Source organism: Bradyrhizobium sp. ORS 285 (assembly GCF_900176205.1).
GTDB lineage: Bacteria > Pseudomonadota > Alphaproteobacteria > Rhizobiales > Xanthobacteraceae > Bradyrhizobium.
In genome coordinates, this window is the sequence record NZ_LT859959.1 from 2,217,810 (window position 1) to 2,273,405 (window position 55,596).

Below are 55,596 nucleotides of genomic sequence, written 5' to 3' on the forward strand. Positions count from 1 at the left end.
TAGCCGGACGCCCTGGCTTCATGCGCTTGGGCTGTGGCCCCAGGGCACGACATACGGCGGAGGCGGCCGCTTCACCGACAATCGAAGTGCCGTGCTCAGATTTTACCCGGTCGCCGCACATCCAGATCATCTGGGTGCTGGGCTCGACATTAGCTTCATCGCCTCTGACACGAGCTTCGCCAGGGAGAACGATCTCGCTCCCTTACATTGCTCGACGAGCGAAATTGCCGGAGTCGAGTGGACCGGCCGAGATCAACGGGGAAGATTGATCTATACGGCTCATGGCAAGCTCATATGCGCGGCGACAAAGACGCGGGACGAGATCTGCCTCGCCGACTTCAACAACCTCGTTCCGGACCCGCAACCCCCTCCGTTCTCCGCCACCGTGCCGCTTAGTGCGAACCAGCACCCGCGACGCGCCGGGTCTCGACAAAGATAGCCGTCTTCTGCGCGTTCGAGGAGCTCTGTGCACTGTCACTGAATCCCCGGGGTGCCGGTGCGGTCGAGCAGATAGCTCCTGACGCGACCAAGCCAATCTGCCGGCGCGGCCGTTGGTGCCACGAACTCAGACAATGCGTATGGATTCCGGGCTCGCCCTGCGGGTGCCCCGGAATGACGAGCGGGGAGAGTGTGTGGTGTCCTCGCGGGCGGTTGTGGCCGTTGGAGACGCACACCATCCCTTTCATCATGTCCGATCCTGCGCGGCATCGCCGTCCTTTGAACGGACCAGCGGTCCAGCGGTCGGAAACAAGTCCGGATGCATCAGAATTAAAAAGCCGCCGGTGTGGTGCCGGCGGCTTGATGGTGATGGGGGACAGGTACAGCGGCGATTGCGCCGCGCCCGTCTTCTCTGGCGCTAAATGCCCGCCTTACTCCGCCGCTTCCTTCCGCGGCGGATCGAGCGCGCCGGAGTCGTGGATTTCGGCGACCTGGTGGTCGCTGAACCCCAGCACCTGGCGGAGGATCTCGTCGGTGTGCTCGCCGAGCAGGGGAGAGCGGGTGACGTCGGCCGGGCTGTCCGACAGCTTGATCGGGTTGCCGACCGAGAGATACTTGCCGCGGGTCGGGTGGTCGACCTCGACCAGGGTGCCGGTCTTGCGCAGCGACTCGTCCTCGGCGATCTCCTTCATCGAGAGAATGGGACCGCAGGGGATGTCGAACTCGTTCAGGATGTCCATGGCCTCGAACTTGGTCTTGGTCATGGTCCACTGCTCGATGCGGCCGAAGATCTCGTTCAGGCGCGGCAGGCGGGCGGCGGGCTTGGCGTAGTTCGGATCGGTCTTCCAGGTCGGCTCGCCGATCACGTCGCAGATCTTCTCCCAGACCGGAGCCTGGGTGATGAAGTAGATGTAGGCGTTCGGGTCGGTTTCCCAGCCCTTGCACTTCAGGATGCGGCCGGGCTGGCCACCGCCGGAATCGTTGCCGGCGCGCGGCACGGCGTCGCCGAACGGCACGCCCTCGCCGAACTGGCTGTATTCCTTGAGCGGACCGTGATCGAGGCGCTGCTGGTCGCGCAGCTTGACGCGGCAGAGGTTGAGCACGCCGTCCTGCATCGCGGCCGTGACGCGCTGGCCCTTGCCGGTGTGGGTGCGCTGATAGAGCGCGGTGACGATGCCGAGCGCCAGATGCAGGCCGGTGCCGGAATCGCCGATCTGCGCGCCGGTGACCAGCGGCAGGCCGTCACGGAAGCCGGTGGTCGAGGCGGCGCCGCCGGTGCACTGCGCGACGTTCTCGTAGACCTTGCAGTCCTCGTAGGGGCCGGGGCCAAAGCCCTTGATCGAGGCGACGATCATCTTCGGGTTGATCGCCTGGATCTTCTCCCAGGGGAAGCCCATGCGATCGAGCACGCCGGGGCCGAAATTCTCGACCAGCACGTCGCACTTCTTGATCAGCTCGGTGAGAACCTCTTTGCCCTTCGGGTTCTTGGTGTCGAGCGTGATCGACCGCTTGTTGTGGTTCAGCATCGTGAAATAGAGGCTGTCCACGTTCGGAATGTCCTGCAGCTGGCCGCGGGTGATGTCACCCACGCCCGGACGCTCGACCTTGATCACGTCGGCGCCGAACCAGGCCAGCAGCTGCGTGCAGGTCGGTCCGGATTGGACGTGGGTGAAGTCGAGAATGCGAACGCCCTCGAGCGCCTTGGTCATGTTGTTCCTCTCCGTATCGAATGGTCATCCCGCATCGGCGGGCAGGTGATGTGGGTGGCCTTACTTCTTCTTGGTCAGCACGCTCTGCGGATTGAGGTTGCCGATACGGCCGCTCTCCGAACCCGCGGCGGGATCGATCACGGCGTTGATCAAGGTCGGCTTGCCGGAATCCATCGCTTCGTTCACGGCGCGCTTCAGCTCGTCGGGGCTCGTCGCGTTGACGCCGACGCCGCCGAAGGCTTCCATCATCTTGTCGTAGCGCGCGCCCTTGACGAACACGGTGGTCGCCGGATCTGACCCTGCCGAATTCTGGTCGGTGCCGCGATAGATGCCGTCATTGTTGAAGATGACGACGCAGACCGGCAGATTGTAGCGGCAGATGGTCTCGACCTCCATGCCGGAGAAGCCGAAGGCTGAGTCGCCCTCGATCGCCAGCACCGGCTTACCGGTCTCGACGGCGGCGGCGATCGCCGAGCCCATGCCGATGCCCATCACGCCCCAGGTGCCGACGTCCAAGCGCTTGCGCGGCTGGTACATGTCGATCACGCCGCGGGCGAGGTCGAGCGTGTTGGCGCCCTCGTTGACCAGGATCGCGTCGGGACGCTCCTTGATGATGGTGCGGAGCACGCCGAGCGCGCCGTGATAGTCCATCGGCGAGTTGTTGTTCATCAGCCGCGGCGCCATCTTGGCGACGTTGTCCTCGCGCTTCTTCTGCACCGCGCTCAGCCACTCGGCCGGCGCCTTGGTCCAGCTGCTGCCCATCGCCTCGGAGAAGGCCGTGACGACCGATCCGATGTCGCCGACCACGGGGGCCGCGATCTCGACGTTGGAGTCCATCTCCTTCGGCTCGATGTCGACCTGGATGAACTTCTTCGGTTGATCGCCCCAGCTCTTGCCCTTGCCGTGCGACAACAGCCAGTTGAGGCGCGCGCCGATCAGCATGACGACGTCGGAATCCTTCAGCACCGTCGAGCGCGCCGCACCTGCGCATTGCGGATGCAGATCGGGCAGCAGGCCCTTGGCCATGCTCATCGGCAGGAACGGCACGCCGCTCTTCTCGACGAAATTCTTGATCGCCTCGTCAGCCTGCGCATAAGCCGCGCCCTTGCCGAGGATGATCAGCGGACGCTTGGCGCTCTTGAGCACATCGAGCGCGCGCTTGACCGAGTCGGGGGAGGGGATCTGCGCCGGAGCCGGATCGATCACCTTCACCAGCGAGGCCGTGCCGGCCTGCGCGTTCATCACCTGGCCGAACAGTTTGGCCGGCAGATCGAGATAGACGCCGCCGGGACGGCCCGAGACCGCGGCGCGGATCGCGCGGGCGAAGCCGATGCCGATGTCCTGGGCGTGCAGCACGCGGAACGCCGCCTTGCACAGCGGCTTGGCGATCGCGAGCTGATCCATCTCCTCATAGTCACCCTGCTGCAGGTCGACGATCTCGCGCTCGGACGAGCCGGAGACCAGGATCATCGGGAAGCAGTTGGTCGTCGCGTGCGCCAGCGCCGTGAGGCCGTTGAGGAAGCCCGGCGCCGACACGGTGAGGCAGACGCCCGGCTTCTTGGTGAGGAAGCCGGCGATCGCGGCGGCGTAGCCGGCGTTCTGCTCGTGGCGGAAGGAGAGCACGCGGATGCCTTCAGCCTGCGCCATGCGGCCGAGGTCGGTGATCGGAATCCCCGGAACGTTGTAGATCGTGTCGATCCCGTTCAGCTTCATCGCGTCGATGACGAGATGGAAGCCGTCCGTCAGTTCCTCGTGGGTCTCCGCCTCGGTCTTCATGGCTGTCTGCGGCATGCGCCTCTCTCCCTGGTCGTGTATGAAGGCGCATTCCGCGTCTTCTGTTTGAACGGTTAGCTGAATAGTTCCTGGCCGTGCGTCTCGACGTAAGTCGCGAGACCCAGCGTGTGATCACGGGCGCGCTTTTCGGCGAGCTCGGTGTTGCGTTCCTCCAGCGCCTCGATAATCGCGAGGTGCTCGGGCAGGGACGCCGCGATACGATCGGTGCGGCCGATCGTGAGCTGGCGATAGCCGCGCACATGGAGCAGAATGTCGTTGGTCATGTCGACCAGCACCGGCGACTCCGACAGCGAGATCAGCGCCTGATGAAACGCGATGTTCGCCTTGGAATATTCCTCGATGTGCTCCTGCGGCGGCCGGTCCTTGCCGAAATCCTTGAAGTAGTCGCGCAGCGCCGTGATGTCCTTCTTGCGCGCGATCGTGGTGATGAGGCGCGCGGCCATGCTCTCCAGCGCCGCCCAGGCGCGGATCATGTCGACGATCTCGCTCTTCGTCCGGCGCACCACGACGATGCCACGGCGCGGCACGGTCTTCACGAAGCCGTCCTGCTCGAGCATCGCGATCGCTTCGCGGATCGGCGTGCGGCTGACACCGAGGCGTTCGGAAAGCGCGCGCTCGTCGAGCATCACGGGCTCGGGCGAGGCGTAGATGTCCATCTTCAGAATGGCTTCTTTCAAGGCCTCATAGGCCTTATTCTTGAAGCTCGTCTCCGGGGCGATGCGAGCGATCGCGATGTCGGCCTCGGCCATGATGGGCAATGCCTTGTTCGTTTTCTCTGTAGACAAGACCGATCTCCTCTCCTTGGGAGATCACTGTGTACAGCATTTTGCGTCCAATATTTTTGGCATGCCAGATGCCAGACTGTCAAGGCGAGCGATTTTTCCGCGTTTCCACATCTTCGATGCGCTTGACAAAGTTTGCTTCTGGCATACCAAATGCCATAAACCACGAGCAATCCCCCAGGAGGAAGCCCCGATGTCTGACGCCATCCCGAACGCCAAGGCCACGATCCGAGACGTGCTCGATCGTGTGAAGGCGGACAAACGCACCGCCCTGACCGCGCCCGAAGGCAAGATCGTCTGCGACGCCTACGGGATTCCGGTGCCGAAAGAGGGATTGGCGAAGTCGGCGGCCGAGGCGGCGAAGCTCGCCGGCGACATGGGTTTTCCCGTTGTCATGAAGATCGTCTCGCCGGACATTCTGCACAAGACGGAAGCGGGCGGCGTCATCGTCGGCGTGAAGACTGCTGACGACGCGCAGAAGGCGTACGAGACGATTCTCGCGAATGCGAAGAAGTACAAGGCCGACGCCAAGATCGAGGGCATCCAGGTGCAGCAGATGCTGACCGGCGGTACCGAGGTGATCGTCGGCTCCATCACCGACGGCTCGTTCGGCAAGCTGGTGGCCTTCGGCCTCGGCGGCGTTCTGGTCGAGGTGCTGAAGGACGTGACCTTCCGTCTCGCCCCCGCCACCAAGGAAGATGCCCTGTCGATGCTGGACGGCATCCAGGCCCATGAAATGTTGAAGGGCGTGCGCGGCGGCGATGCCGTCAGCCGCGAGGCGCTGTCGGACGTCATCGTCAAGGTCTCGAAGCTGGTCAGCGATTTCCCTGAAATCGTCGAGCTCGACCTGAACCCGGTGTTCGCCACCAAGAACGGCGCGATCGCAGCGGACGTCCGCATCGTCGTCGATTTCGACTACAAGCCCCGTCCGGCGCCGCGCTCGAACGAGGAAATCGTCACCGCGATGAACCGCATCATGAAGCCCCAGGCGGTCGCCGTGATCGGCGCCTCCGCCGAGGACGGCAAGATCGGCAACTCCGTGATGAAGAACCTGATCAATGGCGGCTACAAGGGCCAGATCTACCCGATCCACCCCAAGGCCTCCGAGATCCTCGGCTACAAGGCCTATAAGAGCGTCAAGGATGTCCCCGGCGTGATCGACACCGCGGTGTTCGCGATCCCCGCCAAGTTCGTCGCCGGCGCGCTGACCGAATGCGGCGAGAAGCAGATCCCCGGCGCGGTGCTGATCCCCTCGGGCTTCGCCGAAGCCAACGAGCCGGAGCTGCAGGCCGAGATCGTCGAGATCGGCAAGAAGTACAATGTCCGCCTGATGGGGCCGAACATCTACGGCTTCTACTACACGCCGGCCAATCTCTGCGCGACCTTCTGCACCGCCTATGACGTCAAGGGCCACGCGGCGCTGTCGTCGCAGTCGGGCGGCATCGGCATGGCGATCATCGGCTTCTCGCGCTCGGCCAAGATGGGCGTGTCGGCGATCGTCGGCCTCGGCAACAAGTCCGACATCGACGAGGACGATCTGCTCGCCTTCTTCGAGCAGGACCCCAACACCAACCTGATCGCGCAGCACTGCGAAGACCTCAAGGACGGCCGCGCCTTCGCCGAAGCCGCCAAGCGCGTCTCCAAGAAGAAGCCGGTCATCGTGCTCAAGGCTGGCCGCACCTCGGCCGGCGCGAAGGCCGCCTCGTCGCACACCGGTGCGCTCGCCGGCAACGACAAGATCTATGAGGACGTGCTGAAGCAGTCGGGCGTCATCCGCGCCCGCTCGCTGCGCCAGCTGCTCGAATTCGCCCGCGGCGTGCCGGTGCTGCCGACGCCGAAGGGCGAGAACGTCCTCATCATCACCGGCGCCGGCGGTTCGGGCGTGCTGTTGTCCGACGCCGTCGTCGACAACGGCCTGTCGCTGATGACGATGCCGCCGGATCTCGATGCCGCCTTCCGCAAGTTCATCCCGCCGTTCGGTGCCGCCGGCAACCCGGTCGACATCACCGGTGGCGAGCCGCCGATCACCTATGTGAACACGGTCAAGCTCGGCCTGTCGGACGAGCGCATCCACGCGCTGATCCTCGGCTACTGGCACACGATCGTCACCCCGCCGATGGTGTTCGCGCGCAACATGGTCGAGGTGAAGAAGGAGATGGAGGCCAAGGGTTTTGTGAAGCCCATGGTCGCCTCGCTCGCCGGCGACGTCGAGGTCGAGGAAGCCGCCGAATATCTCTACCAGAACGGCATCCCGGCCTACGCCTATTCGACCGAGCTGCCGGTCGAGGTGCTCGGCGCGAAGTACAAGTGGGCGCGCGGCGCGGGCCTGCTCTGATTTGAACTGACGCGAATGCCGCTCCGGCCCTGGCCGGAGCGGCTCTTTCTTATGTAGCGTGACGAAGCAAGATCCGTCCGTCCTGCAACGACGCCGTCCCGGAGAGGGCGGCGCAGAGAGGCGCCACGTGATCCGTCGCAAGACGATCGAGCCACGCGCAGATGCCGCGGCCGAGCCCCGCGACGGCGGCGTCCAATCCGTCGGCCGCGCTTTGCAGATCCTGGAAATTCTCGCCGAGGACGACGAAGGCTATCGCCTCAGCGATCTCGCGGTCCGTGCCGGGCTCTCCACCTCCACCGTCCACCGCCTGCTGACGACCCTGGAGAAGCGCCGCTTCGTCCAGTTCGACCGCATGGAATCCAAATGGCACGTCGGCGCGCAGAGCTTTGCCGTCGGCGCCACCTTCACCCGCCGGCGCAACTTCGTCGCGCTCGCCATCCCCTATCTGCGACGGCTGCGTGATCAGTCGCGCGAGACCGCCAACCTCGCCGTCGTCGACGATGAATCCTTGATGGTGCTGCTGCGGCTGGACAGCCGCGAGATCATGCGCTCGCTGACCAAGGTCGGCGGCCGCCTCGCGATGGTCGCCTCCGGCATGGGCAAGGCGGTGCTCGCGACCTATTCCGACGACGACGTCAACGGCATCATCCACCGCCAGGGCATGCCGCGCCTGACCGAGAAGTCCATCATCCGCGCCAGCGACCTGTTTCGCGAATTGGAGACCATCCGACGCCAGGGCTACGCCGTCGACGACGAGGAGGCGAGGCTCGGCCTGCGCTGCATCGCCGCCGTCGTCCACGATTCCTGCCGCGAGCCCCTGGCAGCGATCTCGATCTCGGGCCTCGCGAGCCGGCTGACGGAGGATCGGGTGCCGGTGGTCGGCGGAATGGTGCGGGATATCGCTGCGGAACTGACGGCGGCGCTGGGGGGCGCGGTGTCAGTGGACACACCTGCCAGATGTCAGCCCGATTGACTGCCGCCATAGGAGAACGGACAATCTAAGTGTCACCGGATGCTTGGATGCGTAAACTCTGAAATGGCAGAAACGAGGCCGGGATTGAGATTGTCAGATCAACCCTCGAATCGATCGATATACGTTTGTCAGCACGTGTTCGACATCTCGCGGGGTATGGATTACGTCCATTATGACGGTGATGGTGATATCCTGATAACGTGCTCCGGAGATGATCATAATTTCCTTGATCCGACTGAGGTTCACGTAGTGGGCCTTGGGCACCTTTTGACTCGGGATCCAACGCTGAACGATCTGCCGGATCTCTCAAAAGGCGATTGGGCCGATCGGATGGATCGGCGACAACCCTGGCGGAAGCACAATCACGAAACGTAGTTGCCGCTACAGATCTCGTTCGATAGGTGCGATGAAAAAGTCGCAGCTGGTCGTTCACCTTGCTCAAGGGGTGAGCAGGCGCCTAGCGGTATTTGGGCTTGCCGACACCCCGCTCGCGCGCAACGATCGGCGACGGATCACCGCAACCGTCCAGGGAGCTTGCCATGACCAAACCCACCCGCTTCTCGGTCGCCCCTCTGCACACGATGACGCGGCAGTTGGCCCATGTCGCCTCGGGCCGCGCCGCGCCCGATCTCGTCATCACCGGCGCGCGCGTGCTCTCGACCTACTCGGAACGCATTCACCCGAACCGCGAGCTCTGGATCACCGGCGGGCGCGTCGCTGCCGTGAAGCCGGCCGGGGCGCACAAGGCGCTTCCCTCAGGCTTTGCGATCTACGACGCCGCCGACGGCATCATCGCTCCCGGCCTCGTCGATCCGCACATCCACATCGAATCCTCGATGGTGACGGCCTGTGCCTATGCGGAGGCGGCGCTGCTCAACGGCACCACGACGATCTTCTGCGACAGCCACGAGATTGGCAACGTCATGGACGTCGCGGGCGTCGAGGCCATGCTCGAGGACGCGCGCCAGGCGCCGCTGTCGATCTTTCTCACCGTGCCCTCGACGGTGCCGGCGACGTCGGCGGCGCTGGAGACCGCCGGCGGCGACCTCACGCCGGACAAGATCGCCGGCCTGTTCGACCGCTGGCCGGAGGCGATGGCGCTCGGCGAGAAGATGGATTTCGTCCCGGTCTGCATGGGCGACGAGCGCAGCCATGCGATCCTTGCCGCCGCCCTGCAGCGCGGGCGGCCGGTGTCCGGCCATGTCTATGGCCGCGAGTTCGTCGCGGCGTATGCCGCGAGCGGCGTGACCGATACGCATGAGGCGATCGATCGCGACATCGCCGACGACCTGCTCGATGCCGGCGTCTGGATCTTCCTGCGCGGCGGGCCGCCCACGACGCCGTGGCACAGCCTGCCGCAGGCGATCCGCACCATCACCGAGCTCGGCGCCTCGCACAAGCGCACCGCCGTCTGCACCGACGACCGCGACGCCGACGACCTCATGCTGTTCGGCCTGGACTGGGTGGTGCGCGAAGCCGTGAAGGCCGGAATGTCACCGGAGCAGGCGTGGTCGATGGGCTCGCTGCACGGCGCGACGCGCTTTGCGATGGACGGCGAGATCGGCGGTCTCGGCGGCGGCCGCCGCGCCGACCTGGTGCTGCTCGATGATGGCCTCAAGCCGCAATCGACCTGGTATGGCGGCGAACTCGTCGTCGAGAAGGGCAAGATCACCGCGCAGCTCGATCAGGCGCTGTCGCAACGTTATCAGTACCCGAAAGCGGCCTACGCCACGGTGAAGCTGCCGGCCAAGATGACGCTCACGCCGGAGCTGCCGACCAAGGCCTGCACGGTCAACGCGATCAAGACCGCGCTGCCGGGCATCACGCTGATCCATGAGAAGGTCGCGATCGAGCCGGCCAATGATTGGGAGACGCTGTTCGCGCGCCACGGCCTTTGCTTCGTCGCCGTGATCGAGCGTCACGGCAAGTCGGCCGGCAATGTCGCGCACGGGCTGTTGAAGGATTTCGGCCTGAAGCGCGGCGCCGTCGCCTCCAGCGTCGGCCATGACAGCCACAACATCATCGTCGCCGGCACTAACGAAGCCGACATGCAGGTCGCGGTGGCCGCGATCGGCGCGCAGCAGGGCGGTGTCTGCGTCGTTGCCGACGGCCAAGTGCGTGCGATGGTTCCGCTACCGATTGCGGGACTCCTGTCGGACAAGCGCATCACCGAAGTCGCTGATGAGGTGAAGCTGCTGAAACAGGAATGGGCCGAAGCCGGCTGCACCATTCCCTACATGGGCTTCAATTTGATTCCTCTATCGGTCATTCCGGAAATTCGTATCACCGACAAGGGCCTCGTGCTGGTGCCGCAGATGGAGCTCGCGCCGCTGTTCGAATAGCACGTTGTTAGGACATGTCAGCGTGTCTCCGTCCTAACTAACTGAAGCGCCCGACCTTTTGCCGAGCATGCCGCATCGTGGGAAAAATCGACGACTGAATTGAGATCATTGCCGTCAGCAGCGATCCTCGCGCATCAAATAACGGGAGGCGCGAGATGGCGAAGATGCGGGCAATCGATGCTGCGGTGCGGATCTTGGAGAAGGAGGGCGTCGCTTGCGCCTTCGGCGTTCCCGGTGCTGCGATCAATCCGCTGTATTCCGCGCTGCAACGGCGCGGCTCGATCCGCCACATTCTCGCCCGCCACGTCGAGGGCGCCTCGCACATGGCCGAAGGCTATACCCGCGCCAAGGCCGGCAATATCGGCGTGTGCATCGGCACGTCGGGGCCGGCCGGCACCGACATGATCACCGGGCTGTATTCGGCGATCGCTGACTCCATTCCGATCCTTTGCATCACCGGCCAGGCGCCGCGCGCGCGGCTCTACAAGGAGGATTTCCAGGCCGTCGACATCGAGCAGATCGCAAAGCCCGTGACGAAGTGGGCGGTGACGGTGCGCGAGCCCGGTCTCGTGCCGCGCGTGTTCAGCCAGGCCTTCCACATCATGCGCTCGGGCCGCCCGGGCCCGGTGCTGATCGATTTGCCGCTCGACGTGCAACTCGCCGAGATCGAGTTCGACGACGAGACCTACGCGCCGCTGCCGGTCTACAAGCCCGCCGCGACCCGCAAGCAGGTCGAGAAGGCGCTGGAGATGCTCAACGCCGCGGAGCGGCCGCTGATCGTCGCCGGCGGCGGCGTCATCAACGCCGATGCCAGCGATCTCCTCGTCACCTTCGCCGAGATCGTCAACGTGCCTGTTGTCCCGACCCTGATGGGGTGGGGCGCCATTCCCGATGATCATGTGCTGATGGCCGGCATGGTCGGCCTGCAGACCAGCCACCGCTATGGCAACGCGAACTTTCTTGAGTCCGATTTCGTGCTCGGCATCGGCAACCGCTGGGCCAACCGCCACACAGGTTCATTGGAGACCTACACCAAGGGCCGGACCTTCGTGCATGTCGATATCGAGCCGACCCAGATCGGCCGCGTGTTCAATCCCGATCTCGGCATCGTCTCCGATGCCAAGGCTGCGCTCGAGATGTTCATCACCGTGGCGCGCGAATGGCGCAAGGCGGGGAAACTGCGCGAGCGGCAGGCATGGCCCGCGGCGTGCGGGAATCGCAAGCGCACGATGCTCCGTCGCAGCGATTTCGACCAGGTGCCGATCAAGCCGCAGCGCGTCTATCACGAGATGAACAAGGCGTTCGGCCGCGACACCTGCTATGTCAGCGTCATCGGCCTGTCGCAGATCGGCGGCGCGCAGTTCCTCAGCGTCAATCATCCGCGCCACTGGATCAATGCGGGGCAGGCGGGCCCGCTCGGCTGGACCCTGCCGGCCGCGCTCGGCGTCCGCGCCGCCGATCCCAAGCGTGAGATCGTCGCGCTCTCCGGCGACTACGACTTTCAGTTCCTGATCGAGGAGCTCGCCGTCGGCGCCCAGTTCAATCTGCCCTACATCCATGTCGTCGTGAACAACGCCTATCTCGGCCTGATCCGCCAGGCGCAGCGTGGCTTCTCGATGGACTACCAGGTGCAGCTCTCGTTCGAGAACATCAACGCGCCGGAGGTCGGCGGCTACGGCGTCGACCACGTCGCAGTCGCGCAGGGACTCGGCTGCAAGGCCATCCGCGTCACCGATCCGCGCCAGGCGCAGGCAGCGTTTGCGACCGCGCGCGAATGGATGGCGGAGTATCAGGTGCCGGTCGTCGTGGAGTTCGTGCTCGAACGCGTCACCAACATCGCGATGGGCACGGAGATCGATAACGTCGTGGAGTTCGAGGAGGTGCTCGACCTGCCGGTCGACGACACGCCGGTCGAGCCGGCGCGCACGCTGCAGCCGGCCTGATCGCATCCGCCGCTCTCATCCGAGGACCAGACCATGCCGCGCTTCGCCGCCAATCTCACCATGCTTTTCAACGAGCTGCCGTTCATGGAGCGCTTCGCCGCCGCCAAGGCGGCCGGCTTCAGCGGTGTCGAATATCTATTCCCCTACGACTTCGACAAGGCCGAGCTGCGCGAGCAACTCGCCCGCCACGGCCTGACCCAGGTGCTGCACAATCTGCCGGCCGGCAACTGGGCCGCGGGTGAACGAGGCATCGCCATCCTGCCGGACCGTGTCGATGACTTCCGCGACGGCGTTCGTCGCGCGATCGAGTATGCAAAGGCACTCGACTGCCGCCAGCTCAACTGCCTCGTCGGGTCAGCGCCTGATGGCGCCGATCCGCGCGAGCTCAATCAGACGCTGGTGCGCAACCTCCGCTTCGCCGCGACCGCGCTGAAGGCGCAGGGCATCAAGCTCCTGATCGAGCCGATCAACACGCTCGACATTCCCGGCTTCTATCTCAACCGCACTGCCCAGGCGCTGCAGCTGATCTCCGAGGTCGAGTCCGACAATTTGTTCGTCCAATACGACGTCTACCACATGCAGATCATGGAGGGCGACCTCGCGCGCACCATGCAGAAGCATCTCGCCCGCATCGGCCACATCCAGCTCGCCGACAACCCCGGCCGCCACGAGCCTGGGACGGGCGAGATCAACTACCCCTTCCTGTTCCGCCACCTCGACGCCATCGGCTATGGCGGGTGGATCGGCTGCGAGTACAAGCCTCAGACGACGACGGAAGCGGGACTCGGCTGGCTGACGGAGCGCGCTCCCGTTTCCACGAACTGAGCTTTGCACGTGTAGTTCGGCCCGGATGTCGCCGGCAAGGCAACGCGGCTGCCAGCCTCGCTACGCAGACGGCTAGCCAGCCTTCTCCACAGAGCAGGGAGCGCTCCCTCTCCCCGTTCTTCACGGGCAGAGGGTCGGGGTGAGGGGCAGCCACACGCGAGATCTATATAGGCCTCGCAACGCACAGCATCTAGCGCCTTCTACCGCTGTTCGCTGCGCGCACCCTGGCCATCGCTCGCGCAGGGCCGGTACAGCGCTTGGAGCTGCGCGCCGCGAAGGAAGATCATGCGCGAGGTCATGCCGCCATGGCGCGTGATCCATTTCTTCACCGCGGCTGGGTAGCGGTCATAGAGCATCTGTGTTGCTTCAGGGTTGGGAATAGGCTTTCCATCCGGCCCAGGATTGTCCGCGACCTTGAAGCCGAAGGCGGCTCTTGGGGTCACACAGATGTTGTCGTGAGGAATGTAGGACAGAACGAGCGTGCAGGCGCCGGCGCAGATCCCGTCAATGATGACGGACGCGCCAAAATTGCGCAGAAGCTCGAATCTGTCGACATAGTTGCCGATCCGTCCGCCCGGATCGAAAACAATGCGTACGGCTGCATGGCTCTTCCCTGTGCTCCCCAGCACGAGCGCCGCGACCAGGATCCCCCTCAACAACCTCATCTGTCCCCCGCGTCCAACTCCATCGCCACACGCGATGGATGGGGGGCCCTACCGCATTCTTCTCGGAGCGTCCACGGGCAAGCACGGCCGGGCTCACCGCCTGCGATCGGATGAGTTCATCATGTCATCATGAATGGGCTGGGGTGGACGACGGCCGCGCGAAGATGCCAGCGAGCTGAGCGCGTCAGTTGGCCGACCGGCCCCAGCCAGGCTGCGCCAGATCCGTCGCTCTTTGCCGTGTGCTGAGTGTAGCGCCGCCTTTCGGCGAGGGTGTTGCCAGCGAGATGCCGCCGCTGGCGCGGGGCTGCCCAGCGGCGGCGATCTCAATGGCGCCAAGCATCCGCACCGATACGTCGATTCCTGACGATATCGGTCGTGCCGTTCAGAAGGTCGTAGTCGTCAGCAGAGCACCGGCCGTGGTGCAAATCTTCACGCGAGGTCAGGTTTTGAAGCCGAGGCTCGAGCAGTACCACCAGATGTCATTGGTCCGCCAACCCATCTTGATCGAGGCCGAATGGCAATCGGCATAATCCTTGAACTGGTACACGTTCTTGCAAGCCGCAAAGGCGGGCCACACGCCGCCGGTGCAGCCAGTGCCTGTAGCCGGGCTTTGAGCGGGCCCAGCGTGCAGCGCACGCCGGTCCTCGGCATTGGCGGGCGCGACCGCAGCCGCCACCAGAGTCAGAGCCAAGACGAACAAGACTTTCATGGTCATCTCCTCTCGGTTGAGCACAATCAGGAGAAGCACCATAGCAGGATGTCTACCGCTCGAATAGCGAGATTCCGACCGCGACGCGGCGCGTATGTGAAGTCTGTCGTTCGGATGCGTCTAATCAGTTGGTCTCATCATCCATGAAGGCGTCATACGTTGCCCGAGTTCGGTCACTCGCGGAATGGCGCCTGGCCGGCGCGGCTAGGGATGACGTTTCGTCTCGCCACATAGGTTGACCGCACTCCGACAGATTCCGCAGGCCAAAGGTCGTCCGAGGTCCCCGATGTCATCTGTCGCGACCGTGTTTGCCCAATGCTATTTTTTCGGCACCCGCGTGTCGGGACGACCAGTGGTGAATCGTCCTCGGGTGGACAGCTGAGGAACCTGCGCGATGATCACAATCTTCGGAGAGGGCAGAGGCTTTCGGGTCGTCTGGCTGCTGGAGGAGATGGAGCTGCCGTACCGGCTCCGGGATGTGGATCTCCTGGCCGGGGTCGACAACGACGCTGAGTTCCTCGCGATCAATCCGGCCGGGTTCATCCCGGCGATGCAGGACGGCGATGTCACGATGGTCGAGTCGGTCGCCATCATGGAGTACATCCTGGCGCGGTATGGGCCGACGGCGCTGGCGCCGGCAGCTCAGGATGCGGCGTTTCCAGCCTATCAGCAGTTTCTTCACCTCGGCGAGGCCGGCCTCGCCGCCTCGCTTTATTTCGTGTCGGGCGCCCGGCATCTCGCGCCGGAGAGCGAGCGCGACAATTGGAGCGCGCGTCAGGCGATGGGCGTGTTCACTACCCGAATGACCCTGGTGACGCGACAGCTGGAGCGCGGACCCTACATGGCCGGCGATGCATTCACCGCGGCGGACATTTCCGTCGGCTACGCGCTCGAAATGGCCCGGAAGAACGTCGGCGTCGCGTTCGACGGGGCGGTGCAGGCGTACATGACCCGGTTGCGAGCCCGTGCCGGCTATCGGCGCGCCTTGGAGGCGTGCCACGCCACGCGGCGCTGGTGGACTAGCTAGACGACGAAGCGCCCCGGCGATCTCAGACATGGGCCTGTCCGCATCCATGATAAGGGCCGGGCTCGCCCCGAAAGGATTCTATTCGAGGTCATTGATGTCACATGTTGCGACCGTTTTTGCTCAATCCTTCTTTCACGGCACGCGCGCCGATTTGAGGCCCGGTGATCTGATTGCCGTTGGCTATCCCTCCAACTTCACCGAGGCGGAGCCGCTGTCCTGGGTCTACTTCACGGCGACACTGGATGCGGCGATCTGGGGCGCGGAGCTTGCCGCAGGTGATGGACGTGAAAGGATCTACGTCGTGGAGCCGACCGGGCCGATCGTCGATGATCCGAACCTGACCGACAAGAAGTTCCCGGGGAATCCGACGCGCTCGTTTCGATCGCGCGCGCCGCTGCGCGTTCTTGCCGAGGTCGTCGGTTGGCACGGGCACGCGCCGGATGCGGTGAAGAACATGAAGGAGGGCGTTGCGCGGGCGATGGTCGAGGGGCGGGGCCTCATCGATTGAGGGGCGCGATTGTCGTCCCGATTGGTGTCATGATGGTGAGCATCTCCTTTGCCTCCATCCGCCCCGACGTCCGCGCAGCAGGGGCCGCTTGCCCGTCGGGCAAAGCAGTCCTGGCGTTTTGCGCGACGCGACCAATCCCGCCGCAGGCAGCGTTAGTACGTCGCTCAGGGCGGCTTGAATTTCGTAAGTGCGATCAGGCCGATGCAGTCTTGACGACGGGGCTGCAAAAAATGTCTTTCTTTTTTTCGGAAATCGTGCATGATGCACGCATCCCGCCTCGATGAGAGGGACGTTGCGCGCGATCGTCACGACACGTGAGGCGGGGATGCGGTGGCCGTGGGGTGTCGCAGCATGTGCTTGCGCATGCGGACGAACGACACGTCACGGACGCGAAGTCGCGTGGTCCTGGCCTCCCGATGCCGAGGTCAAGGTCGCGTCGAGAGCTTTCGCTCTCACGCGAACGACGGGGTCAATCAGCCGGTCCCCGGGGAGAGCGCGAAAGAAGCGTTAAGACCGCCGCGCAGGGAATGCCGGATGACCGGCTGAACCTGTGGTACCTGCCGCCTGCATTCTTGTTCGCAGGCGGGCCATGGGTTGCGGCCAGCACCCGGCATTCCCTGCGCCCTCTCGATTCATCGAAGGGCCCCATCGATCGCAGGACTCGGGCGTGATCCGCCGCGAGAGGGCGAACGCGCGTGCGCTGTTTGAAGCGTGGATAGTAGTGAGCCATCTCTCCGCCTTGGGCGCAGAGCGCCGGCCTCTGTCTCTGCTGCCTTCGCGCCATTTCGTTCCTGCTGACATGATGAAGTTTCAGCCATCTGGAACCGGAACCACAGGCGATCTCCCGGTGTTGAGCGGGCACCTTGAACACACTGGAGGAGAGAATGATGAGGACCCGTCTTGCCGTTTCGCTGATCGCCGGCTCGCTGCTGGCGTCGACCGCTGCCTTCGCCCAGTCCACCACCGTCGAAGGCGCCGCCAATGGCGCGGCCGCTGGTGGTGCTGTTGCCGGTCCGGTTGGCGCCATGGTTGGCGGTACCGTCGGTGCGGCCGTCGGCGCTGGCCTGGAGATCCCGAATGCGGTGATCAACTCGATCGACGCCGAGCGTTATCCGTCCGTCGTGGTGCGTGAGCGCGTTGTGGTCGGCGAGCCGCTGCCGGATACGGTCGAGCTGCGGCCGGTGCCGCGCTACACCGAGTATCGCTATGCCGTGGTGAACGATCGCCGCGTGATCGTCGATCCGCGCACCCGCCGCGTCATCAAGATCATCGAGTGATCTGACACTGTGACGATGAGGGGCCTCGCCGCCGTCGCGGCGGGGCCTCTTGTCACGCCGCCTGCGGGCGGAGCTGCCGGATGAGCCAGTCGATGGCCGCAGCGAGACCAAAGCCTGCGCAGGCCGCCGCAGCGTCGACGATGAAATCCTCCAGACGCGCGTGCCGTCCGGGCGCCACGAATTGGGCGAGCTCGAGGGCTCCGATCAGGATGACTGCGATCGCGGCCGTCAGCAGCCGGTGGCCGCGATAGGCAAGGCCGAACGCAAGCCCGACCAGAATGAAGGCAAGGGCGTGCTCGCCATCCTGCCCGAGATGGGAATGCGGCCGATATTTCGGTGGTCCGAGCGTTGCGAACGCGACCGCTGCGGCGAGCAGCCAGGCTGACAGGCGAATGACGATCTTCATGCATGCTGCATAGCATGGTCCGGGCCAGCGGCCGGCTTCAAAGCCGCTTGAGGCGACGGTGTAGTTAACGGGGCTTCGGGATCGGTCGAGCCCGTCTCATCGTACCATGCGGTTCGTCCGCGCGACGCCTCAGATCGGCAGCCGGACGCCGAGACCCTGCATGAAACGTTCGCGGATCTGCGCTGGATCGCGGCGCGTTGCGCCGACACCGGGCCGGTCGTCGATTTTCGCCGCGATCAACATCGGGCCGGACGCGTCGCGTGCGACATCGACCAGCCGTTCGAAATCCGCTTCGTCGGCGGCCCAATGGCTGGACGCGATGCCGCAGCCTGCGGCAATGGCCACGATGTCGGCCCGCTGGGCTGGCGTCGGCTGGCCGCCGGTGATCTGGTACATGCCATTGTCCATGACGATGATGGCCAGATTGTCGGGCGCCAGCGTCGCAATCGTGGTCAGGCAGCCCAGCTGCATCAGCAGCGAGCCGTCGCCTTCGAGCGCGAACACGCGGCGTTGCGGCTGCGCCAGCGCAACGCCGAGCGCGATCGGGCAGGCCAGCCCCATGCTGCCGAGCATGTAGAAATTCTGCGGCCGCGGGCCCGAAGCCCAGAGGTCGAAATTGGTGTTGCCGATGCCGCCGATCACGGCCTCCTCGCGCGTCAGCTTGGCGACCAGCCGGCAGGTGAGATCATGACGGTTCATGACCTTGGTGTTGGGAATGGCCGCACTCATGCGAACACCTTTCCGCCGGTGAGCAGGGGTGACAGGATCAGCGCCACCGGCGCCTGCGTCGCCACCGCCTGCTTGATCGAGCGGTCGACGGTGAATTCGAGCTCGTCGAGCCGGGTCATGGTGTGGTGCTCCATCGCCAAGGCATCGAGCACCGGCCGCATCGTCCGGCACACCAGCGACTGGCCGAGATTGAACTCGCCGAGCGTGCCGCGCTCGGAGACGATCATGATCAGCGGGATCTGGCAGGGCACGACCAGCGAGGCGAGCGCATTCGCTAGGGTCGCGAAGCCGGAGGTCTGCATCAGCAGCGCGCCGCGCCGCCCGCCCATCCAGGCGCCGGCGAGGATACCGACCGCTTCCTCCTCGCGCGCGGTGGCGAAGGTGGTGAAGAACGGGTCGTCGTGGAGGCCTTGGATCAGCGGCGTCAGCACGCGGTCGGGAACGTAGGGGGCGAGCGTGATCTCGTTGCGCTTGAAGGTGCGCAGGATGATGTCGGGCCAGCTCGGCGCGGAGGGGGATCGCGCCGCATCGGCGTCAGTGGGCATGGTTCCTCCCGCTCTTGGTCTGGCGGCGTAGGGGCCGAGCTTGACGCCGCCGGATCGATTGTCAACATGCCGGCCGGTCAGGCATCTGCCTTTCGTGTCCGACAACAAGCAAGAAACCAGGAGGTCGCCTGTTCATGGCCGCGAATTCCAAGCGCGTGTTCTATGTCAAATATCTCGCCCATCCGATCTTCAGCGAGCTGCTGGCCGCGCGTCCCGACGTCCGGCTCGACCGGCTGGAGAATGACAGCGCCGAGGCCGACACGGCACAGGTCCTCGCGGCGGCCCATGCCTACCAGATCGGTGCGGCCCGCGACGAGTTGGCGCCGCGCTTCCATGTCGACGCGGATCTCCTGCGACGTGCGCCGGGCCTCCTGATCGTCTCGAGCAACGGCGCGGGCTATGATCCGGTCGATGTCGAGGCCTGCACGGCGGCCGGCGTGCTGGTCGTCAACCAGTCCGGCGGCAATGCGCACTCGGTCGCCGAGCACACGCTGGGAATGATGCTCACCCTGTCGAAGCGCATCATCCAGTCCGACCGCCGCCTGCGGCGCGAGCCCAACGTCAACCGCAACGATCTGATCGGCAACGAGGTGCAGGGCCGCGTAGTCGGCATCGTCGGGCTCGGCAATGTCGGCCGAAGGGTGGCCGAGCTGTGCCGCGGCCTGCTGGGCATGACGGCGCTGGCCTATGATCCGTATCTGTCGGCCGAGGAGATCGCGGCGCGCGGCGCGGAGAAGGTGGACCTCGATGAGCTGATGCGTCGCGCCGACTTCGTCTCGATCAACTGCCCGCTGACCCGGGAGAGCCGCGGCATGATCGGTGCGCGGGAGTTCGCGTTGATGCAGCCGAGCGCCTATTTCGTCACCACTGCGCGCGGCTTCATTCATGACGAGGACGCGCTGCTCGCGGCCCTGACCGAGCAGCGCATCGCCGGCGCCGGGCTCGACGTCTGGGCCAAGGAGCCGCCGCCGCCGGACCATCCGCTGCTGCAGCTCGACAACGTCTTGGCGAGCCCGCACACCGCCGGCGTCACCCGCGAGGCGCGGCAGAACATGGGCCGCATCGCCGCCGAGCAGCTGCTCGGCGCCCTCGACGGCGGCCGGCCGCCGCGCCTGATCAACCCCGAAGCGTGGCCGCGCTACAGCGCCCGGTTCCGCGAGGCGTTCGGAGTGACGCCGGACTAGCCGGGAGAGGCGCAACACGAGGAGAAGATTTCATGCGTCGCAGGCTGCAGCGCAGCAATGAATCTTCTCTCCGGAGCGGCGGCGGCGAAGCAGTCATTGCTATTTTCGCCGCCGTCTCGACAGCCGCCAGGCGGCCGATCATTTTTGCCAGGAGCGCCATGAGCTTGAGCCTGATCTTTCGCTCGGCGCCGAAGGGAAAATGGTCCGATGCGCCGTCTGAATGCCATCCTGAAATCCGCTCCTGGCCGCGTGCGGCGCGCGGTCTCCAGGTTCGTCGCCATCGCCGCCGCGAGCCTGCCTGCCGCCGGCGCCTGAGCGCTGGTTCCGTCTGCTGCATCAAATATTTGCGTCGGCCGCTTGATATCGGTCAACAGCGGACCGCGAGGCGCGGTAACATCAGCTTCGAGCACTGCTTCAAGGGCAGGGAGGTTGCATGTCGCGCTATGTCATCCATTTCATGAAGGACGTGCTGGGCGAGAACGGCCGCCAGTGCGAAATCTGCCAGAGCACGCTGGAGGTTGAGGCCGAGAGCGAAGGCGAAGCGGCAGAAATCGCCAAGCAGGAATTCTGCAAGACGCAGAATTTGCGCGACTGGTCGCTGCACGCCGACCGCATGCAGGTGAAGGCGGCGGACTTCCCGTCCTGACGGAAAGGCTCAGCGGGCTGGCGCCTCGGCCGAGCCGGGGCCGAGGGAGCGCTGGACCATCACCGTGTCGGACCAGCGGCCGTAGCGGTAGGCGACACCCGGCAGCAGGCCGACCCTGATGAAGCCGAAGCGCTCGTGGATGCCGAGCGAAGCGGTGTTGTCGGCATCGATATAGCCGATCATCCGCCGATAACCGGCGGCGGCCGAGGCATCGATCAGCGCCTGCATCAACAGCCGGCCGACGCCGCGGCCGAGATGCTCGTGATGGACATAGATCGAGTGCTTCACCGCGAAGCGATAGGCCGGCCGCTTCCGGAACTGCACCACATAGGCATAGCCAATGACCTCGCCGCGAAACGTCGCGACCAGATGCGGCAGGCGATGATTGCGCAAATTCTTGCGCCGCTGCTTGAGATCGTCAGGCTCCGGCGCGCCGGTGCCGGCCGCGCTGTCCTCGACACCGCGGCGGATGTGCCGCCGGTAGATCGACAGCATCGCCTCGACGTCCTCGTCACGCGAGGGCCGGACGAGGACTTGCGGTTCGGTCTCGAGCGCCGGGATCGTGGTGTCCATGGAAGGAATTACTCTGCGCAGACATAGGTATGGAGCCGGATCCGGCCGGACTCGTCGACCTCCTTATACAGTCCCTGAATCTCGACGTCGAAACCCGGGAACGTGTTGAAGGCGCGCTCGAACATCTTGAGGTAATCGATCATCGGCTTGGCGCGCTCGGACAGCCGCTCGCCCGGCACGATGGTGGCGATGCCCGGCGGGTAGACCACGAAGGGCGTGGTCGCGATCCGGCCGGCGATCTGGTCGATCGGCAGGTAGTCGACCTCGTTGCGCATCAGCGCCCGCGCCGCTTCGCGCGGCGACAGTGCGATCTCCGGTAGATGCTGCGGCTGGAATTGTTTTGCCTGCAATGCGCTCACCTCGGCCTCGCGGTAGAAGCGGTGCATCTCGCCGCAGAGGTCGCGCAGCCGCACCTTGCCGTAGCGGCCGAAGCGGCGGCGGGTGAACTCGGGGATGGCGTCCTCGAGCAGCACGTTGTCGTCATGCAGCCGCTTGAAGGCGACGAGTCCGCTGATCAAGGTGCCGGCCTTGCTGGCCTCGACACCCGGCGTCAGCAGGAAAAGCAGCGAGTTGAGGTCATTCTTTTCGGCGACGATCCGGTTCTCGCGCAGATATTGCGCAACGACCGGCGCCGGGATGCCGTGCTCGGCATAGCCGCCGGTGGCGCGGTCGAAGCCGGGGGTGAGCAGGGTGAGCTTGTTCGGATCGGTCATGGCGAAGCCGGGGGCGAGATCCGGAAAGCCGTGCCAGGCCTCGCCCGGCGCGAGCTGCCAGAGCGAGGCATCGGTCGCGAGCTGGTCTGTCGAGATCGCCTCCCAGGCGACGTCGTGGCGGCCACCGGGGCTCGCTGCATCGGGGATCGAGACCCGGTCGGGCACGAACGGCTCGAAGAACCAGCGCCGCGCCGGATCCTTCTCCTTCTCGTCGAACTCCCGGCGCATCGCCCGGATCTTCTTGCGCAATTCGATGCCGAGTCGGATCGTGTCGTCCCACAGCACCTCGCCCGAGCGGCCCTTCATCATCTGCGCGCCGACGTCGAGCGAGGCGAACAGCGGATAGAACGGCGAGGTCGAGGCGTGCTGCATGAAGCTTTCGTTGAAGCGGCGATGCTCGACCCGGCGGCGCTGGCCCTTGATGTGGCGGTCCTTGATGTGGATCTGTGACGCCTGCGAGAAGCTCGCGAGCTGCTTGTGGGTCGATTGCGTGGCGATGATGCCAGGCGCGTCGGGCCCGAGCTCGGACAGGCCCATCGCGAAGCGGCCGGCATAGAGCGGGTGGAACTTCATGAAGCCCGCCCAGGCCTCGTCGAACATGATGTAGTCGCAGAGGTGCCCGATGCGCTTGAGGATCATCTCGGCGCTGTGGATGGTGCCGTCATAGGTGCACTGCTCGACCACGGCGACGCGGAACGGCCGCTGCTTGCGCCAGGCATCGGGGTCCTTGACCAGCGGATTGTCGCGGATCTGCTGCCGGAGATGCTCCTCTTCCAGGAGATCCCAGCGCATCGGGCCGATCAGGCCCCAGGCATTGCGGACCGTGGAGACATAGATCGGAACGCCGCCCGAAATCAGCAGCGCGCCGTGATGCGCGGCCTTGTGGTTGTTGCGGTCGAACAGCACGAGGTCGCCATCGGTGACCAGCGATCCCAGCACCACCTTGTTGGAGGTCGAGGTGCCGTTGAGCACGAAATAGGTCTTCTCGGCGCCGAAGATCTGCGCCGCCTCCTTCTGCGCCCGCAACGCCGGACCCTCATGGGTGAGGAGGTCGCCGAGATCGAGCACGGAATTGTCGAGGTCGTCGCGGAACACGGCCTCGCCGAGATGCTCGACGAAGATCCGGCCGATCGGGCTGCGGCTGTAGAACACGCCGCCATTATGCCCGGGACAGGTCCAGAGCTGGTTGCCTTCCTCGGCATAGTCGACCAGCGTGCCGAAGAACGGCGTCTTGAGCGTCTCGGCATATTGCTTGAGCCGGCTGATCAGATTCTTGGCGATGAACGCCGGCGTCTCCTCGGAGAGGAAGACGTAGCCATCGATGAAGTCGAGCACCTCGACCGGCAGATCCTCGAACCGCTTGCGGCGAATGAGGAGGATGATCGGGAAGTCCAGGCCGCGCCGCCGCATCAGGTTGATCAGCGACGCCGTCTTGCCCTCCAGCCCCTTCTTGCCCCAGTCCACCACCATGCAGCCGATCGCAGCATCCGTCTGCACCGCGATCTCGGCATCCTCCAGCTTGCGGGCGCGCACGACCTCGAAGCCCGAGCGCTGGATCTCCTCGATGATCTGATTGAAGCGGACGCCGGCGAGATCGTCGGTCTCGAAGACGGGTGCGGCGAACAGGAAGGTGAAGCGGCGGAAGTAATCCATGGACGTCTTTCGAGCTGGGTGGGGCAGCCACCTGTCAACGCGTTCGATGACAGTTGCATGACAGTCGGGCCGTCGGCCAGCGCCGGTTCTGCCGACGACCCCAGCTCCGTTCGCGTGCTGTCGCTTGGCGGCGGTGGCCCGGCAGCGCTTGTCATGGCGGTGAGGCGGTGGCAATCGTCGGATCCCGAGCAACGCCAAAAGGACAGATCGTGCTCCCTGACTGGATCAATTCGGAGTGTCCGGCGCCGTCCGAGGCGCACCGAAAAGCCGCCCTCGCGCGCCAGGCGCAACTGACCAAGCCGCTCGGCGCGCTCGGCCGGCTGGAGGAGGTCGCGGTCGAATTGGCGGCGCTGCAGGCCGTGGAGCGGCCGGGTGCGGATCGAGTCCCCGTGGTGCTGTTCGCCGGGGACCACGGTATCGCGGCGCAGGGAGTTTCGGCCTATCCGCCGGAAGTGACCGTGCAGATGCTGCACAATTTCGCTGGCGGCGGCGCGGCGATCTCGGTCCTGGCGCGGACTTTGGGCTGTCCACTCGAAGTGGTCGACGTTGGTACGTTGGCCGATGAACCGGTGCGCGGCGTGGTCGTCGACAAGCTGCGGCGTGGCACGCGCGACTTCAGCATCGAGCCGGCGCTGACGCCGGACGAGGTGGCCTACGCCTGCGAGGCGGGGCGTCGGGCGGTCGCACGGCAGTCCGATCACGCACCTGACCTTGTGATCTTCGGCGAGATGGGGATCGGGAACACCAGCTCGGCGGCGGCGATCGCAGCCGCGCTGCTCTCCTGCGCGCCGGCCGACATCGTCGGCAGTGGTACAGGGCTCGATGCCGATGGACGCGCTCGCAAAGCCGTGGTGATCGCCAAAGCGCTGGCCCGGCATGGCGTCACCGCTGACGCCGTGGCGGATGTCCTGGCTGCCGTCGGCGGTCTCGAGATCATCGCGATGGCCGGAGCGATCATCGCGGCTGCGCAGCGGCGCTGGCCGGTGCTGGTCGATGGCTTCATCGTCTCGGTCGCGGCGCTGGTGGCGGTCAGGCTCAATCCGTCGTGCCGGCCTTGGCTGCTGTTCTCGCATCGCTCGGCCGAGCGCGGCCATGCCCTGGTGCTCGATGCGCTCGGCGCGCGTGCGCTGATCGATCTCGACCTCAGGCTCGGCGAGGCCTCGGGCGCGGCCACCGCGCTGCCGATCATTCGGCTCGCCTGTGCGCTCCACCGGGGCATGGCGACTTTTGCGGAGGCCGCCGTCTCCGGGCGCGAGGCCTGATGCGGCTCGACCTGCTGCGGCATGGCACCACCGGGCGCGATGGCTATCTCGACGGCCGCACCGATCCGCCGCTGAGCGAGGCGGGCTTCGAGCAATTCCGGCGGCAGACGCAGAGCAGGGCATGGCGCCGCATCGTGAGCTCGCCCTTGGCGCGGGCGCGTGCGGCAGCGGAGGACTATGCCCGACAGGCTGGGGGCGAGTTGCACGTCGATCCCGATTGGAGCGAACTGCATTTCGGACGATGGGACGGACGCAAGCGCAGCGATATCGTAAGCGACCCGGAAGGGGCCGCCTTGCTGGAGACCTTCTACGCAGATCCCGCCGTCGCAGCGCCCGACGGGGAGAGCTGGGCCGATCTGCAAGCAAGGGTGTCGCGCGCGGTGGACCGCGTTCTCGCTACGCCCGAGCCTGCGCCGGTCCTCGTTGTCACGCATGGCGGCGCGATCCGCGCCGCGCTGACGCATCTGCTCGGCTGGCCCTTGCACCAGCTGTGGAGTCTGCGCATTCATCCCGGCACCCGTCTCACGCTCGAAGCCGGGCAGAGCGCGGATGGCGCGCCGTGGGCCGAAATCGTCGAGATCATCCAGCCATGAGTTTGCGTGAATTCTGGATCGCCCTGCAGTTCCTGACGCGTCTGCCGACACCGCGCGTGGCGGACTCTCGGCCTGATGATCTCGCGCGGGCGTCGATGTGGTTTCCGGCCGCGGGCCTGGTGATCGGTGCCTGTCTCGCGATTCTCGCCCGGGTCTTCCAGAGCGCCGATCCGTGGATTGTCGCGCTCGCCGTGCTCGTCGGCTGGATCTGGATCACCGGCGCGCTGCATCTCGACGGGCTCGGCGATGTCGCCGATGCGTTCGGCGCCTCGCATGGCAAGCCCGAGCGTTTCGTCGCCGTGCTCGGCGATCCCCATGCCGGCAGCTTCGCCGTCGTCGCGATCGCGCTTCAGATCGCTACGAAGCTGGTGTTGATCGCGGAGCTGGCAACCGGGCCGACGGCCTGGGCGCTGGTGCTGATCCCGGCCTGGGCGCGTCTGGGGACGTTGGTCTGCACCAAGACGCTGCTGTCGCTGAAGCCCGGCCTCGGCGCCAGCGTCTCCAACAGCGTGGGCTGGAAGGTCATCGTCGGGTGGGGCGGCTTGCTCGCCGTCGGCGCGCTCGTGGGTGCAGTTCCCACGTTGATCGCGATCCTGCTCATCCCGTCGATCGCCTTCTACTGGCAATGGCGGCTCGGCGGCATCACCGGCGACTGTCATGGCGCCAGCATCGAGGTGACCGAAACGCTGTTGCTCGCCGCCTGCGTGCTGGGCTAGCCGGCAAGCGCTTCCGCGAGCCGCTGCCACTGCGCTTCATCGCCCGGCAGTCCGAAACGTAGCCAGCTCGGCTGCGCTGGGAAGCGCCTGACATGAATGGCGTGACGCGCGAGGCGCTCGGCGATGTTGCTCGCCTTGGCGGATGCGACCAGCCGGAACAGCGGCGTGCCGCCGATGGCCATACAGCCAGCTTGGGATAGAAGCGCGTCAATGCGCACGCAATCCTTGGCGAGGCGCGCGCGTGTCTGATGCAGCCACGCCTCGTCGGCCAGCGCGGCCGTACCGGCGGCGAGCGCCGGCCCCGACACCGCCCACGGCCCGAGCTCGTCGCGGATCTGCCGTATCATGTCGTCGGAGCTGATCGCAAAGCCGAGGCGGATCCCGGCAAGGCCGTAGACCTTTCCAAAAGAGCGCAGCACGATCGTGGCTGGCGGCAGATCGGCCGCGAGACTTGCTTCAGGAGGATACAGGTCCACGAAGGCTTCATCGACGATCATCAGGCCGTCGCGCCGGCGCAACGTCGATGCCAGCCGGACCAGCGCATCGCGCGGCTGCAGGCGGCCGGTCGGATTGTTGGGATTGACGATCACCGCGACATCGGCCCCGGCGAGCGCATTGAGGTCGTCGGCCAATTCAACCCGATGGCCGCCGCGGCGCCAGCACAGCGCGTGCTCCTCATAGGTCGGCGCGAGCACGGCGACGCGCGAGCGCGGGCGCAGCCTTGGCAGCACCTGCAGCAGCGCCTGCGTGCCGGGCGCGGCAACGATCGTCTCGCGGTCCGGGACGCCGTAGCGCGCCGCGGCCGCGGCCAGCAGCGCGCGCTCCTCGGATTTGCTCGGCAAACGCGCCCAACTGGTGGGCGCAAGCTCTGGCGGAGGATAGGGAACAGGATTGATGCCGGTCGACAGATCGATCCAGGGATGCGGCGCATCGGGGTAGCGACGGCTGATCGCATCGAGATCGCCGCCATGAGCGATGGCTTCCGGCGTCTCGGATCGCGTGCTAGTCGCTCTCTGGTCCACGTCTATCCTTACATGTCTATTCCTTAGCGGAGATCGATGTTCGTCTCTCTCGCGCTCGCGGCGCTCCTCATCGAGGCGGCCGCTGGTTACCCGCAAATCCTGGTGCAGCGCATCGGCCATCCCGTGATGTGGATCGGCGCGCTGATAGCATGGGCCGACCGCCGCTGGAACAGGGACGGCGACAGCTTTGCGACGCGCCGGGCTTACGGTGTCGCGCTCGTGGTCCTGCTCGTAGCCGGGATGGCCGCCATCGGCCTGGCCGCGACCTGGCTCTTGACCACGGTTCTCGGCGACACTGCCGCAACGATCGTCCTTGCTGTGCTGGCGAGCAGCCTGCTGGCGCAGCGCAGCCTCGATACGCATGTCGCCGCCGTCGCGGAGGGACTGGAGACCTCAGGGCTCGCCGGTGGACGTCGCGCGGTGGCGATGATCGTCGGGCGCGATCCCGAGCGGCTGGATGAAGCCGGAGTGTCGCGCGCGGCGATCGAAAGTCTCGCCGAGAATTTCTCGGATGGCGTCGTCGCACCATTGTTCTGGCTGTTCGTCGGTGGGCTCCCGGGCATCCTGATCTACAAGGCGGTCAACACCGCCGACAGCATGATCGGACATTTGTCCGAGCGCCACCGTGCGTTCGGCTGGGCTGCGGCGCGGCTCGATGATCTCATCAACCTGCCGGCATCGCGGCTGTCGGCGGTTTGGATTGCGGCGGCAGCCTGCTGTGTTGCCGGCGCGTCATCCGAGACCGCGATGCAAACCGTCGCGCGCGACGCCGCCAAGCATCGCTCGCCGAATGCCGGCTGGCCCGAGGCTGCGATGGCGGGGGCACTGGGACTGCGTTTGGCCGGGCCGCGCGTCTATCACGGTCAGCTCGTCACCGATTCCTGGATGGGAAACGGGCGCGCCGATCTGAATGCTTCGGACATCCGGCGCGCGTTGCGGCTCTACCGGCTGGCGTGCCTGGTTCAGGCTTTCGTCATCGCCGTCATTTTCCTCATCCAGGTGCTATGAGCTGCCACGCGGGATCGGCGCGCGCGCCAGCGCAAGAAGGCCGCTGACATCGACATGGCGCTCCACATGCGCTGCGAGCGCATCCAGGGTGGCGTCGACGTCACGCTCATAGGCGAGGCCGGTCGTCGTCGCACCGAGTTGCCGCAGCCAATGCGCGCGCAGGCCATCATCGGCGAACAGGCCATGCACATAGCAGCCGGCGATCTGGCCGTCGGCTGCAACAGCGCCGTCGGTGCGGCCGTCGGCGAAGGTCAGGAAAGGGCTTTCGGTCGCTGGACCCTCCGTGCGGCCGATATGCATCTCGTAGCCGCGGAACGGCACGTCATAATGCATCAGCGTGCCCTGGACCTCGCGGAGCGCCTTGTCGTCGGTCAGGATAGTTGTGACATCGAGTAGTCCGAGGCCTTCGACAGAAGCTGGCGCTCCCTCCCGACCGTCGGGGTCGCTGATCGTCCGTCCGAGCATCTGATAGCCGCCGCAGATGCCGAGCACGCGGCCACCGCGGCGCAGATGCGCCACGAGATCGACGTCCCAACCCGTCTCGCGCAAGGCGGCGAGATCGGCGATGGTCGCCTTCGAGCCGGGCAGGATGACGATGGCGGCATCGCCGGGGATCGGCGTGCCCGGCCGCAGGAAGTGCAGGTCGATGCCATCCTCGAGGCGAAGCGGATCGAACTCGTCGAAATTGGAGATGCGGGGATAAGCCAGCACGACGGCTTTCGGGCGTTGTCCACCGCCCGCGCCGCGCTCCGCGAGCCCCAGCGCATCCTCCGCGGGCAGACGGCGTGCATCGGAAAAATGCGGGACGAGGCCGAGCGACGTCCATCCGGTCCGTGTCGCGATCTCGTGCATGCCGGATGCAAACAGAGCGGGATCACCGCGAAACTTGTTGACGAGAAAGCCTGCGACGAGGCTGGCATCCTCCGCGGCGAGCACCGCCTTGGTGCCGACGAGACTCGCGATGACCCCGCCGCGATCGATGTCGCCGATGATGACGACCGGAATTTGCGTCGCCTGTGCGAAGCCCATATTGGCGATGTCGCCGGCGCGCAGATTGATCTCGGAGGCGGAGCCTGCGCCTTCGACCAGCACGATGTCCGCGTCGGCAGCCAAGTGATGGAAGCTGTCGAGGACAGCGCTCATCAGCTGCGGCTTCATGGCTTGATAGGCGGACGCCTTGGCGTTGCCGATGACGCGGCCCTGCACTACGACCTGTGAGCCGATTTCGCTTTGCGGCTTCAGCAGCACCGGGTTCATGTGCACGGTCATCGGCCGCCGCGCCGCGCGGGCCTGCAGCGCCTGGGCGCGGCCGATCTCGCCACCGTCGGCGGTGACGGCCGCGTTGTTCGACATATTCTGCGGCTTGAACGGCGCCACCTTCAGCCCGCGCAGGGTCAGCGCGCGCGCGAACCCGGCGACGATCAGCGACTTGCCGACGTCGGAGCCGGTGCCCTGGAACATGATGGCGCGCGCGCTCATGGTCTAGAACTCGATGCCTTCCTGGGCCTTCACGCCGGCCGAGAAGTGGTGCTTGACCAGAGTCATTTCGGTGACGAGGTCGGCCGCCTCGATCAACTCGGGCTTGGCGTTGCGTCCGGTGACCACGACGTGGAGATCGGGACGGCGCGCGGCCAGCGTCGCGACGACGTCGCCGATCGGCAGATGATCATAGCGCAGCGCGATGTTGAGCTCGTCAAGGATCAACAGCCGGATCGATGGATCGGCCATCAGCTCCTTCGCCTTGGCCCAGGCGCGTTCGGCCGCCGCGACGTCGCGGGCGCGATCTTGTGTTTCCCAGGTGAAGCCCTCGCCGAGCGTGTGCCACGATACTTGATCGCCGAACGTCGCGATCGCCTTGCGCTCGCCGGTCTCCCACGCGCCCTTGCCGAACTGCACCACGCCGATGCGGAGGCCGCGGCCGAGCGCGCGCAGCATCAGGCCCCAGGCTGCCGTCGATTTGCCTTTGCCTTTGCCGGTGTGGACGATCAGCAGGCCTTTCTCGACGGTCTTCGACGCGACCTCGGCATCCTGCACCGCCTTGCGGTTCTCCATCTTGGCCTTGTGGCGCGAATCGTCGGCGCTCTCGGTCATCGGTTCATCCTCTTGTTCATTTCAAGGTGAGTGGCAGGCCGGCCGCCATCAGAATCACACGGTCTGCCAGCGCCGCGACATCCTGGTTCAGCCGCCCCTGGGCATCGCGAAAGGCGCGTGCCAGCGCATTGTCCGGCACGATGCCGAGACCGACCTCGTTGGAGACGGCGACGATCGGACCGCGCGCAGTTCTGAGCGCGTCGATCAACTCGGCGCAAGCTGCTGGAACATCCCTGTCGGCAAGCATGACGTTGCTCAGCCACAGCGTCAGGCAATCGATCAGCATCGGCGCGGGCTGTTCCGCGCGTTCGCGGATGAGGCCGGCGAGATCTTGCGTCGTCTCCAGCGTCTGCCATCCCTCAGCACGTCGCGCCTTGTGATGAGCGATGCGCTCGGCCATTTCGTCATCGAAGGCCTGCGCAGTCGCAACATAGATCCAGGGCGGCGCTGTGACGGTGACCAGCGCCTCGGCATGGCGGCTCTTGCCCGAACGCGCGCCGCCGAGCACCAGGGTCAGGCGCGGCAGAGCGGGGTGCGGCGGGGCAGGGGGCATGGGGACGATTCCGATTGACGGGCTTTGGCCCGACCCGTATCTAACAGATGACGGTTCTCCGAAAGGAGAGATTTAGGGAACACGGTGCGGGTTCGCGCCCTAGGCCGTGGCTGCCCCCGCAACTGTAATCGGCGAGTGTGAGGCCAAGACACCACTGGGCAACCGGGAAGGTGGTCTCACGCAGCGACCCGAGAGCCAGGAGACCTGCCGTCGACATTGCTGTTGGCCGACCCGTCGCGCGGGGAGTCGCGATGCTGGTTCTGATCCTGCCGGGATGGGCGGGATGCCGTCGGATGCAGCGCATCGTCCGGTCCCCTGGGGGAGCCGGCAAGCGACGGAGACGGCCATGAAGTTTACCCGTTATTCCACCTGCGCGCTCGCAAGCCTCGTTCTGCTCGCCGCCGAGCCCGCCTTCGCGCATCACATGATGGGCGGCAAGCTGCCGCAGACCTTTGTGCAGGGCCTGCTCTCCGGCCTCGGCCATCCCGTGATCGGGCTCGATCATCTCGCCGCCATCCTTGGGGCCGGCATCGTCGCAGCGCTGCTCGCGCGCGGCTTCGCGCCTGTGCTTGCCTTCACCACGGCGATGATCGCCGGCGTCGGCCTGCATCTGGCAAAGGCCAACATTCCCGCCGCCGAACTGCTGGTCGGCCTGTCGACCGCCGTGATCGGCTTGGTCGTGGTGATGCGCGGCCGTTTCGGCGTGCTGCCGGTCGCAGTTCTGTTCGCCTTGACCGGACTCGTACACGGCTATGCGCTCGGCGAGTCGATCGTCGGCGCCGAGACCACGCCGCTCGGTGCTTATTTCGCCGGCCTGCTGGTGATTCAGACCCTCATCGCCGCCGGCGCATTTCTCGGGACCAAATTGCTGTCTGCGAAGGCAGACGCGGTCGCGCCGCTGGCCTTGCGGATCGCAGGTGCAGCCATCGTGCTGGTGGGTGGTGTCGCTGCGGCCACGGCTGCCGGCGTGATCGGCTGATCGATGTCGTCATCAGAGATCGGCGCGACGACGCTGTTCGTCTGCGTCACCTGCCGGGCGCAGGTCCCCGACGCGGCTTCATCTGATCAGCCGCGTGCGGGGGCCCGTCTGCTCTCCGCGATCGAGGCAGTGCCCGCCGAGCAGCGTGCCGGCGTGACCGTGGTCGGTGTCGAGTGCCTGTCCAACTGCAATCGCGCCTGCACGGTTGCGGTGACGGCGCCGGGCAAATGGACCTATGTGCTCGGCGCGCTCGATCCGGATCTGCATGCGCAGGATGTCCTGACATTCGCGCAACTGCATCAGCGCCACGAGGCCGGTCTGCCGGCGTGGCGCGAGCGTCCGGAATATATCCGCAAGAACACCGTTGCGCGCGTGCCTGCGCTGGCGACGCCGAACTGAGAAGAGGTCGCCCTGACCAAGTCCTATGCCAAGACGCCCTGCACGATCGTCACCGGCTTTCTCGGGGCCGGGAAGACCACGCTGGTGCGCAACCTGATCGAGACCGCCAATGGCCGCCGGCTGGCGATCATCGTCAACGAGTTCGGCGATGTCGGCATCGACGGCGACATCCTCAAGGGTTGCGGCGTGCCGGATTGTCCGGAGGATCGCATCGTCGAGCTTTCCAACGGGTGCCTGTGCTGCACCGTCGCGGATGATTTCGTGCCGGCACTCAAGAGCCTGCTGGATCAGAAGGAGCCGCCCGAGCACATCGTGATCGAGACGTCCGGGCTGGCACTGCCGAAGCCGCTGGTGCAGGCGTTCAACTGGCCGGAGATCGCAACGCGCGTGACCGTGGATGGCGTCGTGGCGGTGGTCGACGGTCCGGCCGTCGTGGCGGGGCGGTTCGCCGACGATCCCGAGGCGCTCGCGGCGCAGCGCGCGGCGGATGATTCGCTCGACCACGACAATCCGCTCGAGGAGGTCTACGAAGATCAATTGCTCTGCGCCGATCTCGTTGTCATGAACAAGAGCGACCTGATGAACGACGAGGAGCGCAAGGCGGTCGCGTCCGAGATCGCTGCGAAGGTGCAGCGCGCCGTCAAGGTGATCGCAACCGAGCACGGCCAGCTCTCGGCGTCCGTGTTGCTCGGACTTGGTGCTGCCGCGGAAGACGATCTCGCGGCGCGGCCGTCGCATCACGACAACGAGGCCGAGCACGATCACGACGATTTCGAGAGCTTCGTGCTCGATGTGCCGCCGCAGACCTCGCCCGAGGTGCTGGTCGACCGCATTGCCGCGGCCGTGGATGCCCACGACGTGCTGCGTGTGAAAGGCTTCGTGGAAGTCGCCGGCAAGCCGCTGCGCCTGCTGGTGCAGGCGGTCGGCAGCCGCATCCAGCATCAGTTCGAGCGTCCGTGGCGCTCTGACGAATCGCGGCAGGGCCGGCTCGTGATCATCGGCGAGCGCGGGCTCGATGCGGCCGCGATCAAGAGCGTGATCGCAGGCTAGGCGAGGGCGATGCACCTTCTGGCGACATCCGGCGCAGATCTGGACGACCTCGAACAGGCCGTTGATCTCGCGCAGTCGCCAGCCGACATCGTCGTGCTGTCGTTCTCCGACAGCGATCTGTCGGCGCTGGGCGAGGCCTGGACCGGGGCGTCCGCCGAGCTGCCGACGCTGCGACTGGCCAGCCTGAAGCGGCTGAAGCATCCGATGTCGGTGGATCTCTACATCGACAACGTCATTGTCGGCGCCCGCGCCGTGGTGGTGCGCTGCCTCGGCGGGCTCGATTATTGGCGCTACGGGATGGAGCGCATCGCGGCGGTTTGCCGGAGCCGCAAGATCCTGTTCGCGGCGCTGCCCGGCGACGACCGCGCCGATGACCGCCTCGATGATCTCTCCACGTTGCCGAAGGACGCGACCGCGCGGCTCTACGGCTATCTGCACGAAGGCGGCGTCGGCAACGCGCGGGAGGCGATGCGTTACCTCGCCACGCTGCTCGGCCGCGCGACGCCATTCGCCGAGCCGGTTGCGATCGGCTCGATCGTCGGCTTCGTGCCGGATCGCGGCGCCGTTGCGGTCGACGACCTCTGCCGAAGCGATGCACGCCCCACTGCGCTGATGGTGTTTTACCGAGCCAGCCTGCTCGCAGCTGACACTGCGGCCATCGCAGAACTGATGCGGGCGCTGGAGAGCGAAGGTCTTGCGGCGGCAGCCGTTGCGGTCACCAGCCTGAAGGATCCGAGCATTGCCGATGCGCTGGGGCGGTTGATGCGGCAGCGGTGTCCGGCGATCATCCTGAATGCGACCGCGTTCTCGGCGCTGCGCGACGACGGCACGACGGTCCTGGATGTCGCTGATGTCCCGGTGCTGCAGATCGTGCAGGCGCAGAGCACCGAAGAGGCGTGGGCGTCCTCGTCGCGCGGCTTGTCGCCGACGGATCTCGCGATGAATGTCGTGCTGCCCGAGCTCGACGGCCGGCTGCTGGCGCGGCCGATCGCCTTCAAGGGCGAGATGCCGGTCGATCCGCGCCTGCAATTCGGCGCCGCGCGCTATGTGCCGCAGCACGATCGCATCGGCTTCGTCGCGCGTCTCGCCGCGCGCTGGGCGCAGTTGCGGGCGTTGCCGGCTGCGGAACGGCGCGTGGCGCTTATGTTGTCGGATTATCCCGCGCGCGGTGGACGGCGCGGCTATGCCGTCGGCCTCGACACCAGCGCAAGCGCTGCAGGGATCGCCGGGCTGCTGGCCAAGGCGGGCTATGATGTTGGCGATGCGCCTCCGGCCGCCGAAGCCGTCGAAGCCCTGCTGCGGGACGAGGCCGATGAGATCGCCGTGCCGCTCGCATTCTATCAACGCGCATTGGCGCTGTTGCCTGACGATCTCCAGCGTGCCTTGCAGGACAGCTGGGGGGAGGCGGACGCCGACCCGGCGTTCCGCGATGGCGCGTTTCGTTTTTCCATGCTGCGGGCGGGAAAGCTCATCATCCTGCTGCAGCCGGATCGCGGCAGCCGTGCCGATCGCAAATCCGGCTATCACGACACCACCGTGCCGCCGCGGCATGCCTATGTCGCGCTCTATGCGTATCTGCGCGAGGCCGCGACGGTCGACGCGCTGATCCATCTCGGCGCGCACGGCACGCTGGAATGGCTGCCGGGCAAGGCGCTGGCGCTGTCGAGCGCGTGTTGGCCCGAAGCGGTGCTCGGGCCGCTGCCGGTGATCTATCCGTTCATCGTCAACAATCCCGGCGAGGCGATGCAGGCCAAGCGCAGGCTCGCGGCGCTCACGCTCGGGCATCTGACGCCCCCACTGTCGCAAGCGGGTCTGCATGGTCCGCTGCTCGAGCTGGAAGGGCTGGTCGAGGAATATGCCGAGGCCGACGGTCTCGACAAGCGACGGCTGAAATTGCTGGAGGACGAGATCATCGCGCGCGCTTGGCAGAGCGGCCTCGCCGCGGATTGCGGGCTCGATCGGACGATGAGTGGACGCGAGGCCATCGCGCAGCTCGATGCGCAATTATGCGACATCAAGGAACTGGCCGTGCGCGATCGTCTTCATGTGTTCGGCCAAGCTCCCGAGGCCGCCGCGATCGGTCTCCTGGCGGACGCGATGACGGCAGCTGCTGGCCAAACGGGCGGTGTTCTCGATCGCGTGGAAGTCGAAGCTCGGCTTGAGGCGAGCGCGGCTGCCGAGCGCAGCGCGCTGCTTGCGGCGCTCGCTGGTCGCCGCGTGGCGGCAGGTCCGGCCGGCGCGCCGAGCCGAGGGCGGCTCGACGTGCTGCCGACCGGGCGCAATCTCACGGCGATCGATCCGCGGGCGATCCCGACCCGGACCGCGGCGCTCGTCGGCGTGCGCGCAGCCGATGAAGTCATCCGCCGCTATCTGCAGGACCACGGTGACTATCCGCGCTCGCTGATGCTCGATCTCTGGGCCTCGGCGTCGCTGCGCACCGGCGGTGACGATCTCGCCCAGGCCTTGGCGTATCTGGGCGTACGGCCGCGCTGGGATCTCAATTCCAATCGCGTCACCGGCGTCGACGTGCTGCCGCTGGCGAGGCTCGACCGGCCGCGCATCGATGCGACCTTGAGAATCTCGGGCCTGTTCCGCGATCTGTTCGAAGCGCAGATCGCGTTGTTCGATCTCGCGGTGCAGACGGTGGCGGCCCTCGACGAGGATAATGCCGACAATCCCTTGGCCGCGGCCCGCCGGCGCGGCGAAAGTCTCGCGCGCGTGTTCGGCGGCGCGCCGGGAAGCTACGGCGCCGTTGCCGCCGATCTCGCGCTCGGTATGGCCTGGGACAGCCGCGCGAAGCTTGGCGAAGCATACCTGGAGAGCGCGAGCTACAGTTTCGGCGGGGAGCGCGAGGGCGTGTCGGCGTCCGATACGTTCCGTGAGCGCGTGCGCAGCGCCGATGCGCTCGTGCATGCGCAGGACGACCGCGAGCGCGATCTGCTCGATGGCGAGGAGGTCGCCGATTTCGCCGGCGGATTTGCAGCGGCCGCAACCTCGCTCGGGGCGGCGCCTGCGCTGCTGCATCTCGACACCAGCCGTCCGGAGGCGCCGAAGGCGCGGAGCTTTGGCGAGGAGATCGCCCGCGTGGTGCGCGGCCGTGTCGCCAATCCGCGCTGGATCTCGGGCATGCTGGCGCATGGCTATCGCGGTGTCGCCGAGATCGCGCAGGCGATCGATGCGCTCTATGCGTTCGCGGCCACGTCCGACACCGTTCCCGAGCATCTGTTTGATCTGGCGCATGGGGCGCTGCTGCGCGACGAGGCAGTGTTGGATGCCATGGTCGCGCGCAATCCCGCGGCTGTCGCCACGATGGCTGCTCGCTTCGAGGACCTGCTCCGCCGGCGGCTGTGGGTGCCGCGTCGGAATGCGGTGGCTGACGAGCTCGCGGTCGTGCGGGCGCGCCTCACGCAGACGGAGAAGGTGACGTGACCGCCGGGATCGAGATCAAGGGCTGGTGCCCAGGGGCGCGACGGCCGATGCCGAGCGGTGACGGATTGATCGTGCGCGTTCGCCCTCACGGCGGCGCGTTGTCGGTCGCCGCCTTGCGTGAGCTTGCCGCAGCAGCGCGGCGCTTCGGCAATGGCGAGATCGATCTCACCCGTCGCGCCAATCTGCAGATCCGCGGCGTCAGTCCCGAGACGCTGGCGCCGCTCTGGGATCTGATGACCTCGCTCGGCGTACTGGACGACAGCGCCGAGCTGGAGGCGATCCGTAACATCGTGATCAATCCGCTGGCCGGCCTCGATCCGGCCGAAATCAGCGACATGCGCCCTGTCGCTGCCGCGCTTGAAGCGCAGCTCGCGTCTGACGACGCGCTGCAGGCGCTGCCCGCCAAATTCGGTTTCGCGCTCGATGGCGGTGGCAGGCTGCCGCTGACGGATCTTGCTGCGGATATTCGCCTTGTCGCCTGTGGTTCGGCTGATGGTCGTCACATTGCCGTCGGTCTGACGGGGCCCAATGGCGTCGAGTGGCTTGGGTCGACGACTATCGCTGTTGCTGCAGCCGTAGCGGCGAAGCTGGCGCGGTTCGTTCTGCAGCACAGCCCAACGCGTCGCTCGGCGACGCTGCCGGCAAACGCGAGCGCGATCGTCGCTGCCGAGCTGGGCCTCGATGCAAGCGAGGCGATCGCCTCAGGTGCAGCTTCGCCGCGGCTGGGTCTCATACCGCTGGCCGCGGACACAAAGGCCGTCGGGCTCGGCATTCCATTCGGCCGGATCGGCAGCGAAATTTTGGAGCAACTCACCGGGCTGCTCGCATCCTTGGATGTGTCCGAGGTCCGTCTGTCGCCATGGCGCGCGTTGTATGTCGCGGCGAAGACTGGTTCAGCAGCAAGGCTGGTTGCAGATGCGGCTCGGCTCGGCCTGATCGTCGACGATGCCGATCCGTTGATGCGCATCGACGCCTGCTCGGGCGTCGGCTGTTGCACGTCGACGATGCTCGCGACCCGCGAGCATGCCCGCGTGCTGGCGGCTGCGATGATCAGTACCGGGTTCGCCGGCACGCTGCATGTCTCCGGCTGCGCCAAGGGCTGCGCGCGCTCGGCATCCGCTGAGGTCGTGTTGGTCGGCGAGGGCGGCCATTACAATATCGTCTGCAACGGCACCGTGAAAAGCGAGACCTTTGGCGTGATCGATCCGGCGGATCTGGCAGCTGTTTCCGATGGACTGTTCAAATCGCGGGAGAAGGCCCATGTCTGACCTGCGCGACTACATCAAGGACGGCGCCGAGATCTATCGCCGCTCGTTCGCGACCATCCGCGCGGAGGCCGATCTGTCGCGCTTCCATGGTTTGGAAGAGAAGATCGCCGTGCGCATCATTCACGCCTGCGGCATGGTCGAGATCACCTCCGACATCGAGATGTCCCGGCAGTTCGCGGCCGAGGCGCGCGCCGCGCTCGATCGTGGCGCGCCGATCCTGTGCGATGCCAAGATGGTGGCGCAGGGGATCACGCGGCCGCGGCTGCCGGCGAAGAACGAGATCATCTGTACGCTCGATGACCCCAGAGTGCCCGGACTGGCCGCGCAGATTGGCACCACACGATCCGCCGCGGCGCTGGAGCTGTGGCGGCCGCATCTCGGCGGCGCGCTGGTGGCGATCGGCAATGCGCCGACCTCGCTGTTTCATCTGCTCGACATGCTCGACCAAGGCGCGCCGCGACCTGCGGCGGTGATCGGAACGGCGGTGGGCTTCGTCGGCGCGCGCGAATCCAAGGAGGCCTTGGCCGCCGACGGCCGCGTGCCCTACCTGATCGTCAGGGGACGCAAGGGCGGCAGCGCCATGGCGGTTGCGGCCGTGAACGCTATTGCGAGCGACGTCGAATGAGCCTGCTCGACACCATCGCAGGCTCGGCCAGCGCCGGCACCCTCTATGGCATCGGCGTCGGTCCCGGCGATGTGCGCTATCTGACCTTGCGCGCCGCCGGCCTGATCCGCTCCGTGGACGTGGTGGCCTTCTTCGCCAAGCGCGGAATCGAGGGCAATGCCAGGCGGATCGTGGCGCCGCTGATGGACGCGGGCCGTCACGAGTTGCGACTCGAATATCCGGTCACCGAGGAGGTGCCGGTCGCCGATCCCTCCTATCAGGCGCAGATCGGCGACTTCTATCGCCGCGCCGCTGAAAGCATCAAAGCGCATCTGGCCGAAGGCCGCTCCGTCGGCTTGTTGTCGGAGGGCGATCCGTTCTTCTATGGCTCGTTCATGCATATGTGGCGGCGGCTGGAGCGTGACCATCCGGTCGAGGTCGTCCCCGGCGTGACCGGCATGTCCGGCTGCTGGACCAAGGCCAATGTTCCGATCACCTGGGGCGATGACGTTCTCTCCGTGCTGCCAGGCACGTTGGCGGAAGACGTCCTCCATGACCGGCTGACGCGCTGCGAGGCCGCGGTGATCATGAAGATCGGCCGCAATCTCACCAAGGTGAAGCGCGCCGTTACGCAGGCAGGACTGCTCGCGCGCGCCATCTACGTCGAGCGCGGCACGATGGAGGCGCAACGCGTGACGCCGCTCGCAGACGTAGAGCTGGATCGCGGCCCGTATTTCTCGATGATCCTGATCCCCGGGCAGGGGCGGCGGCTGTGACGGGCAGGCTCACCATCGTCGGCGTTGGTCCGGGTCGGTCCGAGCTGATGACGCCGGCGGCCTCGGCAGCGATCGCGGCTGCGACGGATCTGATCGGCTACGGCCCCTATCTCGACAGGGTCACGATCCATCCCGGGCAGATCCGCCACGCTAGCGACAACCGTGTCGAGCTCGATCGTGCCCGACATGCGCTCACGCTGGCGAGCGACGGCCGGAACGTGGCGGTGGTGTCGGGCGGCGATCCCGGCGTATTCGCGATGGCGGCCGCCGTGTTCGAGGCGGTCGAGACGGGGCCGGCGGAGTGGCGCGAGCTCGACATCCGCGTGGAGCCCGGCGTCACCGCGATGCTGGCGGCTGCGGCGGAAGTTGGAGCGCCGCTGGGCGGCGATTTCTGCGCGATCTCGCTTTCCGACAATCTCAAGAGCTGGACGACGATCCGGCGACGCCTGGAGGCGGCAGCCGGCGCCGACTTCGTCATCGCGCTGTACAATCCGCTCTCCAAGGCACGGCCGCATCAGCTCGGTGAAGCCTTCGCGCTGCTGCGGCAGATCAAGCCGGCCTCGACCGTGGTCGTCATGGTGCGCGCCGCAGGCAGCGGCGATGTCAGCCGGATCATTACGACGCTGGGCGGGGTCGATCCTGCGAAGGCCGACATGCGCACGCTCGTCCTGATCGGATCGACGGCGACGCGCCTGATCGCGCGCGATGCGAAGCCGCCGTTCGTCTACACGCTGCGCCGGGAAGTCGAGGACGGCCGATGAGCAAGCTGTCCCGCCAGCCAGATGACTGCGGCTCGCGCGCTCTCCAGCGGCTCGCCATGCGGCTTGTCGGGTCGCGCGATCATCACCACGGGGATTTTCAGCCGCCGTGCGGCGGCGATCTTCGGATAGGTCGCTTGGCCGCCGGAGTTCTTCGAGACTACGACCGCGACGCGCTCCTCGACCAGGAAGGCTTCTTCCTTCGTCTCATCGAACGGCCCGCGATCGAACACGAAGCGGATGTCGGGCGGCAGCGCGATGTCGCCAGGCGGATCGATCGTGCGCGCCACATAGTGATGCTGCGGAGCTGCGGCAAAGGCTGCGAGCTCCAGCCGGCCCAGGCTGAGAAACACGCGTGCAGGATCCTGTCCGAGGGCCGACACCGCGTCCTGCGGCGTAGCGACGTCGATCCAGCGATCACCATCCTGGCGCGGCCAGGCCTCGCGGCGGATCGACGCCAGCGGCAGCGCGAGGCCCTCGCAGGCCGCGACGGCATGCCGCGACATCTGGTCGGCGTAAGGATGCGTCGCGTCGATCACCGCCTCGACGGCATGATCGCGCAGCCACGCCTGAAGTCCTGCAATGCCGCCGAAGCCGCCCATGCGCGTCGGCATTGGTTGCGGCTTGGGCGAGACGGTGCGGCCGGCGAGCGAGAGCGTGGCCTCGAAGCGGCGGTCGTCGGCGAGCAGCCGCGCCAGCTCCGACGCCTCGGTCGTCCCGCCGAGGATGAGAATGCGCATGCGGGGCAGGGTCCATGGTGAGTCCGTCTGCAACTTGCAACGCGACGCGCTGGCTGTCCATCGTCGGGATCGGCGAGGACGGCATCGATGGCCTCACGGCCCATGCACGCCGTCTGATCGCACAGGCGGCTCTCGTGGTCGGCGGTGCGCGGCATCTCGATCTCGCTGCACCGTTGGTCTCAGGCCAGCGGCTGGCCTGGCCGAGTCCCTTGCAGCTTGCGTTCGAGCAGATCGCAGCGCGCAGCGGCGAGCCGGTCGTCGTGCTCGCCAGTGGCGACCCGTTCAACTATGGCGTCGGCAAGCAGCTGATGCAGCGCTTCGATGTGGGTGAGATGCTCTGCGTTCCGCAGCCCTCGGCGTTCAGTCTCGCCGCGGCGCGGCTAGGCTGGTCGCTGCAGGACGTGGCCCAAGTCACGCTGCATGGCCGCGCGCTCGAAGGCATCATCCGCCATCTCTCGCCCGGTGCCCGCATCCTGGCGCTCGCCTGGGATGGATCGACGGCCGCCAAGCTCGCGGCGCTGCTGACGTCACGCCGGATGGGGCGCTCGCGGCTGACGGTGCTGGAGGCGATGGGCGGACCGCAGGAGCGGGTACGTAGCGCGTTGGCAGAAGCGTTCGATCTGACGGATATTCATCCGCTGACGACCATTGCGCTCGACGTTGAAGCCGACGTCGCTGCGCCGTTGATCCCGCTGAGCTCGGGCCTTGCCGATGATCTGTTCGAGCATGACGGCCAGCTGACCAAGCGCGATGTCCGGGCCGTGACGCTGGCTGCGCTCGCGCCAAGGCCGGGCGAGCTGCTGTGGGACGTCGGTCTGGGATCCGGCTCGGTCGCGATCGAGTGGCTGCTGCGTCACGGCTCGCTGCGTGCAATCGGCATCGAGGCGCGACAGGAGCGTGCCGATCGCGCCCTGCGCAACGCGCTTGCGCTCGGCACGCCCGACCTGAAGCTGGTGTTGGGACGAGCGCCGGCGGTCCTCGCGGATCTTGAATCGCCTGATGCAGCTTTCATCGGCGGCGGGATCTCGGAGCCGGCCGTGTTCGACGCCGTCTGGTCGAAGCTGAAGCCGGGCGGCCGTCTCGTGGCCAATGTCATTTCGCTCGAAGGCGAGGCGCGGCTGATCGATCTGTTCGGCAAGCATGGCGGCGAGTTGGTCCGCATCGCGGTGTCGCGCATCGAGCCGGTTGGGCGCATGCATGGCTGGCGATCCGCGATGCCGGTTACGCAATGGCGGGTGACCAAGTCATGATCGCGCTCGGCATCGGCTGTCGCCGCGACGCACGTCCCGCCGAGATCGAGGCGGTGATCGCGCAGGCCCTGAGTGCGGCGCGTCTGGCAGCCGAGGAGATCGACGTCGTTGCGACCGCCGCAGACAAGCTGCAGGAGCCCGGCGTGATCGATGCGGCGCAGCGGCTGGGTCGGCCGCTCCGAGGCATTGCTCAGAATGACCTTGCGGCTGTCGCCGATCTCGCGATCACACGCAGCGATCGCGTGCAACGTCTCAAGGGTGTTCCCTCCGTGGCCGAGACCGCGGCGCTCGCCGCTGCGGGGCGCAACCCGCGTCTCATTCTGCCGCGCATTGCCAATGCATCTGCGACCTGTGCGCTCGCCCAGGGCGAGGGCGCTCAGGAGGATCGCCGATGACCGTGCACTTCATCGGTGCGGGCCCCGGCGCGCCGGACCTGATCACCTTGCGCGGCCGCGACCTGATCGCGCGCTGTCCCGTGTGCCTGTATGCGGGCTCGCTAGTTCCCAAGGCGCTGCTCGATCATTGTCCGTCGGGCGCGCGCATCGTCGACACGGCGCCGTTGTCGCTCGACGAGATCGTCGCGGAGTTCGTGCGGGCCACCTCGGCGGGCGAGGACGTCGCGCGGCTGCATTCGGGCGATCTCTCGATCTGGAGCGCGCTTGGCGAGCAGCTGCGGCGGCTCGATGCGCTCAGAATTCCCTACACGGTGACACCCGGCGTTCCCTCGTTTTCGGCCGCTGCCGCCGCGCTCGGCCGCGAGCTGACGCTGCCCGGGCTGGCGCAATCGGTGGTGTTGACGCGCACCTCCGGCCGCGCCTCCGCCATGCCCGAGACGGAGCAGTTGGCGTTGTTCGCACAATCGCAGGCGACGCTCGCGATCCATCTGTCGATCCATGTGCTCGACAAGGTCGTCGACGAGCTGCGTCCGCATTACGGCGCGGATTGTCCGGTCGCGATCGTCTATCGCGCGAGCTGGCCGGAGCAGCGCGTCGTGACCGGGACGCTCGCCACCATCGTCGAGCAGGTAGCGGCGACCGCGATGGAGCGCACGGCCCTCATCCTGGTGGGCCGCGCGCTCGACCCTAAGGATTTTCGCAACAGCGCGCTGTACGATGCCGACTATCAGCGGCGCTTTCGCGGGAGGGGCGAGTGAGCCGGCGCCTCACATCGTCCGACCAGCCCCCCGTCGCGATCGAACACCGCGATATCGAGCACAACAGCGTCGTTGCCGAGCGCCCGGTGCGCCGTCTGCCACGCCGCCCGTGCGACGACTTCGCCGGCTGCGAATCCGCATTTGTCAGCCTCCTGCAGCACCTGGAGCGCCGTGTTGGCGCTCCGCGCGGTCGTGACCAACGCGTCCGGCGCGCCGGCGTCGCTCAGCGCCGTGGCCAGCCAATCGAGATCCACCTCGCCGGCGCGCGAATGCAGGTCGAGCAGGCCCTGGCCGAGCTTGGTCATCTTGGCGAAGCCGCCGGCGACGGTGACGCGCGCGACGGGATGGCGGCGCAGATATTTGAGCATGCCGCCGGCGAAGTCGCCCATGTCGATCAGCGCCGCTTCCGGCAGGCCGTACAGCTGCTGCACGGCCTTCTCCGACGTGCTGCCGGTGGCGCCGGCGATATGCGGCAGGCCGGCGGCGCGCGCGACATCGATGCCGCGATAGATCGAGTGAATCCAGGCGGCACAGCTGAACGGCACGACGATGCCCGTCGTGCCGAGGATCGACAAGCCGCCGACGATGCCGAGCCGCGGGTTCAGCGTCTTCCTCGCGAGCTCCTCTCCGCCTGGAATGGAGATCTCGATGATGAGGTCGCGCGTGGAGCCGAGTGCTGCGGCGGCTTCGTGGATCGCAGCCGCGATCATCTCGCGCGGCACCGGATTGATGGCTGGCTCTCCCGGTGGCAGTGGCAGGCCCGGCCGCGTCACGGTGCCGACGCCGGGGCCAGCGCGGAACGTGATGCCGGAGCCCTCGGCTGCGCGTCGCACCGTCGTTTTGATCAGCGCTCCATGCGTGACATCGGGATCATCTCCGGCGTCCTTCACGACGCCGGCAGTGGCGCCTGCATCGCTCCCCTCATGCATCGCCACGGCGAAGCCAACGCGGCGTCCGCCGGGCAGGGCGATCTCGACCATGGCGGGACAGCTGCCGGTGATCAGCAGCTCATAGGCCGCGCGCGCAGCCGCAGTGGCGCAGCTGCCTGTCGTCCAGCCACGCTTCAGCGGTCGTTTCGGCGCGTCAGCAGGTCCCATCATGCCCGATCGCATAGCACATTTTGCCCGGACAAGGCGGTGCTCCGGCAATGACCTCTTTGGCGCCCAAGGGAATCATCATCGCTGCCCCACGGTCGGGTGCGGGCAAGACGACGGTGACGCTCGGGTTGCTGCGGGCGCTGGCGATGCGTGGCTCCGTCGTGCAGCCGTTCAAATGCGGGCCTGACTACATCGATCTTGCTTTTCACAGTGTCGCGGCACGGCGGACGAGCTACAATCTGGACAGCTGGGCCATGTCGGCGCCGCAGCTGACGGGGCTCGTCTCCAGCGTCGCCACCGGCACAGACATCTGCATCGTCGAGGGGGTGATGGGCCTGTTCGATGGCGCCCCGCAGCCGGGCCGGGCCGGCCGAGGCGCGGCGGCAGATCTCGCGGCCTTGCTGGGCTGGCCGGTGGTGCTCGTGCTCGACGTCAGCGGCCAGACCGAGACGGCGGCGGCGGTCGCCTTGGGCTGCGCGTGGTTCCGCGATGATGTCGAGGTCGCCGGGGTGATCCTCAATCGCGTCGCCAGCCCGCGGCATCGCGCCCTGATCGAACCAGCCTTCGCGCGCATCGGGATCAGCGTGCTTGGCGCGCTCGGACGCGACGATCAGCTGACATTGCCCGAGCGGCATCTCGGCCTCGTCCAGGCGCAGGAGATCACGACGATCGAGGCGCATCTCGACCGTCTCGCCTCGTCCCTCGCCGCATCGGTCGACCTGGAGGCGGTCCGTGCCCTTGCGCGGCCGATCAGCCCGGTGGCCGAGGCTGCACCAGCGTGGGGCTTCGGCATCGCGCCGCCGGCGCAGCGCATTGCGCTTGCGTCGGATGCCGCGTTCTCGTTCTGCTATCCGCATCTCCTCGATCATTGGCGCAGACGCGGCGCGGAGATCCTGCCGTTCTCGCCAATGAACGATGAGCCGCCAGATCCGGCGGCAGGCGCGGTGTGGCTGCCGGGCGGCTATCCCGAATTGCACGCCGGCCGGTTGGCGTCCGCAGCAAGGTTCCTCGAAGGTCTGCGCGCCCTGGCGGTGCGCGGCGTCCCCGTCCATGGCGAGTGCGGCGGCTACATGACCTTGGGAGCAGGACTTGAAGACGACAATGGCGAGCGGCATGCCATGGCCGGGCTGTTGTCGCTGGAGACGTCCTTCGCCAAGCGACGGCTGCATCTCGGCTATCGCAACGCGACGCTGCTGGCCGATTGCAGCCTCGGTCGCAAGGGCTCTCACATTCACGGCCACGAGTTCCACTACGCGACGATCCTGAGCGAGGGCGACGATCCGCTGATCGACTGTCGCGATGCCGCCGGCCGCACCATCCCCGAACGCGGTTCGCGTCGCGGGCGCGTGACCGGATCGTTTCTCCACGTCCTGAGCGGCGAGGGCGCATGAGCGATCAGAGATCAACGCCACCGCAATTCGACGCCGCGTTCAGGCAAAGCTTTGCCGAGCTGGTGCGCTGGCGCCGCGATGTCAGGCGCTTCCGCACCGATCCCGTCAGCCCGGAGCTGATCGAGCAGCTCCTGGCGCTCGCCATTCACGCGCCCTCCGTCGGCTTCTGTCAGCCCTGGCGCTTCGTGCTCGTCGAGAGCCCCGGGCGACGAGCGGCGATCATCGAGAACTTCAAGCAGGCGAACCAATCTGCTCTCGCCGGCTATGATGGCGAGCGCCGTGCGCTCTATGCCGGGCTCAAGCTCGAAGGCCTCACGCAGGCGCCGGTGCATCTCGCCGTCTGCGCGGATGAAGGCGCTGCGACCGGTCATCGTCTCGGTCGCGCAACGATGCCCGAGACGCTGCGCTACTCCGTCGTTGCCGCGATCCAGACATTCTGGCTCGCGGCGAGGGCGGAAGGATTGGGGGTGGGCTGGGTCTCGATCCTCGATCCCGTCGCCGCATGTCGGGAGCTCGAACTGCCCTCCGACTGGACACTGATCGCGTATCTGTGCATCGGCTGGCCGCAGGAGGAGCATGACGATCCTGAGCTGGAACGTCACGGCTGGGAAGCGCGGCTCGATCCCGATGTGGTCAAGCCGCTCAGGCGTTGATCAGGACGCCATCGCGAGCGCAGGTGCTTCCACGATGAGCGGCTCGGCGCTCGGCTGTGCCGGCACGGCGAGCTGAAACCGCGTGCCGTGCACGGTCACCGTCAGCGGGATGCCGCGGAAATCGTCGTGGAAGGCACTGACGCGGCGCTGCATCTCCGCGGCATCGATGTCGGCCGGCATGTCGCACATGTCAGCATACATCTGCTTCGTGCTCTTGGTCCCACTCCAGCTGACAGGAAGAACCGGCAGTGCGCCGGCATCGCAGGCGAGATCGCGCGACATCCGCCAGAACAGATAAGCGAGGCGCACGAACGTCATCTGCTCGAGGCCGCGGACATCCACGCCCGGCGGGATGTCGAACGTCTCGACACCGACGATGGCGCCGCAATCGACACGAGCTTCCATCACATGCGCCGTCGCACCGAAGCGCGTTGCGCCGTCATACATCGCAAAATGCGCTGGTGCCCAGCCCGGATAGTCGGGCGGCGCCGGATGGAAGTTGTAGGCGCCGTGCCCCAGGGCCTGAAGAATGTCGGCAGGAACGATCACGCCTGTGGTGAAGGCAAGCAGGCGGGCTCTCGCGAGCACGCTGCGCTCGATGGATTGCAGGTCTTCCAGACTGACAGCGCAGCGAAACGACAGCGCCGGATTGTGCGCCCTGAGGAGCTCCGTCAGCGCGAGCTGCTGATCGCGGCTGCCGGTCAGGAGGATGATCGTGTCGAGCATGGTGTGGCTCCAGTTTTGGACTCAGCGCCCTCGGGCGATGTTGGTGGGAAGCCGCGCAGCGTCTGACGCGGCGATCGCGCGGAACAGGTTGGGCGGCAGATGCTGTCCTGGCGTTACCTCGACCACGCGATTGGCGGCGAGAAGGGCGGCCTCTCGAGCCAGACGCGCGTCCTGTGGCCACGGGCAGAGCGAGAGTTCGAGGCGCGAGAAGCCGCCATGATCCCTGGTGAACGCTTGGGTGAGCGCCTCGATGCTCGCCGCAGTGATACGCGCATCGCTGGCTTCGGCGCCGCTGAGGATCACGGTGACGGCCGTCTTGGAGGGCTGGTTGGAATCGATCACCAGCAGGGGATCGCGTGCGCCGGCGCGACCGGCGCGCCGGGCCGAGCGAACCATCTCGGCAAATCCGGCATCGGGACCGAGATCGGCCGTGGTCGGTGTCAGATTGTGCACGATCGCAGCGTTGCGGGCTCCGGTCTCGCCGGCCACGGCATGATAGGAGCGGGGAAGCCAGACCGTATCGAGCGGCAGCTGTGACGAGACGAGGCTCCAGGTTTGATCGATGAGATAGCCGTCCCAGACGTCAGGGTAGGAGGAGGCGATCTCATGCCACGTGGTCAGCATCATCTCGGCGGCTCGCGACCGGCCGAAATAGAGCGTACGCGCGGACATCTCCCAGCCATTCCACTTGTGAACGGAGAAGTCGCAATCGACGAGCAGCGGCAGCGTCGGTGCCGCCTGCAGGATGACGTCGGGATCGACGAACAGCAGTGGTTCCGCCTGCCGCTGCCACATCCGCCGGATGAAGCTGGCCTTCTCGGCCGCGCTCACCACACCGCGATGACGCGTATCGATCGGCTCGAGCGCGAACGGCAGCCCGAGCCGCTGCAGCGAGCGGCGGAGATGATAGATGTGCAGATCGCCGAGAGTGTTCGGATGACAGGACACGACATGCAGCGCATCGGTCGGCAGCGTGAGGCTTGGCAGACGCCAGGCGAGTCCTCCCCACCATAATTCGTGCGGTCCTTCGGCGGAGGCCCCGACCGTGCCGAACTCGGTCAGCTTCGATTTGAGAAAGTCGAAGGCGGGATTTTCCCCGAACGGGATCACGACCGCGTCATGCGTCGTCAGCGAGCGGTAGAGCCGCTCGGCCCCGGCGCCGGTCGGCGGATCGATGACCACGATGGTGCGACCGCCGCGCGGCGAAACGCCATCGCTCCATGGAGCGAGCGGCCCGAATGTTCGCGACAACCATTGCAGGCGGCGTCGTTGTTGCTGGCTGACGCCGCAGCCGCGCAGCGCCTCCATGGCATCATCATCCGTACCGTTTGAATGTCGTCGCGTCATGCCGCGTCCTCCTGAACATCAAACGGATGACGCGTGCCAATCAGGCGCGTGGATCACGTCCGACGACGTGGACCATGCCGAGTGTTCGAGTGTGTCTCGGCGTCCCGACACGTCATGCGCGCTGTTTGTTTCGAAACGTTGCCCGACTGCTGCATGACGTTGCTGCTGGTGAGGCGGGCCGAAGTTTTTGAACAGTAGTTGAAGACGCGCTCTGCTCTCCAAGACAGAGGGAGAGGGGCCGGCGTCGCGCGCTATCTCAACAGAAAGGCGATTGCCGCCGATATCACTGCTTGAGTGAGTTGTTAGCTGGGTGACAAGCGCGAAACATTTCGAAATGTTTCTCTCAATTTTGTTTCTGAGATGTAACTCATAGGCGCGCAACAGCGTGCGGCCGATATGTGATGTCGATCGCGGTGCCTTTCAGAGTTGTCAGCTAATACAACGGACGAAACTGCAGGATCAGGCGCACAGCGATGCAAAAAATCGTCATGCGATTCAAAAATCGAGCAGGCGACAACTGACAGCGCCGAAAAATGCGATAGCTTCGTCGATGTGATTCGGAAAAATTTGCCGGGTGCGATCAGCGCTCCGCGGGGCGTCCGGATCGTATGCAGCCGCTTTTGTCCGATGTCAGCGGTGTGCTCGAAGGTCGCGTCTATACGTGTTGTCACTGCGTCTTCTGTTGAAATCGTCTTCCGGAATGAATCCTTGGCCATGCCGACCTGCGGCTCTGTGCTCCCCATGATGTCCTGGCACGCTCGCAATGTGCGGCAGAATTTGCCCGGCGCCCGGCAAAACATTCCACCTAAGCATCTGAAGAATAACGAAAATACTCCGCCTGTTTGTTCCGGTTGCGGCGTTCAACGATCGGAAGCCGTCTGCGAGCTGCGCATTCGGCATTGCGGGTTGGAGATGCGGAAATGAGCTACGCGCTGGACGTCTGGGCCCCGGCCGATGGCGTGTCTTCGAACGAGCCGGCAGCGGCCGAGATCGCCGTGGTGCCGTGGAGCGAGACGGCTCCGACCGTTCCGGACTGTGAGCCCGTCGTCGAAGCTGCCGTGTTCGACGAGGACAAGGAGCTGCTCGACCGGCTGGCCACCGGAGAGGAGCTGGCATTCCGTCTCCTGGTCGAGCGTCACGTCGACCGCGCCTATGCGATCGCGCTGCGCATCGTCGGCAACGCCGCCGATGCCGAGGACGTCGTGCAGGACACGATGCTCAAGGTGTGGACGCATCGTGGTCGCTGGCAGCACGGCCGTGCGAAGTTCTCGACCTGGCTCTATCGCGTCGTCAGCAACCGCTGCATCGATCTCCGCCGCAAGCCGCGTACTGAGAATGTCGACGTCGTTCCCGAGGTCGCGGACGGCAAGCCCGATGCGGTGAGCGTGATCGAACGCGCCGAGATGAGCGACATCCTCGAATCGGCGATGCAGCGGCTGCCGGAGCAGCAACGGGTGGCTGTGATCCTGTCCTATCATGAGAATATGAGCAACGGCGAGATCGCCGAGGTGATGGACACGACTGTGTCCGCCGTGGAGTCGCTGCTCAAGCGCGGGCGCCAGCAGCTGCGCGACATGCTGCGTCGGCACGAGCGCGACATCCGCGGCGCCTTTACTGATTGCTGACTTTACTGATTGCTAACCATGACATTCCCCGCGCAGGAGAATTCGCGCCTGATTCCCGTGAGTCCTTCCGTTTGATCGATCAGACGGGGCTGATCCGCACCGTCAGTCCTTCCACGATGCGGCGTGTCTTGCCGATCACCCAGGAGTTCTCACCGTGCCCGCCATTTCAACCAACGTCGCCGCCAACTCTGCTGTCCGCTATCTGAACATCAACTCCGCGCAGGAGACGAGCTCGCTCTCGAAGCTGTCGAGCGGCTCCCGCATCACCTCGGCTTCCGACGACGCCGCCGGTCTTGCGATCTCCACCCGCATCTCCTCGGACATCACCACGCTGCAGCAGGCTGCGACCAATGCCTCGCAGGCGACCTCGATCCTGCAGACCGCCGATGGCGGCGCCTCCAACATCAGCGACATCCTGGCGCGCATGAAGTCGCTGGCCTCCGAATCCGCATCGGGCACCACCGTCGACAGCAGCAGCCGCAGCTACATCCAGTCGGAATTCTCGCAGCTCATCAGCGAAATCGATTCGATCGCGACCGGCACCCGCTACTCTGGAACCAGCCTCCTGGACGGCACCAGCTCGTTCTCCTCGGGCGTGTCGGTGCTGGTCGGCTCGTCGGCCAGCGACACGATCAGCATCCACCTGTCGAGCCTCACCTCGACCGCGCTCGGCGTGACCTCGCTCGACGTCAGCACCCAGACCGGCGCGACGGCGGCGCTGACCGCGCTCGATACGGCGATCAGCAACGTCTCCCAGGCGCGAGCCGATATCGGTGCGCAGGAATCGCGCTTCAACTTCTCGGCCGACTCGATCTCCACGCAGACGCAGAACCTGCAATCCGCCAATTCGGCGATCAAGGACGTGGATATCGCCTCCGAGCAGGCGAAGCTGTCCTCGGCCCAGGTGAAGACCCAGGCCGCCGTGTCGGCGGAAGCCGCCGCCAACCAGATCCCGCAGTACCTCTTGAAGCTGCTGGGTTGAGCCGTGAGCCGCCGGACCGGCGCCACGCCGGTCCGGCGATGTTGTTGGAGGACGTCGACGAATGACCGTGAGCAGCGCCACCTCGAGCACCAGCAGCACGACGTCGTCGTCCTCTTCGTCGTCTTCGAGCTCCAGCAGCTCGCTCACGACCTCGGGCACGAGCACCACGAGCACGATCGACTGGAGCGCACTGATCAGCTCGGCCGTCGATGCGAAGCTCACGCAGGCGACCCAGATCTCAACGAAGATCACTGCCAACGAGGCCAAGATCACGGCCTATCAGACATTGCAGACCGACTTGAAGACGCTGTCGTCGGGTCTGGCGTCCTTGGCGACGTCGGTGGTCAACTCGCTCGCGACCAACGTGTTCGCGACACGGTCGGCGACGATCAGCGCGACGGGCGATGTCAGCGCATCGTCTGCGCTCTCGATGTCGGTAAGCAACGGCGCAGCGACCGGCAGCCATACGCTGACCATCAGCCAGATCGCCACCGCGCAGAAGGTGACGGGAACGGCGCAGTCGAGCCAAACCGACGCCCTCGGCTATTCCGGAACGTTCTCGCTCGGCCTCTCGGGAGGCTCCACCGCCGATATCACGGTGACGAGCAGCATGTCCCTGCAGGACGTGGTCAGCGCGATCAATGCGCAGTCCTCGACCACGAACGTCGAGGCGTCGATCGTCCAGGTGTCGAACGGGTCGTACCAGCTGGTGCTCACGGGCACCAAGGACGCAGCCGACATCACCTATTCCAGCTCATCCGGCGACGACATCCTCAATAAGCTCGGCGTGACCGACAGTTCGGGGGCGTTCTCGACGGTGCTCCAGACCGCGCAAGCCGCCGAGTTCACCCTCGACGGCATCAGTCTCACGCGCGACACCAACGACATCACCGACGTGCTCAGCGGCGTCACCTTTGACCTGTTGCAGGCGACGCCGTCCGGGACAACGCTCAACGTCACGATCGGCACCGATACGAGCCAGATCTCCTCGGCGCTGCAGACCTTTGTCACCAACTACAATGCGTTCCGTGATGCCGTGGTGGCGCAGCAGGCGACGAATTCCGATGGCACGGCCTCGTCGAGCGCAGTGCTGTTCGGCGACGGCACCATGCGCCAGATCATGAATTCGCTCCAGTCCGTGCTCGGCACCTCCGTCGGCGGCCTGACGATGGCGGATCTCGGTCTGTCGTTCAACGAGAAGAACGAGCTCGAACTGGACACCAGCACGCTGTCGACCATCCTCAGCACCAACCTCAGCGGCGTCACGACGCTGCTGTCGGCTCAGACCAAGACGTCGTCCAGCCAGCTTAGCGTGGTCAACACCGGAACGTCGCCCCAGTCCTTCACGCTGGACCTCACGGTGGACTCGTCGGGGACTCTAACGGGGGCAGCCGTCGGCGGTGACAGCTCACTGTTCACCGTGAGCGGTAACACCATCATCGGCAATTCCGGAACCATCTATGCCGGCATGGCCTTCACCTATAGCGGCTCGACCTCGCAATCGATCACCGTGACCTCGACGCAAGGGCTGGCGACGCAGATCTACCAGATTGCGAAGACGGCTTCGTCCACCAGCGGCTCGCTGCAGACATTGATCGACAATCTGACGTCCCAGGACGAAACGATGCAGTCCAAGGTCAACGATATCGAAAGCGCCGCCGCGACCTTCAAGACGCAGCTCACGGCACAATATGCGAAGTATCAGGCCGCTATCGAGAGCGCCAACAATACGTTGACCTATTTGAAAGCCCTCCTCAACGCGAGTTCGAGTAACTGATGACCCAGAGTTCGATGGCCCAATTCGCAAGCCAGGCCTATCGCGGCGCAGCCGTGGCCGTTCCGCCGTTGCGCGCGGTGATCATGCTGCTCAACGGAGCGGTGAGCTATCTGCAGAAATGCCTGCAGGCCCAGGAGGCGCGCCGGTTCGAGGAGGCACATGGGCACCTGACGCGCGCGACCGCGATCCTGCGCGGATTGAGCCTGCACCTCGATCCCGCACGCGGCGGCGCCGTGGCGGACCGGCTGTTCGAGACCTACAATGCGCTGATCCTCGCCGCCTTGCGGGCCTATGGCCGTCCCCACATGCGCGAGAATTTCCGGCGCATCATCGACAGCCTGCTGGACCTGCGGCAATCCTGGGAGGCGGTCGATGCGGCTGCACGGAGCGCGCGCTCTCCGATTGATTCGGCCAACCGGCGGTAGTCCACTCGAATCAGACGAGGTTGCATCGCGGAAACTTCGCGAAACCGAGCAGAAATGGGCTGCATTGTCGGCCCCCTTGGGTATCCGGTGCAGCCTCTCGTACACACGCATCCCGGAATTTACGGGTTTTGGGACGCAAGTCCGCGCTCGATCGTCCCAATCGGCTGATATCAATTTCGTTCGTTCGCTGAATGCTTTATGAAGCATCCAGAGAGCGCTGGATCGAGCGGACGATGGACGTCAAGGAATTTGAGGATCTGATCGATCGGCTGGGGGAGGACGTCTCCCAGTGGCCCGCCGAGCAGCGCGAGGCGGCCTCCGACCTGCTCGCAACTTCTTCCGAAGCTGTCCGATTGGTCTCCGGGGCTCGCCTCGTTCGCGAGGCGCTGGCCTCGCCGCCGGTTCGAGCGCCGGCAGGTCTGGCAGGCCGCATCCTGGCAGAGGCCAAGCGTCTGACGCCCGAAGAGCCGGCAAGCGCCGCAGCCGACGCTCATCAGCCCGGCTGAGCGCCGGAGGTTCTGCGGTTCGGTCGCGGAGCCTGTGCACCGCGCTCGCCGTGTGACAGTTCTCTCATGCCAGCCTGTGCAACCTGACCGCACTCAGCCTCGGCTGCCATAGATCATGTCGGCCCCCGCGGCAGCATGCTCTCGCGGATGGCGGGATCGCCAGGCTCTGCACCCGGCGATTTTTGCCTGCTATGCCCAATCGCTCGGCGGCAAATTCTGCCGTCAAATCAACTAATTCAACCAACTAATTGTGCGCCTGAATTCGGCTCTCCGGCCGTTTGATCAGCAAACGCCTCCATGACGATCGGAGGTGCGCTGTGTCCCACCGTGATCTGCGGTGAGAGCCGGAGTTCAGCCCATGACAGTTTCCGCGACAAGCTCGTTGACCGCAACCACCGCCACATCGACGTCCTCGTCGAGCGACTCGCGGACGACGCTCAGCTCGACCGATTTTCTCCAGCTTCTGACGAGCGAGCTGCAGAACCAGGATCCGCTCAACGCCACGAGCGTGACCGATTTCGTCAACCAGATGACGTCCTACGCCAATTACACGTCGCAGCAATCGCTCAACACCAGCATGACCTCGCTGGCCAGCTCGTTCTCGAGCCTGGTGACGCTGAACTCGGTCAACTACATCGGCCACACCGTCGAGGCCAAGACGGATACTGCCGTGCTCTCCAACGGCACGGCAAGCTTCGGCTATTCGCTATCCTCGGCAGCGTCGAACGTCTCGATCTCGGTCAAGGATTCCTCAGGAAACACGGTTTGGTCCGGCACCGGAACCGGCAACAAGGGGACCAACTCGTTCACCTGGGACGGGACCGATTCCAGCGGCAATCAGCTCAGCGACGGCGGCCAATACACCATCTCCGTGACCGCGACCGACTCCGCGGGAAATTCGGTGCTCAACTACACCACCGTCACCGGAACGGTGACGGGGATCGACACCTCGACCAGCACGCCCTCGCTGACCGTCGGCGGCGTGTCGGTCAGCGCCAGCAACATCATCGGCGTCACCTCCTGACGGCAGCATTCGGAGTACACACATGAGTCTTTCTGGAGCCTTGTCTTCGGCCATCTCGGCGCTCAACGCGCAGAGCTCGTCGCTCGCGATGATCAGCGATAACATCTCCAACGCCGATACGACCGGATACAAGACCACGTCCGGCCTGTTCGAGCAGCTGGTGACGGCGTCGAGCAGCGCCAAGTCCTATTCGTCCGGCGGCGTATCGGTGTCAGGCCGATCGAACATCACGCAGCAGGGCCTGCTCGCGGCCACGACAAATGCGACCGATGTGGCCATCCAGGGTTCGGGCTTCTTCGTCGCGACCAGCTCCACGGGGGCAGGCGGCGAGACGGTCTATACGCGCAACGGCGCATTTTCGACCGACAATGCCGGCTATCTCGAGAACAGCGGCTACTACCTGGAGGGCTGGCGCACCGACGCAAGCGGAAACGTGACCGGTAACGGTCTCGAGCCGATCAACACCAAGGTGGCGCTGACGAATGGCGGCGCGACCACCAAGACATCGCTCGCGGCCAATTTGCCGGCTGATGCGGCCAGCGGCGACACGTTCAGCAGCTCGATGACGGTGTACGACTCGCTGGGCCAGTCGCACACGCTCAATGTCACCTGGACC

At 66.0% G+C, this 55,596-nt stretch carries 54 protein-coding genes and 1 riboswitch (2 of these 55 running past the window's edge); of the genes, 36 read left to right on the top strand and 18 right to left on the bottom strand.

Going from position 1 to position 55,596, the window contains the following annotated elements:
- On the top strand, positions 1–439 hold the 3' portion of the coding sequence (locus BRAD285_RS10045) for a hypothetical protein (RefSeq protein WP_006610673.1). Its footprint begins 233 nt before the window's first position; 439 of the gene's 672 nt are visible here — the last part of the coding sequence; its start codon lies off the left edge, out of view; the stop codon is at positions 437–439.
- 430 nt (positions 440–869) lie between these two features.
- On the opposite strand, the gene frc is transcribed toward BRAD285_RS10045, so the two are convergent.
- Genes frc through BRAD285_RS10060 form a run of 3 tightly spaced genes read right to left on the bottom strand, consistent with a single transcriptional unit; the run spans position 870 to position 4,690 of the window.
- Entirely contained in the window at positions 870–2,147 is a 1,278-nt protein-coding gene (gene frc / locus BRAD285_RS10050) for a formyl-CoA transferase (protein ID WP_006610672.1), read from the bottom strand.
- Between the two features lie 60 nt (positions 2,148–2,207).
- Positions 2,208–3,938, bottom strand: coding sequence for an oxalyl-CoA decarboxylase (oxc, locus tag BRAD285_RS10055; protein WP_006610671.1), 1,731 nt, complete (start codon positions 3,936–3,938; stop codon positions 2,208–2,210).
- Between the two features lie 56 nt (positions 3,939–3,994).
- Positions 3,995–4,690, bottom strand: a complete 696-nt coding sequence (locus BRAD285_RS10060) for a GntR family transcriptional regulator (protein ID WP_371259368.1) — start codon at positions 4,688–4,690, stop codon at positions 3,995–3,997.
- Positions 4,691–4,916: 226 nt separating this feature from the next.
- Between BRAD285_RS10060 and BRAD285_RS10065 the strand changes: the two genes are divergently transcribed.
- The 5 genes from BRAD285_RS10065 to hyi all read left to right on the top strand — a co-directional run bounded on the left by BRAD285_RS10065 (position 4,917) and on the right by hyi (position 13,141).
- Positions 4,917–7,058, top strand: coding sequence for an acetate--CoA ligase family protein (locus BRAD285_RS10065; protein WP_006610669.1), 2,142 nt, complete (start codon positions 4,917–4,919; stop codon positions 7,056–7,058).
- 127 nt (positions 7,059–7,185) lie between these two features.
- Positions 7,186–8,031: an IclR family transcriptional regulator gene (locus BRAD285_RS10070; RefSeq protein ID WP_006610668.1), complete on the top strand. Its 846-nt coding sequence runs from the start codon at positions 7,186–7,188 to the stop codon at positions 8,029–8,031.
- Between the two features lie 539 nt (positions 8,032–8,570).
- Positions 8,571–10,373, top strand: a complete 1,803-nt coding sequence (locus BRAD285_RS10075; protein ID WP_006610667.1) for an adenine deaminase — start codon at positions 8,571–8,573, stop codon at positions 10,371–10,373.
- Between the two features lie 155 nt (positions 10,374–10,528).
- A complete protein-coding gene (gene gcl, locus BRAD285_RS10080; protein WP_006610666.1) occupies positions 10,529–12,316 on the top strand; it encodes a glyoxylate carboligase in 1,788 nt (595 codons plus the stop codon).
- 33 nt (positions 12,317–12,349) lie between these two features.
- The gene (gene hyi, locus BRAD285_RS10085) at positions 12,350–13,141 is read left to right on the top strand and encodes a hydroxypyruvate isomerase (RefSeq protein ID WP_006610665.1); all 792 of its coding nucleotides are present in this window, start codon (positions 12,350–12,352) and stop codon (positions 13,139–13,141) included.
- A gap of 200 nt (positions 13,142–13,341) precedes the next feature.
- On the opposite strand, the gene BRAD285_RS10090 is transcribed toward hyi, so the two are convergent.
- Together BRAD285_RS10090 and BRAD285_RS10095 are read right to left on the bottom strand one after the other, a co-directional pair.
- The gene (locus BRAD285_RS10090; RefSeq protein ID WP_006610664.1) at positions 13,342–13,806 is read right to left on the bottom strand and encodes a hypothetical protein; all 465 of its coding nucleotides are present in this window, start codon (positions 13,804–13,806) and stop codon (positions 13,342–13,344) included.
- 439 nt (positions 13,807–14,245) lie between these two features.
- Complete coding sequence (locus tag BRAD285_RS10095) at positions 14,246–14,515, bottom strand: hypothetical protein (RefSeq protein ID WP_139020594.1); 270 nt, start codon at positions 14,513–14,515, stop codon at positions 14,246–14,248.
- 394 nt (positions 14,516–14,909) lie between these two features.
- Here BRAD285_RS10095 and BRAD285_RS10100 point away from each other — a divergent pair, with 394 nt between their 5' ends.
- The 3 genes from BRAD285_RS10100 to BRAD285_RS10115 all read left to right on the top strand — a co-directional run bounded on the left by BRAD285_RS10100 (position 14,910) and on the right by BRAD285_RS10115 (position 17,327).
- Complete coding sequence (locus tag BRAD285_RS10100; protein ID WP_006610662.1) at positions 14,910–15,542, top strand: glutathione S-transferase family protein; 633 nt, start codon at positions 14,910–14,912, stop codon at positions 15,540–15,542.
- A 94-nt stretch (positions 15,543–15,636) separates the two neighbouring features.
- Positions 15,637–16,050: an NAD(+)--rifampin ADP-ribosyltransferase gene (gene arr / locus BRAD285_RS10105; protein WP_006610661.1), complete on the top strand. Its 414-nt coding sequence runs from the start codon at positions 15,637–15,639 to the stop codon at positions 16,048–16,050.
- A gap of 887 nt (positions 16,051–16,937) precedes the next feature.
- Entirely contained in the window at positions 16,938–17,327 is a 390-nt protein-coding gene (locus BRAD285_RS10115; RefSeq protein ID WP_006610660.1) for a DUF1236 domain-containing protein, read from the top strand.
- A 52-nt stretch (positions 17,328–17,379) separates the two neighbouring features.
- On the opposite strand, the gene BRAD285_RS10120 is transcribed toward BRAD285_RS10115, so the two are convergent.
- The 3 genes from BRAD285_RS10120 to BRAD285_RS10130 all read right to left on the bottom strand — a co-directional run bounded on the left by BRAD285_RS10120 (position 17,380) and on the right by BRAD285_RS10130 (position 19,007).
- Positions 17,380–17,733 (bottom strand): VanZ family protein, encoded by a 354-nt coding sequence (locus BRAD285_RS10120; RefSeq protein ID WP_006610659.1) that lies wholly within the window; start codon positions 17,731–17,733, stop codon positions 17,380–17,382.
- Between the two features lie 129 nt (positions 17,734–17,862).
- On the bottom strand, positions 17,863–18,462 hold the full coding sequence (locus BRAD285_RS10125; RefSeq protein ID WP_006610658.1) for a thiamine pyrophosphate-dependent enzyme: 600 nt from the start codon (positions 18,460–18,462) through the stop codon (positions 17,863–17,865).
- Positions 18,459–19,007 (bottom strand): thiamine pyrophosphate-binding protein, encoded by a 549-nt coding sequence (locus BRAD285_RS10130; RefSeq protein ID WP_006610657.1) that lies wholly within the window; start codon positions 19,005–19,007, stop codon positions 18,459–18,461. The genes BRAD285_RS10125 and BRAD285_RS10130 overlap by 4 nt, the downstream gene beginning before the upstream one ends.
- A 134-nt stretch (positions 19,008–19,141) precedes the next feature.
- On the opposite strand from BRAD285_RS10130, the gene BRAD285_RS10135 reads away from it, so the two are divergent.
- From BRAD285_RS10135 to BRAD285_RS10140, 3 genes are read left to right on the top strand one after another with little or no spacing between them, the layout of a single operon-like run.
- On the top strand, positions 19,142–20,191 hold the full coding sequence (locus BRAD285_RS10135) for a hydroxyacid dehydrogenase (protein WP_006610656.1): 1,050 nt from the start codon (positions 19,142–19,144) through the stop codon (positions 20,189–20,191).
- Between the two features lie 32 nt (positions 20,192–20,223).
- Entirely contained in the window at positions 20,224–20,652 is a 429-nt protein-coding gene (locus BRAD285_RS35330; RefSeq protein ID WP_139020593.1) for a hypothetical protein, read from the top strand.
- Positions 20,625–20,837, top strand: coding sequence for a hypothetical protein (locus BRAD285_RS10140; RefSeq protein WP_006610655.1), 213 nt, complete (start codon positions 20,625–20,627; stop codon positions 20,835–20,837). The genes BRAD285_RS35330 and BRAD285_RS10140 overlap by 28 nt, the downstream gene beginning before the upstream one ends.
- A gap of 9 nt (positions 20,838–20,846) precedes the next feature.
- Here BRAD285_RS10140 and BRAD285_RS10145 read toward each other — a convergent pair whose 3' ends face one another.
- Both BRAD285_RS10145 and BRAD285_RS10150 read right to left on the bottom strand, forming a co-directional pair.
- On the bottom strand, positions 20,847–21,410 hold the full coding sequence (locus BRAD285_RS10145; RefSeq protein WP_006610654.1) for a GNAT family N-acetyltransferase: 564 nt from the start codon (positions 21,408–21,410) through the stop codon (positions 20,847–20,849).
- An 8-nt stretch (positions 21,411–21,418) separates the two neighbouring features.
- On the bottom strand, positions 21,419–23,776 hold the full coding sequence (locus BRAD285_RS10150) for an Orn/Lys/Arg decarboxylase N-terminal domain-containing protein (RefSeq protein ID WP_006610653.1): 2,358 nt from the start codon (positions 23,774–23,776) through the stop codon (positions 21,419–21,421).
- A gap of 209 nt (positions 23,777–23,985) precedes the next feature.
- On the opposite strand from BRAD285_RS10150, the gene cobT reads away from it, so the two are divergent.
- Genes cobT through cobS form a run of 3 tightly spaced genes read left to right on the top strand, consistent with a single transcriptional unit; the run spans position 23,986 to position 26,347 of the window.
- Entirely contained in the window at positions 23,986–25,038 is a 1,053-nt protein-coding gene (gene cobT / locus BRAD285_RS10155) for a nicotinate-nucleotide--dimethylbenzimidazole phosphoribosyltransferase (RefSeq protein WP_006610652.1), read from the top strand.
- Positions 25,038–25,631, top strand: coding sequence for a histidine phosphatase family protein (locus tag BRAD285_RS10160; protein ID WP_006610651.1), 594 nt, complete (start codon positions 25,038–25,040; stop codon positions 25,629–25,631). Before cobT ends, BRAD285_RS10160 begins: the two co-directional genes overlap by 1 nt.
- Complete coding sequence (gene cobS, locus BRAD285_RS10165; RefSeq protein WP_006610650.1) at positions 25,628–26,347, top strand: adenosylcobinamide-GDP ribazoletransferase; 720 nt, start codon at positions 25,628–25,630, stop codon at positions 26,345–26,347. Before BRAD285_RS10160 ends, cobS begins: the two co-directional genes overlap by 4 nt.
- Here the strand turns inward: cobS and cobD are convergent.
- Positions 26,344–27,369: a threonine-phosphate decarboxylase CobD gene (gene cobD, locus BRAD285_RS10170; RefSeq protein ID WP_006610649.1), complete on the bottom strand. Its 1,026-nt coding sequence runs from the start codon at positions 27,367–27,369 to the stop codon at positions 26,344–26,346. The genes cobS and cobD overlap by 4 nt on opposite strands.
- A 36-nt stretch (positions 27,370–27,405) precedes the next feature.
- Between cobD and cbiB the strand changes: the two genes are divergently transcribed.
- Positions 27,406–28,377, top strand: coding sequence for an adenosylcobinamide-phosphate synthase CbiB (gene cbiB, locus BRAD285_RS10175; protein WP_006610648.1), 972 nt, complete (start codon positions 27,406–27,408; stop codon positions 28,375–28,377).
- Here cbiB and BRAD285_RS10180 read toward each other — a convergent pair.
- From BRAD285_RS10180 to cobU, 3 genes are read right to left on the bottom strand one after another with little or no spacing between them, the layout of a single operon-like run.
- Positions 28,372–29,856, bottom strand: coding sequence for a cobyric acid synthase (locus BRAD285_RS10180; RefSeq protein ID WP_006610647.1), 1,485 nt, complete (start codon positions 29,854–29,856; stop codon positions 28,372–28,374). The genes cbiB and BRAD285_RS10180 overlap by 6 nt on opposite strands.
- 3 nt (positions 29,857–29,859) lie before the next feature.
- Positions 29,860–30,468 carry a cob(I)yrinic acid a,c-diamide adenosyltransferase gene (gene cobO / locus BRAD285_RS10185; protein WP_006610646.1) on the bottom strand — a complete coding sequence of 203 codons (609 nt, stop codon included), beginning with the start codon at positions 30,466–30,468 and terminating at the stop codon, positions 29,860–29,862.
- Positions 30,469–30,484: 16 nt separating this feature from the next.
- Positions 30,485–31,021 carry a bifunctional adenosylcobinamide kinase/adenosylcobinamide-phosphate guanylyltransferase gene (cobU, locus tag BRAD285_RS10190; RefSeq protein ID WP_006610645.1) on the bottom strand — a complete coding sequence of 179 codons (537 nt, stop codon included), beginning with the start codon at positions 31,019–31,021 and terminating at the stop codon, positions 30,485–30,487.
- A gap of 34 nt (positions 31,022–31,055) precedes the next feature.
- A riboswitch (cobalamin riboswitch) is annotated at positions 31,056–31,248 on the top strand.
- A 119-nt stretch (positions 31,249–31,367) separates the two neighbouring features.
- On the opposite strand from cobU, the gene BRAD285_RS10195 reads away from it, so the two are divergent.
- The 8 genes from BRAD285_RS10195 to cobJ are packed head-to-tail and all read left to right on the top strand — an operon-like array spanning position 31,368 to position 40,287.
- Entirely contained in the window at positions 31,368–32,000 is a 633-nt protein-coding gene (locus BRAD285_RS10195) for a HupE/UreJ family protein (RefSeq protein ID WP_006610644.1), read from the top strand.
- 3 nt (positions 32,001–32,003) lie between these two features.
- Entirely contained in the window at positions 32,004–32,399 is a 396-nt protein-coding gene (locus BRAD285_RS10200; protein ID WP_006610643.1) for a DUF1636 domain-containing protein, read from the top strand.
- 12 nt (positions 32,400–32,411) lie between these two features.
- Positions 32,412–33,449, top strand: coding sequence for a cobalamin biosynthesis protein CobW (gene cobW, locus BRAD285_RS10205; RefSeq protein WP_035645334.1), 1,038 nt, complete (start codon positions 32,412–32,414; stop codon positions 33,447–33,449).
- Positions 33,450–33,458: 9 nt separating this feature from the next.
- Entirely contained in the window at positions 33,459–36,878 is a 3,420-nt protein-coding gene (gene cobN / locus BRAD285_RS10210) for a cobaltochelatase subunit CobN (protein WP_006610641.1), read from the top strand.
- Entirely contained in the window at positions 36,875–38,146 is a 1,272-nt protein-coding gene (cobG, locus tag BRAD285_RS10215; RefSeq protein ID WP_006610640.1) for a precorrin-3B synthase, read from the top strand. Before cobN ends, cobG begins: the two co-directional genes overlap by 4 nt.
- Positions 38,139–38,771: a precorrin-8X methylmutase gene (locus BRAD285_RS10220; protein ID WP_006610639.1), complete on the top strand. Its 633-nt coding sequence runs from the start codon at positions 38,139–38,141 to the stop codon at positions 38,769–38,771. Before cobG ends, BRAD285_RS10220 begins: the two co-directional genes overlap by 8 nt.
- Positions 38,768–39,526, top strand: a complete 759-nt coding sequence (locus BRAD285_RS10225; protein WP_006610638.1) for a precorrin-2 C(20)-methyltransferase — start codon at positions 38,768–38,770, stop codon at positions 39,524–39,526. Before BRAD285_RS10220 ends, BRAD285_RS10225 begins: the two co-directional genes overlap by 4 nt.
- Entirely contained in the window at positions 39,523–40,287 is a 765-nt protein-coding gene (gene cobJ / locus BRAD285_RS10230) for a precorrin-3B C(17)-methyltransferase (RefSeq protein WP_006610637.1), read from the top strand. Before BRAD285_RS10225 ends, cobJ begins: the two co-directional genes overlap by 4 nt.
- On the opposite strand, the gene BRAD285_RS10235 is transcribed toward cobJ, so the two are convergent.
- Positions 40,251–41,024 (bottom strand): cobalt-precorrin-6A reductase, encoded by a 774-nt coding sequence (locus BRAD285_RS10235; protein WP_006610636.1) that lies wholly within the window; start codon positions 41,022–41,024, stop codon positions 40,251–40,253. The genes cobJ and BRAD285_RS10235 overlap by 37 nt on opposite strands.
- A 14-nt stretch (positions 41,025–41,038) precedes the next feature.
- Between BRAD285_RS10235 and BRAD285_RS10240 the strand changes: the two genes are divergently transcribed.
- Genes BRAD285_RS10240 through cobM form a run of 3 tightly spaced genes read left to right on the top strand, consistent with a single transcriptional unit; the run spans position 41,039 to position 43,427 of the window.
- Positions 41,039–42,274, top strand: coding sequence for a bifunctional cobalt-precorrin-7 (C(5))-methyltransferase/cobalt-precorrin-6B (C(15))-methyltransferase (locus BRAD285_RS10240; protein ID WP_006610635.1), 1,236 nt, complete (start codon positions 41,039–41,041; stop codon positions 42,272–42,274).
- Positions 42,253–42,669 (top strand): cobalamin biosynthesis protein, encoded by a 417-nt coding sequence (locus BRAD285_RS10245; RefSeq protein ID WP_006610634.1) that lies wholly within the window; start codon positions 42,253–42,255, stop codon positions 42,667–42,669. The genes BRAD285_RS10240 and BRAD285_RS10245 overlap by 22 nt, the downstream gene beginning before the upstream one ends.
- Positions 42,666–43,427 (top strand): precorrin-4 C(11)-methyltransferase, encoded by a 762-nt coding sequence (cobM, locus tag BRAD285_RS10250; protein WP_006610633.1) that lies wholly within the window; start codon positions 42,666–42,668, stop codon positions 43,425–43,427. The genes BRAD285_RS10245 and cobM overlap by 4 nt, the downstream gene beginning before the upstream one ends.
- Here cobM and BRAD285_RS10255 read toward each other — a convergent pair.
- On the bottom strand, positions 43,397–44,539 hold the full coding sequence (locus BRAD285_RS10255; protein ID WP_006610632.1) for a cobalt-precorrin-5B (C(1))-methyltransferase: 1,143 nt from the start codon (positions 44,537–44,539) through the stop codon (positions 43,397–43,399). The two genes, cobM and BRAD285_RS10255, sit on opposite strands and share 31 nt — an antisense overlap.
- Positions 44,540–44,574: 35 nt before the next feature.
- Between BRAD285_RS10255 and BRAD285_RS10260 the strand changes: the two genes are divergently transcribed.
- Both BRAD285_RS10260 and bluB read left to right on the top strand, forming a co-directional pair.
- Positions 44,575–45,915: a cobyrinate a,c-diamide synthase gene (locus BRAD285_RS10260; RefSeq protein ID WP_006610631.1), complete on the top strand. Its 1,341-nt coding sequence runs from the start codon at positions 44,575–44,577 to the stop codon at positions 45,913–45,915.
- Positions 45,912–46,568 carry a 5,6-dimethylbenzimidazole synthase gene (gene bluB, locus BRAD285_RS10265; protein ID WP_006610630.1) on the top strand — a complete coding sequence of 219 codons (657 nt, stop codon included), beginning with the start codon at positions 45,912–45,914 and terminating at the stop codon, positions 46,566–46,568. Before BRAD285_RS10260 ends, bluB begins: the two co-directional genes overlap by 4 nt.
- On the opposite strand, the gene BRAD285_RS10270 is transcribed toward bluB, so the two are convergent.
- Together BRAD285_RS10270 and BRAD285_RS10275 are read right to left on the bottom strand one after the other, a co-directional pair.
- Positions 46,569–47,294: a formyltransferase family protein gene (locus tag BRAD285_RS10270; RefSeq protein WP_006610629.1), complete on the bottom strand. Its 726-nt coding sequence runs from the start codon at positions 47,292–47,294 to the stop codon at positions 46,569–46,571.
- A 21-nt stretch (positions 47,295–47,315) separates the two neighbouring features.
- Positions 47,316–48,641: a hypothetical protein gene (locus tag BRAD285_RS10275; RefSeq protein ID WP_006610628.1), complete on the bottom strand. Its 1,326-nt coding sequence runs from the start codon at positions 48,639–48,641 to the stop codon at positions 47,316–47,318.
- 920 nt (positions 48,642–49,561) lie between these two features.
- Between BRAD285_RS10275 and BRAD285_RS10280 the strand changes: the two genes are divergently transcribed.
- The 7 genes from BRAD285_RS10280 to flgE form a co-directional block, all read left to right on the top strand.
- Positions 49,562–50,266, top strand: a complete 705-nt coding sequence (locus BRAD285_RS10280) for an RNA polymerase sigma factor (protein ID WP_006610627.1) — start codon at positions 49,562–49,564, stop codon at positions 50,264–50,266.
- A gap of 154 nt (positions 50,267–50,420) precedes the next feature.
- Positions 50,421–51,248, top strand: coding sequence for a flagellin (locus BRAD285_RS10285; RefSeq protein ID WP_006610626.1), 828 nt, complete (start codon positions 50,421–50,423; stop codon positions 51,246–51,248).
- Between the two features lie 61 nt (positions 51,249–51,309).
- Positions 51,310–53,025: a flagellar filament capping protein FliD gene (gene fliD, locus BRAD285_RS10290; protein WP_006610625.1), complete on the top strand. Its 1,716-nt coding sequence runs from the start codon at positions 51,310–51,312 to the stop codon at positions 53,023–53,025.
- Positions 53,025–53,450 carry a flagellar export chaperone FliS gene (gene fliS, locus BRAD285_RS10295; RefSeq protein WP_006610624.1) on the top strand — a complete coding sequence of 142 codons (426 nt, stop codon included), beginning with the start codon at positions 53,025–53,027 and terminating at the stop codon, positions 53,448–53,450. The genes fliD and fliS overlap by 1 nt, the downstream gene beginning before the upstream one ends.
- Positions 53,451–53,683: 233 nt before the next feature.
- Positions 53,684–53,956, top strand: coding sequence for a hypothetical protein (locus tag BRAD285_RS10300; RefSeq protein WP_035645340.1), 273 nt, complete (start codon positions 53,684–53,686; stop codon positions 53,954–53,956).
- Between the two features lie 358 nt (positions 53,957–54,314).
- Positions 54,315–54,980: a flagellar hook assembly protein FlgD gene (locus tag BRAD285_RS10305; RefSeq protein ID WP_006610622.1), complete on the top strand. Its 666-nt coding sequence runs from the start codon at positions 54,315–54,317 to the stop codon at positions 54,978–54,980.
- A 22-nt stretch (positions 54,981–55,002) separates the two neighbouring features.
- Positions 55,003–55,596, top strand: the beginning of a protein-coding gene (gene flgE, locus BRAD285_RS10310) for a flagellar hook protein FlgE (protein WP_006610621.1). It continues 645 nt past the right edge of the window; only the first 594 of its 1,239 coding nucleotides appear in the window; it begins with the start codon at positions 55,003–55,005; its stop codon lies off the right edge, out of view.

Excerpts from the sequence above, each read along its gene's own strand:
- BRAD285_RS10095 (WP_139020594.1), bottom strand. The coding sequence starts at position 14,515 with ATGAAAGTCTTGTTCGTCTTGGCTCTGACTCTGGTGGCGGCTGCGGTC.
- BRAD285_RS10270 (WP_006610629.1), bottom strand. The coding sequence starts at position 47,294 with ATGCTCGACACGATCATCCTCCTGACCGGCAGCCGCGATCAGCAGCTC.
- BRAD285_RS10305 (WP_006610622.1), top strand. The coding sequence starts at position 54,315 with ATGACAGTTTCCGCGACAAGCTCGTTGACCGCAACCACCGCCACATCG.
- BRAD285_RS10245 (WP_006610634.1), top strand. The coding sequence starts at position 42,253 with ATGGCGGGTGACCAAGTCATGATCGCGCTCGGCATCGGCTGTCGCCGC.
- BRAD285_RS10125 (WP_006610658.1), bottom strand. The coding sequence starts at position 18,462 with ATGAGTGCGGCCATTCCCAACACCAAGGTCATGAACCGTCATGATCTC.
- gcl (WP_006610666.1), top strand. The coding sequence starts at position 10,529 with ATGGCGAAGATGCGGGCAATCGATGCTGCGGTGCGGATCTTGGAGAAG.
- BRAD285_RS10135 (WP_006610656.1), top strand. The coding sequence starts at position 19,142 with ATGGCCGCGAATTCCAAGCGCGTGTTCTATGTCAAATATCTCGCCCAT.
- oxc (WP_006610671.1), bottom strand. The coding sequence starts at position 3,938 with ATGCCGCAGACAGCCATGAAGACCGAGGCGGAGACCCACGAGGAACTG.
- BRAD285_RS10120 (WP_006610659.1), bottom strand. The coding sequence starts at position 17,733 with ATGAAGATCGTCATTCGCCTGTCAGCCTGGCTGCTCGCCGCAGCGGTC.
- BRAD285_RS10255 (WP_006610632.1), bottom strand. The coding sequence starts at position 44,539 with ATGCGATCGGGCATGATGGGACCTGCTGACGCGCCGAAACGACCGCTG.
- BRAD285_RS10090 (WP_006610664.1), bottom strand. The coding sequence starts at position 13,806 with ATGAGGTTGTTGAGGGGGATCCTGGTCGCGGCGCTCGTGCTGGGGAGC.
- cobU (WP_006610645.1), bottom strand. The coding sequence starts at position 31,021 with ATGCCCCCTGCCCCGCCGCACCCCGCTCTGCCGCGCCTGACCCTGGTG.
- BRAD285_RS35330 (WP_139020593.1), top strand. The coding sequence starts at position 20,224 with ATGCGTCGCAGGCTGCAGCGCAGCAATGAATCTTCTCTCCGGAGCGGC.
- BRAD285_RS10240 (WP_006610635.1), top strand. The coding sequence starts at position 41,039 with ATGGTGAGTCCGTCTGCAACTTGCAACGCGACGCGCTGGCTGTCCATC.
- cbiB (WP_006610648.1), top strand. The coding sequence starts at position 27,406 with ATGTTCGTCTCTCTCGCGCTCGCGGCGCTCCTCATCGAGGCGGCCGCT.
- BRAD285_RS10140 (WP_006610655.1), top strand. The coding sequence starts at position 20,625 with ATGTCGCGCTATGTCATCCATTTCATGAAGGACGTGCTGGGCGAGAAC.
- cobM (WP_006610633.1), top strand. The coding sequence starts at position 42,666 with ATGACCGTGCACTTCATCGGTGCGGGCCCCGGCGCGCCGGACCTGATC.
- BRAD285_RS10180 (WP_006610647.1), bottom strand. The coding sequence starts at position 29,856 with ATGAGCGCGCGCGCCATCATGTTCCAGGGCACCGGCTCCGACGTCGGC.
- BRAD285_RS10260 (WP_006610631.1), top strand. The coding sequence starts at position 44,575 with ATGACCTCTTTGGCGCCCAAGGGAATCATCATCGCTGCCCCACGGTCG.
- cobS (WP_006610650.1), top strand. The coding sequence starts at position 25,628 with ATGAGTTTGCGTGAATTCTGGATCGCCCTGCAGTTCCTGACGCGTCTG.
- cobN (WP_006610641.1), top strand. The coding sequence starts at position 33,459 with ATGCACCTTCTGGCGACATCCGGCGCAGATCTGGACGACCTCGAACAG.
- BRAD285_RS10280 (WP_006610627.1), top strand. The coding sequence starts at position 49,562 with ATGAGCTACGCGCTGGACGTCTGGGCCCCGGCCGATGGCGTGTCTTCG.
- BRAD285_RS10275 (WP_006610628.1), bottom strand. The coding sequence starts at position 48,641 with ATGACGCGACGACATTCAAACGGTACGGATGATGATGCCATGGAGGCG.
- BRAD285_RS10220 (WP_006610639.1), top strand. The coding sequence starts at position 38,139 with ATGTCTGACCTGCGCGACTACATCAAGGACGGCGCCGAGATCTATCGC.
- hyi (WP_006610665.1), top strand. The coding sequence starts at position 12,350 with ATGCCGCGCTTCGCCGCCAATCTCACCATGCTTTTCAACGAGCTGCCG.
- BRAD285_RS10115 (WP_006610660.1), top strand. The coding sequence starts at position 16,938 with ATGAGGACCCGTCTTGCCGTTTCGCTGATCGCCGGCTCGCTGCTGGCG.
- BRAD285_RS10075 (WP_006610667.1), top strand. The coding sequence starts at position 8,571 with ATGACCAAACCCACCCGCTTCTCGGTCGCCCCTCTGCACACGATGACG.
- BRAD285_RS10130 (WP_006610657.1), bottom strand. The coding sequence starts at position 19,007 with ATGCCCACTGACGCCGATGCGGCGCGATCCCCCTCCGCGCCGAGCTGG.
- frc (WP_006610672.1), bottom strand. The coding sequence starts at position 2,147 with ATGACCAAGGCGCTCGAGGGCGTTCGCATTCTCGACTTCACCCACGTC.
- BRAD285_RS10200 (WP_006610643.1), top strand. The coding sequence starts at position 32,004 with ATGTCGTCATCAGAGATCGGCGCGACGACGCTGTTCGTCTGCGTCACC.
- BRAD285_RS10100 (WP_006610662.1), top strand. The coding sequence starts at position 14,910 with ATGATCACAATCTTCGGAGAGGGCAGAGGCTTTCGGGTCGTCTGGCTG.
- BRAD285_RS10060 (WP_371259368.1), bottom strand. The coding sequence starts at position 4,690 with ATGGCCGAGGCCGACATCGCGATCGCTCGCATCGCCCCGGAGACGAGC.
- arr (WP_006610661.1), top strand. The coding sequence starts at position 15,637 with ATGTCACATGTTGCGACCGTTTTTGCTCAATCCTTCTTTCACGGCACG.
- BRAD285_RS10225 (WP_006610638.1), top strand. The coding sequence starts at position 38,768 with ATGAGCCTGCTCGACACCATCGCAGGCTCGGCCAGCGCCGGCACCCTC.
- cobO (WP_006610646.1), bottom strand. The coding sequence starts at position 30,468 with ATGACCGAGAGCGCCGACGATTCGCGCCACAAGGCCAAGATGGAGAAC.
- fliD (WP_006610625.1), top strand. The coding sequence starts at position 51,310 with ATGACCGTGAGCAGCGCCACCTCGAGCACCAGCAGCACGACGTCGTCG.
- BRAD285_RS10160 (WP_006610651.1), top strand. The coding sequence starts at position 25,038 with ATGCGGCTCGACCTGCTGCGGCATGGCACCACCGGGCGCGATGGCTAT.
- bluB (WP_006610630.1), top strand. The coding sequence starts at position 45,912 with ATGAGCGATCAGAGATCAACGCCACCGCAATTCGACGCCGCGTTCAGG.
- BRAD285_RS10195 (WP_006610644.1), top strand. The coding sequence starts at position 31,368 with ATGAAGTTTACCCGTTATTCCACCTGCGCGCTCGCAAGCCTCGTTCTG.
- fliS (WP_006610624.1), top strand. The coding sequence starts at position 53,025 with ATGACCCAGAGTTCGATGGCCCAATTCGCAAGCCAGGCCTATCGCGGC.
- BRAD285_RS10065 (WP_006610669.1), top strand. The coding sequence starts at position 4,917 with ATGTCTGACGCCATCCCGAACGCCAAGGCCACGATCCGAGACGTGCTC.
- BRAD285_RS10145 (WP_006610654.1), bottom strand. The coding sequence starts at position 21,410 with ATGGACACCACGATCCCGGCGCTCGAGACCGAACCGCAAGTCCTCGTC.
- BRAD285_RS10300 (WP_035645340.1), top strand. The coding sequence starts at position 53,684 with ATGGACGTCAAGGAATTTGAGGATCTGATCGATCGGCTGGGGGAGGAC.
- BRAD285_RS10235 (WP_006610636.1), bottom strand. The coding sequence starts at position 41,024 with ATGCGCATTCTCATCCTCGGCGGGACGACCGAGGCGTCGGAGCTGGCG.
- BRAD285_RS10150 (WP_006610653.1), bottom strand. The coding sequence starts at position 23,776 with ATGGATTACTTCCGCCGCTTCACCTTCCTGTTCGCCGCACCCGTCTTC.